Raw genomic sequence first — 57,671 nt, 5'->3', positions numbered from 1 at the left:
CGGCCCCCGAGATGCAGGCCCCCCAGTCCCCGTCCGCGGCGACTCCCGAGGCCCCGGAGCAGGGGGCCTCCCCGGGCGGTGCGCAGTCCGCGCAGCCCGGCGGCGCGGGCAGCGCGGGCAGTGCGCAGGGCAGTGCGGGGGCCGCGCCGGCCTCGGGGGATCGTCCCGGTGCTGCGGCGAGGATCACCGACCCCGACTGGCTCAGCTTCGAGGGCAGTGTGGACAAGACCGTGCGCTCCACGGGGGCCGTGCTCCTGGACAAGGAGTATGACGAGGTCCGCATCGACGGGGATGTGGCGACACTGACCATCACTGCGGACAGCGTGGAGGTCGTGGCCGACTACGTCGACACCCTGGTGATCAAGGGCGCGTATGTCGACGTCTACGTCCGCGACGTCAACCGGGTCATCATCCACGGGGACAGCAATGAGGTCGTCTGGGCCGGCAGTACCCCGATCGTCGAGGACTTCGGCTCCTACAACGACACCGGCCTCCAGGGCTCCCGGGACTGAGCGCCCGGCATGCGCCCCCACCCCCAGGGGGCGCATGCCGGATCAGGGCGAGATGCCCACCGGATTGCGCGTCCCTGCCGGAACCTGCCCGGCTCGCCAAGACCTCCTCCTCTCATCACCCGCCTCTCCCCAGGAGCCCTCATGACCTCGATGACCCGTCGCCTCCCCGCCGTCCTGGCTGCCGCCGTGCTGGCCCTGAGCCTGGGCGCCTGCAGCATCAACCTCAGTGGCCCGGGCGGCTCCTCGGACTCCGCGCAGGCCTCCCAGGGCGCAGAGGCCACCGGGGCCGCACAGGCCAGCGCGCCCGAGCAGGAGGCATCCGCCGATGCCCAGGGCGGTGTTGCCGGGGCGCGGTCCTCCCAGTCAGCCCAGGCCGGGGCGGCCGCATCCGGCCCGGCCGGCAGCGCGGAGCGCCCCGGGGCCTCGGCGGCGGCCGACAGCGAGCTGTGGCAGCGCCTGAAGGGCACGGCGCTGAGGCACTCGCGCTCCGAGGGCGGTGACATGACTCTCCAGGGCCAGCAGTGCGGCTACATCGAGGGCGACATCGCCACCCTGACGGTGGCGCAGGACGCCTCCGGGGGTGTCATGGCCGAGCATGTGGAGCACCTGACGGTCAACGGCTCGGGCCTGATCGTCATGGTGCAGGACGTCGGCCGGGTGACCATCACGGGCAGTGAGGTCGTCGTGGCCTGGGTGGGGAGGACCCCGGTGGTGGAGGACTCCGGCACCGGCAACGCGACGGTGGCCTTCGACCAGCTCGACCAGGGTCTGTACTGGACCTGCTCCTGAGCCGGACCCCATCCCTGACCGCCAGCATCCCCGTCCTCCTCTTGCACATCTTCAGCAGTGCTGCGCCTGGAGTGGCCCCGCGGCTCTGCCGAGAGAACCGGGTCGATCGCCTCCGGGCCCACTGAAGATGTGCAGGTCCCCCCAGTCTGCACATCTTCGGAGGGTCCTGCGGCGAGTGGACCCGGCGATGCGGCGGGATTCCGCGGCTGGGCCGGCTGCGGGGGTGCTGAAGATGTGCAAGAGGAGGACGGGCGGGAGTTGACGCCGCCATGCACCTACTGTCTATAGTGTGCATGTACGGAAGGAGTAGTCATGCCGCTCACGGTCGTCCTGTCCAACACGGCGGGAGTGCCCATCTATGAGCAGATCGCCCAGCAGGTCAGGGACGCGATCCTCACCGGCCAGGTGGAGGCCGACGAGATGCTGCCCTCGATCCGTGCCCTGGCCCGGGACCTGCGCGTCAGCGTCATCACCACCACCCGCGCCTACTCCGACCTCGTCGCCGATGGCTTCCTGGCCAATGTGCCCGGCAAGGGCTACTTCGTCCTGCCCCGGGACTCCGAGCTGGTGCGCGAGCAGGTGCTGCGCGAGGTCGAGGAGCACCTCGACCGCGCCGTGGAGCGCGCGCGCCTGGCCCAGCTCAGCGACGAGGAGCTCCACGACATGCTTCAGACCATCATCACCACCTCCACCACCTTCAAGGACAAGCAGTGAACCCCGTCGAGATCTCCCACCTGACCAAGCACTACCCGGGCTTCAGCCTCAGCGACGTCACCTTCTCCGTGCCCGCCGGCTACGTCACGGGCTTCGTCGGGGCCAACGGCTCGGGTAAGACCACCACCATCAAGGCCGCCCTGGGCATGATCCACCCCGATGCCGGCTCGGCCACCACCCTGGGCCATGAGCGCATCGGCGTCGTCTTCGACGCCCCGCCCTACAACCCCGAGTGGCGCCTGAAGGACCTGGGCCGGGGCATCGGGCGCTTCTACCCCTCCTGGTCCCAGGAGCGCTACGACTCCGAGCTCCAGGCCGCGGGGCTGGCCCCCACCAGGAAGGTCAAGGAGCTCAGCCGGGGCATGGGCATGCGCCTGCAGATGGCGGTGGCCCTGGCCCACGATCCCGAGCTGCTCATCCTCGATGAGCCCACCGGCGGGCTGGACCCCCTGGCCCGCGCCGAGATGGTGGACATGCTCGCCCAGTTCATGGTGGAGGAGGGCCGCACCATCCTGTTCTCCACCCACATCACCTCCGACCTCGATCGGCTGGCCGATTACCTGGTCATCCTCAGCCGGGGCAGGGTCGTGGCCAATGGCACCGCCGAGGAGATCATCGGCTCCTTCCGACTCGTGCGCGGCACCCCCGAGCACCTGACCGACGCTGTGCACCAGGTCAGCCTCGGGCTGCGCAGCACCCAGCTGGGCTGGGAGGCCATGATGCCGGCCGATGCCGCCGAGGCGCTGGCCGACCGCATCGTCGTCGAGGCCCCCACCATCGAGGACCTCGCCGTGCACATCGCCAAGGAGGCGGGCCGTGAATGACCTCATGAGTGCGCACGTGCGCGAGCACCCCGGGACCGCAGCGGCGGCCGGGCCCGGGCGTGCCGGGCGGCTGCCGGCCCTGGTGCGGCTGCACCTCCTGGGCCTGAGGGGCCCTGCTCCCTCCCTCCTCGGCCTTCTCCTCATGACCGGCGCCCTCAGCCTCCTCATCGCCGATACCGCCCCGGTCACCGGATTCCTCGCGGGGACCGCCCTGGTCGGGGGCCTGTCAGGGGTGATGGTCGAGCGCTCGGGCAGCAACCGCCTGCTGGCCTGCCTGCCCGTCTCCCGGGCCGAGGTCGTCAACTCCTACTGGGCGGTCGCGGCGCTTCTCCTCCTGACCGCCTCGTCCCTCCACGCCGTCATGGGCCTGCTCATGGGTGCGCATCCGCGTCAGCTGCTCGTCCTCCCCCTGGTCCTCATCGCGGGGCAGGCCCTGGGAATCCCGGTGTTCCTGCACTTCGGGCGCGGGCGAGGCCTGCTCATCTGGATGAGCTCGATCGTGGTCCTGGGCGTGCTGGGCCTGCTGATCCTCGGCTTCGGGCCGATCCAGGGCCTCGCCCTGGGGACGGGGCTGGGACGCGGCGTGCTCCTGGCCCTGGGGGCCGGCGCCCTGACCGGCCTGTGGGCCCTGAGCCACCGGCTCTACCTCGGGCAGGACCAGTGAGCGCCATGATGATGGGGACCAGGACGGGGGCAGTGCCGGTGACGGGGCGGCGCATCGGCCAGGCCGTGCTGAGGCGGCCGTTCGGCCCCGGGGGCGGCAGCGGCGCGATAGCGCCCGCCAGAGTCGGGGCGCTCCTGCGGCTCGACCTCATCGTGCTGCGCCATCGCGGTCCGCTGCTCCTCCTGCTGCTGGTGCCGCTCGCACTGCTCATCGCCATGGACGCCCTGGCCGGCCGCCTGCAGGCGATGGTGGTGATGGGCATCACCCTGGGACTGTGCGCCCAGTACGCCCAGGGCGCTGTGGAGGCGGCTCACCGCATGGGACGGCTCCACGGAGCACTGCCGCTGCGGCGCAGCGAGCTGGTCGGCGCCCGCTGGATCGAGGGGCTCGCCCTGGTGATCCTGCCCTGCCTGGCCTGCGTGCCGGTGGCCGCCCTCACCGGTGACTGGGGCGGCCTCATGGCCGGCCTGGTCGTCATCTGCCTGTCCGTGGCCCTCGGACTGCCGCTGTTCCTGTGCCTGGCCCCGGAGCAGGCCCTGTGGGTGTGGGGCCTGTGCCTGGGGGCGGGGGCCGGCGCCCTCTACGGCGGCACCCTGCTGCTGGCCGGGCCCGTGACCCAGGCGCTGCGCGAACCGGCGCCCGCGGTGCTGGCAGCCATGGCCTGCCCCGCCCTCCTGGGCGCCTCCCTGGCGGTGAGCCTGCGCTGGTACGGGCGCCAGGATCACTGAGACCCGGCCGAGGAAGAAGCGAGAAGACGTAAGGAGACCGATCATGCCCATGCCAGTGCCCATGCCAGTGCCCGCTGCGCCTGCCGCGCGGACTGTCCCCACCGTGCCCGCCGCCGAGTCCTCCGGCGCTCGCGCTCCCGGCGCGCCCGCGGCGGTGCGCGCGGCGGGCGGCCCGCCCCGGTGGGAGTCGGTGCGCGCCGTCATGCGCCTGGAGCTGGTCGTCTGGACTCAGCCGTACCTGGTGGCGATGATAGGGCTGCTCCTCATCGTGCCGGCCGCCATCGCCGCGGACCACTGGCTGGGGGCCGTGCTCCCGCTCCCACTGGTGGTCCTCCTGGGGGTGATCCCGCCATTCCTCCTCCTGATCCTCAGCGGGTCGGTGTGCCTGACCCTGTGGGACCCCTCGCGCTCCACGGTGGCCCTGCGGCTCTACGGGGCGCTGCCCGTCACCCGCACCGAGGTGCTGGCCGGCCACTACCTGCTCATCCTGGCCTATGGGGGTGCCTCGGTCCTCCTGGCCGCCGTCCATCTCCTCGGGGCTTTCGGGGCCGCCGACCCTCGGACCTGGGCGATCGTGCTGGCCTGGGTGGTGGCAGTGGTGGTGCCCTGCGCGGTGATGCCCCCGGTGCTCGCCAGGTACCGCAGCGCCCTGGTGAGGATCGTGGTCCTGATGGGGGTGTCCGTAGGCCTGGGTCTGCCCGTCGGGTTCCTCGCGGGCTCCGAGGCGGTGTCCCTGGCCTCCGTCTCCCAGCCGGGGACGCTCCTGGGCCTCGCCGTCCTGCTCCTCGTGCTCGCCCCGGCCGCGCTGGGCGCCTCCTGGATGATCTGCCGCCGCATCTACACCCGGCAGGACCACTGAGGGGACTGCCTGAGAGTGCCGTACTCATCTCCGGTGCCGGCGATGAGTACGGCTCCGGGCCCGCCGCGGACTACTCCTCCTCGGCGAGCTCCTCGCGCACCCGGCGGATCTCGGCCTGGGACAGGCGGAGGAACTCGGTCAGGCTCGTCATGTTCTGCCCCGTCCACCTCTTGGCCACAGCATTCATCGGGAACATGGCGATGGAGCCCACCTCGCTGGCCACCGCCAGGGAGGTCCCCTGCTCATCGATGAGCACGCACCACTTCATCTCGCAGCGCTCCACCAGGATCTGGCCGATGACGGCGCCCATGAGGTTGATGAGCGGGTTGGGGTCGGCGCGGGACTCCTCATCCACGGCGTACCAGGCGGTGCGCTGCTCCTCGAAGAACTCCTCCAGGGCCCGGGGGGAGTCGGTGATGCCCAGCTTCTTGGCGTAGGCCAGCAGGTCGCGCACCCAGGTCTGCTCGGCCTCGTTGAGCGGGAGGATCTGCGTGCCGCCCTCAGTGCTCCCGGGGCCCGGGCCCTGCGCGGGTGCCCCACTGGTGCCATCGGTGGGGCCGGCGTCGTCGGTGCCGCCAGAGGCGCTGTCCTGCACGCTCGCGGGCTCCTGAGCCTCGGCCTCAGCCTCGGGGCGGGGCCCGGTGGGGGCGGTGCCCGCGGTGCCGGTGGCCGCCTGCTCCTGACCGTGGGAGGCGCCGGAGGGGCCGTCCTCAGCCCCCTGCCCGGTGGCGCCGGTGGCGGTGTTGGTCTCTGACATGGGCGGGCTCCTCGGTTTCGTCTGGTTCGGTGGAGAGGCTCCTGCCCGCTCATCCTCACATGGAGTGCCGGTGCGACTGCGGGGGTGGGCCGGGCGTGTCCCCACCTCCAGCCCTGCGCCGCCTCGTCACCGGCGGCCCCGGGCCTGTGCGGCTCAAGAACGACGTCACTTCGCGACGGAAGCGTCACCTCGCGGAATCGACGTACCCCACAGGTATCGCATGAGTCGCGAAGTGACGCATATGTCGCGAAGCGACGCCCAACTCGCCGTCCTCCCGCCGAGTCCCGGCTGACCTTCCGCTCCGACCAGCGCGCGCCCCACCCGCCCGGCCCGCGCACCCGGGGCCTGACCGCGGCCCGCTACCCTGTGCCCGTGACCACCGCCGTCCCGCCCGCCGCACCCGGCGCCCCCGCCCCGCGCGCGCCCCGCCCAGGGCTCTTCATCTCCTTCGAGGGCGGCGACGGCGTGGGCAAGACCACCCAGATCGCCGCCCTGGCCGAGCATCTGGAGGCTCAGGGCGTGGAGCACCTCGTCACCCGCGAGCCCGGCGGCACGGGGCTGGGCGCCCAGATCCGCGGCCTGCTCCTGGACGGCGGGCATGTGGCCCCCCGCGCCGAGGCCCTCCTGTACGCCGCCGACCGCGCCCACCACGTGGAGACCCTGGTGCGCCCCGCCCTGGACCGCGGCGCCGTCGTCCTGACCGACCGCTACCTCGACTCCTCGGTGGCCTACCAGGGCGCCGCCCGCAGCCTGGGGGTCGCCGAGGTGCGCGACCTGTCCCTGTGGGCCACCGGGGGCCTGCTTCCCGACCTGACCATCCTGCTCGACGCCGACCCCCTCCTGGCCGCCCGGCGCACCAGCGGCCGCGGGCGGGCCGACCGCCTGGAGCGCGAGGGGGAGGCCTTTCGCGCCGCCCTGCGCGAGCAGTTCCTGGCCCTGGCCGCCGCCGAGCCCCAGCGCTTCCGCCTCATCGACGCCGCCCGCCCCGTCCCGGAGATCGCCGGTGCGGTGCGGGGCGCCGTCGAGCCGCTGCTGGCCGGCCGGACCGCCCGGGCGGGTGAGCGGGCATGAGCGTGTGGGACGACGTCGTCGGGCAGGAGGCGGCCGTGGCGGCCCTGGCCGCCGCGGCGCAGTCCGCCCGCCAGGTGGCGCTGGCCCGCGAGGCCGGCTCGGCCGGGCCTGCGGGCGGGGCCCCGGGCGCGCCCGAGACGCCCTCGCAGGCCCACTCGGCCATGACCCACGCCTGGCTGATCACCGGTCCGCCGGGCTCGGGGCGCTCCAATGCCGCCCGCGCCTTCGCGGCCTGCCTGCAGTGCACGGGGCCGGAGCCGGGATGCGGGCGGTGCAAGGCCTGCCGCGACGTCATCACCGGCTCCCACCCCGACGTCGTGCGCCTGACCACCGAGAAGCTCCTCATCACCATGGATGAGGTCAAGGAGCTCATCGGCGAGGCCCAGCGCCGCCCCTGGACCGGGCGCTGGCGCGTCATCCTGGTGGAGGACGCCGACCGCATGGCCGAGCGCACCACCAATGTCCTGCTGAAATCCATCGAGGAGCCCCCGCCTCAGACCGTCTGGCTCCTGTGCACCCCCAGCGCCGACGACGTCCTGCCCACCATCCGCTCCCGCTGCCGCCTGGTGACCCTGCGCATCCCGCCGGCCCAGGCGGTGGCCGAGCTGCTCGTGCACCGCGACGGCGCCGACCCCGAGCTGGCCGCCCGGGCCGCCCGGGCCAGCCAGTCCCATATCGGCCTGGCCCGCCACCTGGCCACCGACCCCGATGCCTGGGACCGACGCCGCCGCCTGCTCATGTCACCCGTGAGCCTGCGCAGCGTGGGCGATGCGGTGCTGGCGGCCGCCTCCCTGGTCGAGGCCGCCGAGTCCGAGGCCAAGGAGGCCACCGCCGAGCGCGACGCCAGGGAGAGGGCCGAGCTCACCCGCGCCCTGGGCCTGGAGGGGGAGGGCAGGGTCCCGCCGGCCCTGCGCTCCCAGATCCGCCAGCTCGAGGAGGATCAGAAGCGGCGGGCCCGGCGCGCGCGCACCGACGTGCTGGACCGGGCCATGATCGACCTGCTCTCCTTCTACCGCGACGTGCTCGCCACCCAGATGGGCAGTGAGGTCGAGCGGGTCAACATCGACCTGGCCGAGACCGTCGAGCAGGTGGCCCGCACCACCGCCCCCCAGCAGTCCCTGGCCCGCATCGCCGCCATCGAGGAGTGCCGCACCCGCCTGCGCTCCAATGCCGCGCCCCTGCTGGCCGTCGAGGCGCTCATGGTCCAGCTGCGCCCGCAGGCCTGAGGCCCCGCCCGGCCCCTCCAGCGGGGGCTCATCCCGGCCGGCGCCGGCCGCGAGGGCGCTGGCAGGCGCCGGAGCCCTCCGAGGACCGACCGGAGAAGGTCTTGACATTTCTCTATGACGATCATGTAAGAATGGTGTGTATCACAGGAATAGTACGGGCGGCGGAACTGCTCTGTCTGTCTATACTGTGTATGTACGGACGGCGTTATGTGCGATCTCGCACCGGCGGCCCGGGAGCCGGCCCTGCTCACCCGTGGGTTGGGCGCGGCGGGCCCATCGGGCTCAGCCCGTCGTCAGGCCTATCGCTGCATGAGGAGAGACAGTGACACAACCGATGATGAGTGCGGCCATGCCCCGGGGAGGGCAGTGCGCCGCCCGGCGCGCACGGCGGCTGCGCCGTGCCACCGCGATGGTCGCCGTGGCCGGCGCCGCGGTCCTGGGCCTCGGGCCGACGACGGCGCTCGCCGCGCCCCCGGCGCCCCAGGCTCCGGTGCCCCCGGGCCTGGAGCGCTTTTACGGCCAGAGCGTGGAGTGGTACCCCTGCGCGGCCGAGGGCGGCATGACTGCCGGCGATGCGGGCACGGGCTTCGAGTGCGCCACCGTGGAGGTCCCCCTGGACTACGAGGACCCCGAGGGCCAGACCATCGAGATCGCGATGAAGAAGCACAAGGCCACTGGAGCGACGAGCCGGGGTGCGCTCTTCCTCAACCCCGGTGGCCCCGGCGGCTCCGGCGTCTCGACCGTGGAGGGGCTGGCCACGCCCGGCCGCTTCGTCTCCGCGGATGTCGCCGCCGCGTACGACGTCATCGGCTTCGACCCGCGGGGTGTGGGCTCCTCCACGCCGGTGCTCTGCGAGGCCCCGGGGCAGGCCGCGGCCGCGGGGCAGAGCCCCCAGGTGGCCATGGAGGCCCAGGGGGGCCCGGTGGCGCTGCCCGCGCCCCTGGTCGAGGGCCCGGTGGTCGACCCCCTGGACGACCCCGCGGTCGTCGAGCGGGCCGACCCCCTCGCCCAGCTCCCCTTCGCCGCCCTGGTCCTGCTCCTGCGGCTGGATACGGCCCGGACCGAGGCCGCCTGCGCGCAGCACACCCAGCCCGCCGAGCTGCTCGACCATGTCGACACCATCTCGGTGGCCCGGGACCTGGATGTGCTGCGCGCCCTGGCCGGCCAGGAGGACCTGAACTACCTGGGCTACTCCTACGGCACCTACATCGGCACGATGTACGCCGATCTGTTCCCTGAGAACACGGGCAGGATGGTCCTCGATGCCGCGATCGACCCCTCGCAGGGGCAGGCTGAGAACGATCGGGAGCAGAGGCTGGCGATGGAGGCCTCCCGGCGCGTCTACCTGGAGAACTGCCTGGCCACGGAGGGCTGCCCGCTCAGCGGGGATGTCGATGCGGCCTCCGACCAGCTCGACGCCTTCATCGACGGCCTGGCCGCCGATCCTGTCCCGACGGCGGATCCCGACGCGCCCCTGACCGGCAGGCAGGTCGAGAACGCCATTCTCGGCGCCCTCTACTCCTCCGAGGCGTGGCCGGTCCTGACTGAGGGCCTCAACCAGGCGATGACGCAGGACGATGGCTCACTCCTGGCCAGCCTCGGGAGCGCTGGGGAGAAGGCCGTCGTCGATCACGCGGGCACGGCGGTCAACTGCCAGGACTACCCGGTGGAGGGGGACATGGCCACCTGGGAGGCCAACTTCCGCCGCGACAGGGCCGACGCGCCGCACTACGGCGGCCAGCTCTCGGATGCCAGGTGCCAGGCCTGGGGGCACAACGGCACTCGCGCCCCCGCCCCGGTGCATGCTGAGGGAGCCGCCCCCATCCTGGTGGTGGGGACCACCGGCGACCCGATCACGCCCTACTCCGCGGCCGTCTCCCTGGCCGAGCAGCTGGACTCCGGCCAGCTCCTGACCTGGGAGGGCAACGGCCATGCCGCCTACACCCGCGCGGGCGACTGCGTGAACAAGGCGGTGGACGCCTACCTGCTCACCGGGCAGATGCCGCAGGAGGGCCTGGTCTGCACCGGTCAGGAGTGACCGGTCGGGAGCGATGAGCCGTCCCGCCCTGCGCCCCCGGGTGCCTCAGTGCCCGGGGGCGCAGGGCGGGACGTGCCGGGCGGGCCCTGGGCCCCGGGGAGGCGTGCCGTGCCCGGGGCCCAGGGCGCGTGGGGAGAAGGGTCCCCCTCAAGGAGGAGGAAGGCGCGGCCGGACCGCCGTAGGCTGCCGCCGTGACCATCTCGATACTGCGCCCGCAGCGCCGCCTCGCCGCTGCCTTCGCCATCGCCCTGGCGTGCACCGGACTCGCCGCCTGCCAGGACCGGCAGGCGGACATCACCCCCACTCCGCCCCCGACCCAGCAGGCCGCCGCCGTCCCCGAGGGCCTGGAGAGGTTCTACAACCAGGAGGTCGACTGGCAGCCCTGCGAGAAGGGCGAGGGCATGACCAAGGCCGACTCCGAGACCGGCTACACCTGCGCCCGCATCACCGTGCCCCTGGACTACGAGCAGCCCGAGGGGCAGACCATTGAGATCGCGGTGAAGAAGCGGGCCGCCGATGGGGAGTCCATCGGCTCGCTCTTCGTCAACCCCGGAGGCCCGGGGGGCTCGGGCCTGGACCTGGTCGACGGCGCGGAGAACCTCATGACCAGCGAGCTGCTCGACAGCTACGACGTCGTGGGCTTCGACCCCCGCGGCGTGGGGCAGTCCACCGCCGTGGACTGCCTGACCGATGCCGAGCTCGACGAGGAGCGCAGCGGTGAGGTCGGCCCGGCCACCGAGGCCACTGCTCAGGAGGCGGTCGCGCAGGGGCAGGAGGGGGCCGCCAAGTGCGAGGCCAAGACCTCGACGGCCGGCCTCCTGGACCACATCGACACCGTCAGCGCCGCCAAGGACCTGGACGTGCTGCGCGCCGTGGACAAGCAGGGCGTGCTGTCCTACCTGGGCTACTCCTACGGAACCTACCTGGGTGCCACGTACGCCGAGCTGTTCCCCGCCAATGTGGGGCGCCTCGTGCTCGATGCCGCCCTTGATCCCTCCTTGAGCGCCGCCGAGGTCACGCGAGGCCAGGCCGAGGGCTTCGAGAAGGCCCTGCGCGCCTACGTCGAGGACTGCCAGACCGGGAGCTCCTGCCCTCTCAAGGGGGATGTCGACGCCGGGGTCAAGCAGATCCAGGACTTCCTCGAGGTCACGCGCACCTCCCCGATCCCCACCGCCGACGAGGCCCGGCCCCTGACCCGCGATCTGGCCGCCTCCGCAGTCCTGGGGGCCCTGTACGAGTCCGCGATGTGGGGCACGCTGTCCACCGGGCTGGAGCAGGCCATGGAGCAGAACGACGGCTCCACCCTGCTGCTCATCACCGACACCCTGTCCTCGCGCAACCCCGATGGCACCTACGCCGGCAATGGGGATGAGGCGATCACCGCCATCAACTGCCTGGACTACCCGGTGGAGGGCGATGAGGCCCAGTGGGACGCCCAGGCCGCCGAGCTGGAGGAGGCCGGCCCGACCTTCGGTGCGGACCTGGCCTACTCCGACGCCGTGTGCCAGGGCTGGGGGCACGAGTCCACCCGTGAGCGCGCCCCCATCACGGCCAGTGGCGCTGCGCCCATCCTCGTGGTGGGGACCACCGGCGACCCGGCGACCCCCTACCCCTGGGCGCAGGCGCTCGCCTCCCAGTTGGACTCCGGCCGCCTGCTGACCTGGGAGGGCCAGGGGCACGCCGCCTACGGCCGTGGCGGGAAGTGCGTGAGCAGCGCGGTGGACTCCTACCTGCTCGCCGGGACCCTGCCCGCGGAGGGCACGGTCTGCCACGGGCAGGAGTGAGCCCCGGCTGTGCTGCGCGGATGGCCCGCGGTCGGTGACCGCGGCGGCGGCCATCGGTGTGGGCCCGCCTGGATCCCTGGTGGGCCCCGCACCGCGACGGTGCCGTCTGCGCGCGGTGCGGGCCGTGGGCGGCCCTTACGGGGTCAGCTCGCCGGCGATCGAGTGCCCGATCCTCCCGGCCAGCCCGGCCCCGCGCAGCCCTTGGCTCAGGAGGAACTGCACCTTGGCGTAGACGGCCTCCAGGGTCATGTCCCGGCTGCCGACGGCGCCCGCCCTGGCCACGGCGTCGCCCGCCTCGTAGTGGCCCAGGAGCACCTCGGCCTGCTGGCACTGGGAGGTGACGACGACGGCGGTCCCCTGGGCGATGGCCTCCTGGAGGACCTCGGTCAGGCCAGGCTCCTGGCTGGGCACATTGCCCACCCCGAAGGCCCGCAGGATGACCGCCTCGGGGGCGGGGTCCAGGAGCGCCTCCAGCCGGGTGGCGGTGATGCCCGGGGCCATGTCGAGCACGACGACGTCGTGGCGCGCATAGGGCTCCGGGCGCGGCCATCCCCGGCCCGGCTCGGGCCGGGGGCCCCACTGCCAGGGCGCCCCGGTGACGGCCAGGGGCGCGGCGCTGGGGGACTCGAAGCCCTCGAAATCCCAGGAGGAGCATTTCGAGGCCCGGTTCCCGGCCAGCAGCCGGTGGCCGAAGAACAGGGCGACGCCCTCCAGCCTCCCCGAGGCGGCCGCCCGCAGTGCCCCGGTGACGTTCGCCGCGGCGTCGGAGCCGAGCTCGCCCAGTGGCAGCTGGGATCCGGTGATGACGACCGGGGAGGGGAGGTCGGTCAGCGCATAGGACAGTGCTGCCGAGGTGTAGGCCATGGTGTCGGTGCCGTGCAGCACCACGAAGGCGCGGCCGGGATCGGCGGCGCCATGGGCGCGCAGGTCGTCGATGATCGCCTGCCATGACTCGGGGGTGGCGTTGGAGGAGTCGATGAGCGGGTCCAGGCTGGTCATCGTCACCGAGTCGGCCAGATCGGTGCCCTCCAGCAGAGCGGCCAGCCAGCCCTCCAAGTCGGCCCCGGGGACCAGGCCCCGGGGGGAGTCGATCATTCCGATCGTGCCGCCGGTGTAGGTGATGTGAATGCGCATGGCCTCTCCTCCTGTTTCACTCCTCGGCCAGGACCGCGTCGAGCCGGTCTGCCCTGATCCTGCCCCGCACCAGGTACCAGCCTGCCACCATCATGATCACGACGCCGCCGAGGAGCGCCGGCGATGCCGATCCCGGCCGGGTTCATGATGATCTCCAGGGCATTCACGGCCAGGTGGGAATTGAGTGCCGCGCCACAAGTCCCAGAGCGGCGGTGAGCGCGACCGCCTGGATGATGCCCCTGGCATAGGGCGTGCCGATGCCGGAGAAGAAGGTGACGAGGGATTGCAGTGAAGAGTGGAGTGAGGAGTGGAGTGGGGAGTGGGCTGCGCGGGGCGGTGCCATCGCCATGAGGATGACTGGGCCCACATGGAGAACGACGAAGCGCAGGCTCATCGAGTTGATGGCCCCGGGCAGGATCCTCGCGGCGTTCTCGGCCCCATCCGTGCCCGTGCTCGCGCCCGCCATCTGGGCGCCGCCGAAGGCGAAGACGACTCCCAGGTCCAGGGTGAGCCGGAACTCCGTCTCACCGAGCCTTTTCGCGTTCAACATAGTGGGGGCGAGTCCGCGGCCGGGGTGCGGTCCAGCGGCTGGTCGCCGCTGGACGGACGGAGGGCGCGTCATGGGACTCCCTGCGATAGGTGCCGTGGTCGTGGCCGCTCACATGGCCAGTGCCCCGGAACCCGGCGGATACCCCACCACCGGCAGCGCCCGCAGTGGGATCGGGCCCTGCCGCGCCGGCGACTGTGCTGTGTCCAGCGCCACGGCGGTCCGCTGTGGCACCGGATTGCGCTGCGGGTGCTTGGCGCTGTATCTTCAACTCGCCGCGCTGCGCGCGTGCCGCCTTAGCTCAGTCGGCAGAGCGATTCACTCGTAATGAATAGGTCGTGGGTTCGATTCCCACAGGCGGCTCCGCAAGCCCCGGGACCCTTCTCCCGGGGCTTCCCTGTGCGTCATCCCGGCGATGCCACCGAGCCCTCCGGGTCTCTCCGGGCGCTGCCGGGCCATGCTCGGAGCGCTGCGCACCCAATGCGCAGCGGCGCTCGACATCACGTCTGCGCAACGGGGCGGTTCCGGACGCGCCCATGCGCGCGCTGTGATGATCCTGAGCCGCATGCGCGCCACTGCCGCCTATCGGTCGCGGTCGCCGGAATCGGTTGTCTCCGCCATGGATCGCAGATGCCCCTTTATTACGCCGGTGGGCGGGATCCGTGCCGAGGCCGCACCGCGGTGAGGGCTTAGGGGCGGGGGGTGAAACCCGCCCGCCCTGGGAGCCGTCTCGGGGCGAGCCTGAAAGAGTCCTGGCATAAGGGGTGGCGGTGTTGCAAGATTCCGATCTTGCATTTACTCTTGCATCAACCCGCGCGGGATTCGTCTCAGGTGATCCCGCCCTCCGATCCGAATGGGGAATCATGGCGCAGAAAACTCAGGTCATCCTGGTCGACGACGTTGACGGCTCCGAGGCCAGCCAGACCATCACCTTCGCTCTTGACGGTGTCAACTACGAGATCGACCTCAATGACGAGCACGCAGCCGCCCTGCGCGAGTCATTTGAGGAGTGGGTCGGCAAGGCCCGCCGCACCGGTGGGCGCCGCACGACCGGCCGCCGCCGTCCTTCGGGGACCTCCGACACTCAGAAGATCCGTGAGTGGGCCCGCTCCCAGGGCATTGAGGTCTCTGACCGCGGCCGCGTCTCGGCCGAGATCCGCGAGGCCTACAAGAACGCCCACTGAGCCGCGTGCCCCGGCACGCAGTGCAGGCCGCGGCGGGGCGGCACAGGGATATCCCTGTGCCGCCCCGCCGCGGCCTGCGGCCTCAATGGCGCCCCTGACCGCCGGTCCCACGTGCCGGGGGCGGCGCGCGCCGATGGGCCGGTGCCGCTGGGACCGAGGGCCTCGCGCCATCGTGCTGGGCCTGGCAGGATAGGGCCATGGCTTACACCCTGGTACTGCTCCGCCATGGCGAGAGCGAATGGAATGCTAAGAACCTCTTCACCGGCTGGGTCGATGTCCCCCTGTCGGACAAGGGGCGCGCGGAGGCCTCCCACGGAGGAGAGCTGCTCAAGGAGGCGGGAGTCCTGCCCGAGAAGCTCTTCACCTCGATGCTGCGCCGCGCCATCATGACCGCGAACCTGGCCCTGGACGCCGCGGACCTCCACTGGATCCCCGTCGAGCGCCACTGGCGGCTCAACGAGCGCCACTACGGCGCCCTGCAGGGCAAGAACAAGAAGGAGATCCGCGAGGAGTACGGCGATGAGCAGTTCATGCTCTGGCGCCGCTCCTACGACGTCCCCCCGCCTGCCATCGAGCTGGGCAGCGAGTTCTCCCAGGACTCCGACCCCCGCTACGCGGGCGAGCCGATCCCGGCCACCGAGTGCCTCAAGGATGTCCTGGAGCGGCTCCTGCCCTACTGGGAGGACACCATCGTCCCCGAGATCAAGACGGGCAAGACCATCATGATCGCGGCCCACGGCAACTCCCTGCGGGCCATCGTCAAGCACCTGGACGGCATCTCCGATGAGGAGATCGCCGAGGTCAACATCCCCACCGGCATCCCCCTGGTCTACGAGCTCGACGAGGAGACCCTCAAGCCCCTGAAGAAGGGCGGGCGCTATCTCGACCCCGAGGCCGAGGCCAAGATCGCGGCCGTGGCCAACCAGGGCAAGTGAGCCTGCGGGCCGCAGGCCCGTGACGCCCCGGCCGTTCGCGGCCTGCCGGCTCTGCCCTGCCGTCGCGCTCAGTGCAGGGCGTCGGCGTCCTCGGCGTCGTGGGTGCCCGGCATGCTGGCTCCTGAGACAAGGTAGGCCACGCGGCGGGCCACCGAGGTGGAGTGGTCCCCGAAGCGCTCCAGGAAGCGCCCCATGAGCACCGCGTCGATGACCTGCTGGCGGCTCATCTCATGGGCCGGGTCCAGGATCATCTGGAAGGACTGGCGGTGCAGCGCATCGAGCTGGGCGTCGCCGGCCTGGATGGTGGTGGCCAGGTCCAGGTCGTGGGTGGAGACCAGACGGGCGACGTCCTTGCCCGCGCGAACGGCCAGGTCGGCCATCTGGAGGATGAGGCCGAGCACCGGCTCGGGCACGGGGGGCTCGGGGTAGCGGCCCCGGGCGATGGCGGCGATGTGCCGGGCCAGATCTCCCTGGCGCTCCAGGGTCTGGGACATGCGCAGGGCGGAGATGACATTGCGCAGGTCCCCGGCCACCGGCTGCTGGCGGGCCAGGAGCATGACGCACAGGTCGTCGATGTCGCGCTGGAGGTCGTTGATCCGCTCGTCGGCGTCGATGACCTGCTCGGCGATGACGATATCGCTGTGGCGCAGGGACTCACTGGCGCGCTCGATGGCGGTGGCCACCTGATTGGCCATGGACTCAAGATCCGAGCCCAGCTGCCTGAGCTCCTGATTGAAGATGTCGCGCACGGGGCGGCTCCTGTTCCTTACTGCGGTGGTGGGTTCAGTTGAATGCGAATGCGGGGGAGTGGGCGGTCGAGCACCGTCGGGTGGTGCGGGCCGGGGCCGGTCGCGGCTCCCGCCCCTGACCTCCTACCCTAGAGCCGTGGACCCTGTTTGGCTGCTGATCCTGGTGGCGCTGGTGGGCGTGGCCGCCGGAACCGCGGCGGGCCTGGCCTTCGGCCTGTCCGAGCGCGACCGCCGTCGCGCCTCCCGGCCGGCCTCCGGCTCCCTGCCGGACATGGACGGCGCCATCCCCGTGCTCGCCGCGCTGCGCTCCACGGTGGTGGTGCTCGACGACGATGACGACGTCCTGCGCGCCTCGGCCGGGGCCTACACCTTCGCGATCCTGCGCGGCGACGCTGTGGCCGACCCGACCATCGCCGCGATGGTCTCGCGCGTGCGCGCCACAGGAGTGGCCGAGGACGCCGAGGTCACGGTGGCCCGCGGGCCGGTGGCCGGGGCCGGGTGGTTCCACCTCCAGGTGCGGGTGGCCGGCATCGGCCAGGGGCGCATCCTCATCCTCGTGGAGGACCGCACCGCCGCGAAGCGGGTGGAGGCCATGCGCCGCGACTTCGTCGCCAATGTCTCCCACGAGCTCAAGACGCCCGTCGGCGCGATTTCGCTGCTGGCGGAGACCGTGGAGGCGGGTGCGCAGGACCCCGACCACGTGCGCGATTACGCGGGCCGGATGCGCAAGGAGGCCAAGCGCCTGGGAGTGCTGGTCCAGGAGATCATCGAGCTCTCCCGGCTCCAGGAGGGCGATGCCCTGGCCGAGCCCGAGGACGTCGAGCTCGACGCCGTGGTGGCCGAGGCCCTGGACCGGGTGCGCGTGGAGGCCGAGGGCCAGCAGGTCGAGCTGGTCTCCGGGGGGCGGCGGGGCCTGCGGGTCCGGGGGGACGCCGCTCTCATCACCACCGCGGTGCGCAACCTGCTGGACAACGCCATCCGCTACTCCGGGCCCCGCACCCGCGTCTCCGTGGGCGTCTCGCTGGACCCCTCCGACACCGACCTGGTGCGCATCGCCGTGGTGGACCAGGGCATCGGCATCCCCAAGGCCGACCAGGAGCGGGTCTTCGAGCGCTTCTACCGCGTGGACAAGGCCCGCTCGCGGGCCACGGGGGGCACCGGCCTGGGCCTGAGCATCGTCAAGCACGTGGCCGCCGATCACGGCGGCACGGTGGAGCTGTGGTCCGCCCCGGGCCGCGGCTCCACCTTCACCCTGGTCCTGCCGCGCCTGCACCCCGAGCCGGGGGCCGAGGCGCAGGCGGGCTCGGATCCCGCGCTGGATCCGGGGCGGGATCCCAGCATCCCGGGGCACAATGGCGGCTCCCGGGCGCAGGGCGGTCGGGATGATGTGACAGCTGATTCGGACAGGAGTGGCTCATGACCCGCATCCTTCTTGTCGAGGACGAGGAGAACTACCGGGACCCGCTGGCCTTCCAGCTCAGGCGGGACGGCTACGAGGTCCTCACCGCGGAGGACGGGGTGCTCGCCGTCGAGCGCTTCGAGGACGCGGGCCGGGTCGGTGGGCCGGGCGCCATCGACCTGGTGCTGCTCGACCTCATGCTGCCGCGGATGGGCGGGATGGAGGTGTGCAAGCGGATCCGGCGCAGCTCCACGGTGCCGGTCATCATGCTCACCGCCAAGGACTCCGAGGTGGACAAGATCGTGGGCCTGGAGATCGGCGCCGATGACTACGTCACCAAGCCCTACTCCTACCGCGAGCTCGTGGCCCGGATGGGGGCGGTGCTGCGCCGCACCAGCCACGAGGTCCAGGACAGCCAGACGCTGCTGTCGGTGGGGGAGGTCTCCATGGACGTCGAGCGCCACGAGGTGCGCGTGCGCGACCAGGGCGTGGAGATGCCCCTGCGCGAGTTCGAGCTCCTGGAGCTGTTCCTGCGCAATCCCGACCGGGTGCTCACCCGCTCCCAGATCATCGAGCGCGTCTGGGGGGCCGACTACGTGGGGGACACCAAGACCCTCGACGTCCACGTCAAGCGCATCCGCGCCAAGATCGAGCGCGACCCCTCCCACCCCGTCATGCTCACCACGGTGCGGGGGCTGGGCTACAAGCTCGTGGCCGGCTGAGGGCAGCGGGGTGGGGCCGCGGCCGGCTGCAGGAGCGGGCAGGGGCCGCCCGGGACCGGGCTTGTGAGATACCTCCCCGGTCTTTGCCCGGTATCCCCTGATAAACTAGGGCTCCACTATCAAACTGGAGTGTCATTCCCATGACCTTTGAAGTCGGAGAGACTGTCGTCTATCCCCACCACGGTGCTGCCCGGATCATCGATATCCGGCAGCGCAAGGTCCGTGGTGAGTCCAAGACCTATCTGCAGTTGGAGGTCGCCCAGGGGGACCTGACGATCCTCGTGCCCGCGGAGAGCGTCGAGCTCATCGGCGTGCGCGACGTCGTCGACGAGTCGGGCCTGGAGAGGGTCTTCGAGGTCCTGCGCGCGCCCCTGACCGAGGAGCCCACCAACTGGTCGCGCCGCTTCAAGGCCAACCAGGAGAAGATCGCCTCCGGCGACGTCATCAAGGTCGCCGAGGTGGTGCGGGACCTTTCCCGCCGTGACACCGACCGCGGCCTGTCCGCCGGGGAGAAGCGCATGCTGGCCAAGGCCCGCCAGATCCTCGTCTCCGAGCTCGCCCTGGCGCAGAAGACCGCCGAGGAGGAGGCCGAGTCCCGCCTGGACGAGGTTCTCGCCTCCTGACGCCCCCGGCGCCGCTCTGTCTCATGCGGGGGATCCTGAGGCTGCGGCACTGCCCGCGTGCCGGTGAGGCGGTAGCCTCCCGGTGTGAACGACTCCGCTGACCCCCGTCCCGTCGACGGCCCTGTGGCCGCCATTCTCACGGCTGCGGGCTCGGGAACCCGCCTGGGAGCGGGTGGGCCCAAGGCCCTGGTGCCGGTGGGCGGGATCAGCCTCCTGCGCCGGGCCGCTGGCGGGCTCCTCGACTCCGGCGTCGTGGACGGCCTCATCGTCACCGCCCCGCCCGAGCAGGTCGATCGCTTCCGGCTGGAGATGGCTGGGGTGGCTGAGGCGGCCCAGCAGCCGGTGGAGGTGGTGGCCGGCTCCGCCGCCTCCCGTCAGGCCTCGGTGGCCCTGGGCCTGGAGGCGGTCCTGGGGGCGGTGCCCACGGCGCGGGTGGTGCTGGTCCATGACGCAGCCCGGGCCCTGACCCCGCCGGAGGTGATCCGGAGGGTGGTGGCGGCGGTGCGCGCCGGCCACGGCGCGGTGGTCCCGGCCCTGCCGGTGACGGACACGATCAAGGAGGTCGCTCCGGTGCGGGAGGGCCACGACGACGTCGCCGCTGGGGCGGGCGGGGGCGTTGAGCCGGTGGTGGCCACGCCGTCGCGCGAGCCCCTCAGGGCGGTGCAGACCCCCCAGGGCTTCGAGCTGGGGACCCTGCTGGAGGCCCACCGCCTGGGCGCCGGGCGCTCCCAGGATGAGGCTGTGGCGGCCTCCGATGATGCGGGTCTGGTGGAGGCGGCCGGCGGCAGTGTGGTGGTGGTGCCGGGCGATCAGATGGCCCTGAAGATCACCACCCCCACCGATCTCGCCCTGGCCGAGGTGCTCGTCTCCGGCGCTCCCAGGCCCCCCGCGTCCGGGCCCGCCGATGACCCGGTGGTCCCCGGTCCCGGCGCCCCGGCTCAGTACTGATCCTGGCGAACCCGTCGACAAGCCGACCCCACGGTCTCGTACCTTAGCTGGTGGTCTCGTACTCCAGACGTGCGAGACCACCAGCTAAGGTACGAGAATGTCACCGGACCCGGTGCCGCACGCCCAGGCGGGGCTCACTCGCCCTCGGCTGTGAACGAGATTCGGGCTGGACGTGCTCAAGAAGCGGAGTGAGAGCGGAATGTGTGATCCCTGAGTAGAAGGGGTCGGATAGTGCTCCTTCGCGGGTAGATTGATCATCATCAGTAGTGACCTGTCACGCAACTTCTTCATAGGGCTCCTGGGGAGGAGCCATTCGGGCTTCTCTGAGGAAGAGGAGGAGTCATGGAACGTCGAGAGTTCACCAGGATCGCCGCTCTCACCGGTGCCGGCCTGCTGGTCGCCCCTGCAGCATGGGCCAGCAGTACCTCGGGCACGTCTGCGGGAGCACCCGCGTCAACCGCCGTTCTGACCGCCGAGGATGAGCAGTTCCTGAAGATCATCTCGGAGCTGGAGGCGCTTCCGGAGGACTTGAAGCAGCAGACACCGGTTCAGGGAGGGGAGTACGAGGCGCAGGTGAGCTCCCGGCTCAACGGCCTCAAGAGCGTCAACAGCGTGTCGACCGGCGATCGACCTGTCCCGGCCTTCAACTGGGCCGTATGCGTCTGGCCTGGCTCCTGATGTTTTGGTGTGTTTCTCGGTTTGAAGTGGGTTTCTCGTTGGAATGGTGGGGGTGGGGTGGGTGTCTGGCACACTAGGGTCGGGTGGGGGTCGGTCTGGGGTGGGTGGTGTTTGTTGGACAAGGGGATCCTCATCCCTCTTTTGATCCGAGAGAATGGAGCCATCTCGAGGGCGAAGTGACTGTGATGAGATCAAGCAGCAGGTAGTGCGCCAGATGATCGGCAAGGAACGCTCGATCACGTCGGTGGCCACCTCCTAAGGCCTGGAGCCCCAGAGGCGTGGGCAACTGGGTCGCGAACTACAAGAAACACCACTCACCCCAGATCATTGTCAGGGCGCGGCCCGGTGGAGGGCCGGGGCGGGCCCTCATCGATTCCCATCATGCGGCGCGGGCCGCCCGAGCACCGTAGGGTTCCCACCATGAGCCTCCCCTCCGCGCGGCCGCCCTCCCCGGCCGACCGCCCCACCCCCCTGATGTCCTGGCCCGTCATCGCCTGGGGGCTGTGGGACTGGGGGTCGGCCGCCTTCAACGCGGTCATCACCACCTTCGTCTTCACCGTCTACCTCGTCAGCGAGCCCTTCGGTGACAAGGCCGGCAACGAGACCTCCCTGAGCGTGGGCCTGGCCATCGCCGGGGCCTGCATCGCCCTGCTCGCCCCGGTCACCGGGCAGCGCGCGGACCGCTCCGGGCGCACCGTGCTGTGGCTCGGCGTCTACACCATGGTGGTCGTCGCGGTCTCCGCCGCCCTCTTCCTCGTCCTGCCCGAGCCCGGATACCTCTGGCTGGGCATCACCCTGCTGGGGCTGGGCAACGTGTTCTTCGAGCTGGCCTCGGTCAACTACAACGGACTGCTCAGCCACCTGGCCACCAAGGACCGCGTCGGCGCCGTCTCCGGCCTGGGATGGGGGATGGGCTACATCGGCGGCATCGTCCTGCTGCTCATCCTCTACGTCGGATTCATCGCCCCCGAGGTCGGATGGTTCGGCGTCACCGGCGAGAAGGGCCTCAACGTCCGGGTCTCCATGCTCATCGCCGCCGCCTGGTTCGGCATCAGCGCCATCCCCGTGCTCCTCACCCAGTCCAGGCGCGACCCGCGCCGTCGGGCCCTCGCGCGCGGCCAGGGTACGCCCCAGGCGAGCCCGCCGGCCCAGGACGGCGTCCCGGCGCCGGCCGCGCAGGCGGCGCGCGACTCCCTGCTCTCGTCCTACAGGCGGCTGTGGGGCACCCTGGTCAACCTGCACCGCCACCACCCCGAGGTCCTGTGGTTCCTCCTGGCCGCCGCGATCTTCCGCGACGGGCTGGCCGGGGTCTTCACCTACGGCGGCATCCTCGCCCGCAACACCTTCGGCTTCTCCTCCGACCAGGTCATCATCTTCGCCATCGTCGCCAATATCGTCGCCGGCATCACCACCATCGCCGCCGGCCGCCTCGATGACCTCATCGGGGCCCGCAGGGTCATCCTGGGCAGCCTCACCCTGCTGGTCATCGCCGGGCTCCTCGTCTTCCTCCTGCATGATGCCGGCCCTCTGGCCTTCTGGGTCCTCGGCCTCATCCTGTCCGGATGCGTGGGACCCGCCCAGTCCGCGGCGCGCTCCTTCCTGGCCCGCCTCATCCCCGAGGGCAAGGAGGGCGAGATCTTCGGCCTCTACGCGACCACGGGGCGCGCCGTGTCCTTCATGGCTCCCGCCATGTACGCCCTGTTCGTCGCCCTGGGAACCAGGGCGGTGGGGCCGGGCGCCGGCTACTGGGGGGTCCTGGGCATCATCACCGTGCTCGTCGTCGGCCTCCTGCTCATGCTGCGCGTCGGCGAGCCCACCGGGGAGGTCACCACCGCGCCCGCCACCATGTAGGCCTTGGCCCCGCGCCAGGAGGCGGGATGCAGGTGCTCACGCGGCAGCGCCGCCACGCACCCCGCCGCAGCACCGCGACGGGGGAGCGGCGGCGAGCAGCGGTCAGGGGCGGAACGCGCCTGGCTGTCAGGGGGCTGAGCGCTCAGGAGGAGCGGCGGGCCTCGCGCTCGGCGCGCATGCGCTCCAGATCCTGCGGGCTCAGCGGGCCCTGAACCGTGCCCTCAGAGCCGTCCCGACGGATCCAGCCCACCCGCATCGCCTCCTTGACGCCGAAGCGCGCCAGGTGGATGCCCACCACCTGCTCCAGGCCGGCCAGGTGCTCGTCGTCGGTGCGCAGGCGCAGCACCAGGGCCCCCGGCTCGCAGGACAGCTCCACCACCCCGGTCACCGGCCCCTCCCGGTCGAAGGCCAGGGCGCCCGTGGAGGCCGCCGGATCCCAGGAGGCGGTGATCTTACGGCCCATGTGGCTGACCAGCTGCTTGCCATAGCGCTCCGGGCGCTGCGTGGGCACCCGGGCCTCGGAGCCGGCGGGGAGGTCGAGGGCGAGAGTCTCAGCATCACTCATGAGGCTATCCTTACCTGATGCGCCGATGGCGGGCCAACCCCCCATCGCACCACCCCGGACCCCGGCCGAGCGATGAGGTGAGTAGCCGGGCCCTCCCGGGCCCGCCTGATGGGCCCGCCTCAGTCCCGCGGTGGGAGTGCCCCGCCGGGCCCGTCCCCGGGCTCCACGGCAGGCCCCTCCTGGGCGCGGGCCCGGTCGAGCAGGGCGCGGTACGCGGGCGGGTCCAGGTCCATGCCGGGCATGGCCACCAGGCGGTTGGCGGGCATGGCGGACATCATCTCGAAGGTGGTGCGGTCCTGGCGCAGGCGGGCCAGCGTCCCGGCCAGGGCCTGCTCCATGAGAGGGCCTCCCACCGGGTGCCCCAGCCACTCGCCCAGCGTGGAGTCCAGGCGCAGCCCCCGCACCGGTGCGGGGGCCTGGACCTCCAGGGGCAGGACGGCGGGCAGGTCGCGGCTGGAGAAGCCCACGGACACCTCGTAGCGGCCCGCCTCGACCACCCAGGCCTGGGAGGGCTCGTCCCAGAAGGAGAGGTCCCGCTGGGTCAGGGCGAGCTCGACCCCGGTGGACCGCCCCGCCTCCAGGCGCACCTTGGTGAAGCCGCGCAGCTCGCGCGGGGCCCGCTGGATGGCGGAGGCGCCGGTGCGGCCCACGTAGACCTGCACCACCTGGGCCCCGGGGCGCTGGCCGGTGTTGGTCACGGTGGCGCGCACGGTGGCCAGGACGCGGGCCTGCCCCTCGGCGTCGGCGGCGCTCACGGGGCCTCGGGCCCGAACCGCCCGAACCTCCGCCGTGTCCTCGCCGGTGTCCCCGACGTGCCTCATGTGCACGCCGCTCAGGGTGAAATCCGTGTAGGTCAGGCCGTGGCCGAAGGGGTAGGCCACCTTGCGCTCCATGGCGTCCACGGCCCGGTAGCCGATGAAGACGCCCTCGCCGTAGTCCACCACCGAGTCATGCCCGGGGAAGTTGAGCTGGGCCGGCAGGTCCGCCAGCCGCCGGGGCAGGGTCTCGGCCAGATGCCCCGAGGGGGCCTGCGCCCCCAGGACGACGTCGGCGATGGCCGACCCGCCGGCCTGCCCGCCCAGCCAGGCGATGGCCAGGGCATCGGCGGCGCCGTCCCAGGACAGGTCGACCGCCGAGCCGCCCACGACGATGACGATCGTGGCTGCGGCCACCTGGCTGACGGCGCGGACCAGCTCGACCTGCTCGGTGGGGATCGCCATGTGGCTGCGGTCATAGCCCTCGGACTCATCGATCTGGGGCAGGCCCACCAGCAGGACGGCCGTGGCGCCGCGGGCGGTCTCCACGGCATTCGCGCGCAGGACCTGCGCGGACAGCTCCTGACCCTCCTTCCCGGCGGCCTCGGCCAGGGGGTAGCCCGGGGCGAAGGCCACGGCATCCTCGCCCAGTGCCTGGATGAATCCCTCCAGGGCGGTGTCCAGGCGGGTGGGGGTGATGACGGAGGAGCCGGCCCCCTGGTAGCGCGGGGTGCGGGCGAACTCGCCGATGAGGGCCAGGGGGTGCTCGGCGGTGAAGGAGCCGGCTGCCAGCGGCAGTGCGGGGGTGGCGGTGGGGCCGACCGGCTCGTTCTTGAGCAGGACGGTGCCCTCGGCGGCCACGCGCTGGGCCAGGGCGTGGTGGGCCCGGGCGTCGTAGCCCCCGCCCGCGGCCCGCGCGGACTCCAGGGCCGCGGCGGTGTGCAGGATGAGGGTGGTGATGCGCTCAGCGGCGGTGTCCAGCACGGCCTCCGCCAGGCGCCCCTCACGCACCGCCTCCACGATCCGGGCATCGGTCCGGCCCCCGGAGGCGGGCATCTCCAGGTCCAGTCCGGCGGCGAGGCCGGGGACGCGCTCGTTGACGGCGCCCCAGTCGGAGACCACGACGCCCTCGAAGCCCCACTCCTGTCGCAGCACGGTGCTCAGCAGCCAGGGATCCTCGGAGGCGTGGATGCCGTTGACCCGGTTGTAGGAGCACATGAGGCTCCAGGGCTGGACGGCGCGCACGATGTGCTCGAAGGCCGGCAGGTAGATCTCGCGCAGGGCCCGCGGCGAGACGCGCGCATCCACCCGCATGCGGTCGGTCTCCTGGTTGTTGACGGCATAGTGCTTGAGGCAGGCCCCCACCCCCTGGGCCTGGATCCCGGCCACGAGGGCGGCGCCGATGCGCCCGGCCAGCAGGGGGTCCTCCGCGAGGTACTCGAAGTTGCGCCCGCACAGGGGTGAGCGCTTCATGTTGACCCCGGGGCCCAGGATGACGGCGACGCCGTTGGCGGCGGTCTCGGCGCCCAGCGCCCGGCCCACGGCCCCGATGAGCTCGGGATCCCAGGTGGAGCCCAGGGTGGCGGCGGTGGGGAAGCAGGTGGCCGGCACGGAGTCGCCCAGGCCTGGGCGATCGGTGGCCGTGGCCTGCTTGCGCAGGCCGTGGGGCCCGTCGGTGACCATGATCCGCGGGATACCGAGGCGCTCGATGGCCTTGAGGTGCCAGAAGTCGTCACCGGAGGTCAGGGAGGCCTTCTCCTCCAGGGTCATCCGCGCCACCAGCTGTGCCGCACGGGTGCGGTGCTCCGCGGGGGTGGAGGTGCGGTGCTCCGCGGGGGCGGGGGCGCGGCACTCCGCAGGGGCGGGGGCGTGGTGCTCGGCGGGGTCCGGGACGGGGGACGGATCCTCGGGGGTGTCAGGGGCGGTGGTGATCACTGTGGGCTCCTTCGACCTGGATGGCCACCCGATCCTACCGCTTGGTGGTTAACCGGGCGGGTGCTGGCGCGTCACGATGGTATGGGACTCTTGGAACGATTCTTCGCGGGGTGAGTCGTTTTCTGCTGGGTCAGGCGCATCCTGCTGGGTCGGATGGACCAATCTGAACGAGCAGGATGCGGCTGACCCGGCGAAGAACGGCTGACCCAGCAGACCGGCCCGACAGGACGCCGGCGCACGCACAGCAGGGCAGACCCACGCGCTCGGGGCACAGGGCGCTTCGCGAGCCTCCGACGATGTCGAGGTCAAGGCAGGCCCAGTTCTCGGGGCACAGGGCACCGCAGTGGCGGCCACCACCCCTGGGGGGGGCGAGACCGCGGCTGCACTGTGGCCATCGGCGCAGGCCGACCCCAGCTCGCCGGGGCCGGCTGCAGATCACCGGCGTTGCCCGCGGATCTCCGGTCTTGTCAGCACTCCGCATCCCCAGGACCCCTCCGATCTACCGACAACCCCTGCAATCCACAGACAACCCCGGCGATGAAGGTCATTCAGAGAGGCGCCGACCATGCGTGTTTGCCCGGGTCAGGACCCACTTCCCTCGGTCTGTGAACAACCTTCAGCGAAGGTCATTCACAGACCGGCGCAGATGGCCCCCGACCTGGTCGAACGAGGGCATCGTGGCATCTGTGAATGACCCTCACTGAACCGTGGTCCTGTGCCCAGATATACCGGGGTCCGAGTGCCGGGGCCCGGATCCGGGGGCGCTGAGGACGGCCGGGCTCAGGCCAGGGCCAGGGCTCGCTCTTGGGTTGGGCCCAGGGCTGCGCAGGCGCCCGCCGGGGCGGCTCCCGGAAGGCCGGTGGGCGCCCCCGGCCCCTCCAGCAGCTCCATGATCGCCCGGGCCGCCTGGCCGGGGCCGTCGAGGCCGCTCATGAGCCCGGCCATCTGCGCGGCCCTGGCCCGCATCTCCTCATCGGCCAGGGCCTGGCGCACCAGTGCGGCCCAGTCGGTGGAGGCCACCTGCTTCTGCGGCAGCAGGCGTGCCGAGCCGAAGGCCACGCAGCGCTGCACATTGAAGCGCTGCTCGAACTGCAGGGGGATGCCGATGAAGGGCCAGCCCTGCGTGCAGCTGGTCTGGACGGTCCCCTCACCGCCGTGGGTGATGGCCAGGTCGATGGCCCCGCCCAGGCGATCAGCGGGCAGCCAGTCCGTGACATGCACGTTGGCGGGAAGGCCGGTCAGATCCTCCTCGTGCAGGTAGTTGCGCACGGGGGCCACGACCTGGCAGGGCGCCTGGCCCAGGCCGCGCAGCACTGATAGCGCCAGGTCCCTGTTGCCCGAGGAGCCGATGGCGAAGTAGACCACCGGCTGGTCGCCGTCGGCGAGCCGGGCCACCAGCGGGGGGACCGGGCCGGGCAGGCGGGCGAAGATGGGGCCGACGACGCGGTGGCCCGCAGGCATCTCGAGGTGCTGGGGCAGCAGATGCGGGGCCGAGGCGATGAGGTTGAGGTCGGCGGTCAGGGCTGCGGCCACATTGCGCGCCAGGTCCACGCCGTGATCAGCGGCCACCTGGTAGAAGGACCGGGGCAGGGGCACGCGGGAGGCCACGGTGCGGAACAGCCCGGCGGCGGCGCGGTCGATCACTCGCTGCCGCCGGGTGGTGCGGGGCAGGAAGCCGGTGGTGCCGTAGGAGCGCGCGATGCTCACGTGGGGCAGGGAGTAGGCGAAGGGGCGCACGAAGACCAGCGGCACGGACTCCGCCCGCGCCGAGATGAACTGGCTCGGGGTCACCCCCACCACCACGGCGCTGGCGCACAGCCTGCGGATGAGCGCGCGCTCGCTGGCCACCCGCTGGGAGAGCATGGTGCGGGTGAAGGGGTGGCGGTGGCCGCGGCCCTGGTCGAAGTCCAGCGCCTGACGGGCCTGCTCGTCGGTCAGGAGCGGCTCCTGGAGGATGAACTCGAAGCCCGCCTCCTCGATGAGCTCCCTGTTGCGGGGGGAGAAGCCCGTGAAAACACAGTCCACGCCCTCGGGCATGCGCTTGGCGACCTCGATGCCCCGCGTGACCTCGGCAATATTGATGGTCTCGGGGGCGAAGAGCACCCGGCAGGCGTGTCCGGAGGGGCGCGGTGCTTCGTGGGATGCCGGCCGGAGGGGCCAGGGCCCGGCGGGACTCGGGGCGGCGGTGGGGGTCCGGCGCGGTGCCGCGCCGATCGCGGCCAGCTCGGCGGGCGTGAGGATCTCGGCGCTCAGGACGGCGGGGTCGTTGAGCGCGGGACGCTCATGGGGCGTCCCGACCCCGGTGCTCGCCGTCATGCTGCGCCTCATCGTGAGCTCTGACATGGGAGGGCCTTCCCTGGAACCGGTATGATGGGGATAATTGAGGAACAGGGCTATTGGATGGCCTGTTTAATTGCGGTTCAGGATAGCAGGCGGCCGCCGGTCGTGCCAGATGCTGCGTCAATATGCCCGGCCCGTCGGCGCAGAGGCCGGGCCGCCGCCAGGGACCGGCACTCGCGGTGCCTAGGGGACCTGCGGCTCCTGGGGCTGAGATCCCCGGTCCTGGGCGGCCGGCCCCTCACAGGGCCGCCCCCGCCCCGTGGGCACGAGGGCGTGAAGGGTCCGGATCATCATCCCCGCGACCTCGTCGCTGTCGATCTCCGGGTGCTCCAGCCACTGCAGGCAGGTGGCGATGACCGTGTTGGTCCAGGTGCGCAGTGCGAAACGGGCCTGCTCATCGGTCAGCGGGATCGAGAGCAGATTGAGCAGGATCTCCTCGAACCTCACCTGGCTGGTGCGGATCGCCTCGCCGATCACCGGATCGTTCTCCAGCCCGCCGATGTGCAGGGCCCGGTAGCCCATGGGCCTGCCCTGGACGTAGGTGATGTAGGCAGTGACGACTTCCTCGATGCTCTCGGCACCGGCGATCCTGTGCACCTGGCTGATCTCGTGGGCCACGATGGCCCGGGCGAGATCGATCTTGGAGGGGAAGTAGTGGTAGAACAGCGCGCGCGAGACCCCGGCGCGCTTGGCGATCTCGTTGACGGATATCTGCGTCAGGGAGCCGGTGGCGAATATCTCCAGGCCCACCGCCATGATCTCCTCCCGGCGCTGCTCGGGACTGAGGCGACGGCGCTGCTCTGGGGCCTGGGAACTGCTCACGATGGGGAGCCTACTGGTTGGGCGCGGTGGTGCCCGGGAGGCCGGCCCGCCTCCCGGGCGCGAGTCTCTCCGGGTCCCTGCGGGGCCAATGATCCCCGTGCTCCGCGCGGCGGTGCCCTCCGGGGGCTGGGTGGGGGAGGGGTAAGACTTGACCCTCGGGCCCGCCGTGGCGGGCCCGAGGGTCCAAGCCTCGTGAGGGGCCCTCTGCCACCCGGGTTCCCATGCACCCGGGGAGATGGCCTCCTCCTTCACCGGAGCGGTGGCCCCGGGCTCCCTAAGACCCGGTGCCGGCCTCGGAGACCCGGTCCGTCATCAGGCTCCCCAACCCTCGGGACCGGTTCCGTCCGGTGGTGATCACTATGTAACGCGACCACCCTGGAAGAACCCACCTCCTCGCACTGTGAACCACCTGGGAAATCCGGCGGTCTGCCGCCCGGTGGCGGGGAGCCCCGCAGGGCGGGCCATCGACGGGTCCTGGGGAGGCTCGGGCCCCGCTGCGGGCCGCTGCGCCGCCGCGCCGAGCGGCGCCTCACCGGGGGGCGGAGAAGCGCACGGCCGTTCCGGAGGCGGTGACCATGAGCATGCCGTTGTCGCTGCCCAGGGTCTCGTAGTCGACGTCGACGCCGACGATGCCCTCGGCGCCGAGCTCCTGGGCCCGCTGGACCATCTCGGCCAGCGCGGTCTCGCGGGCCTGCATGAGCTCGCGCTCGTAGGCCTCCGAGCGCCCACCGACCATGTTGCGGAACCCGGCGGCGATGTCCTTGAACATGTTGACGCCGGCGATGGTCTCCCCGAAGACGACGCGCAGGTACTGGGTGACGGGGTAGCCCTCGACGGTGGGCGTGGTGGTGACGATCATGATGGCTCTCCTGGAGTCGGTGGTGTGCTGATCGGCTCCAGGGTAGTGGGATGCGGCGCCTCCCGGCCCGCCGGCATGTCAGTGCTGCGGCGCGATCGCCCTATCCGCGGAGGATCCGTGCCAGGGAGCGCGCGTACTGGGGCCCGATCTCCTCGGGGCTCACCGGCCGTCCCTCCAGGCTCCAGGTGATGAGGTGCTCGGGGTGGAAGCGCTTGGCGCACCGTGAGCAGGACACCGGGCGGGAGGGGCGCCTCATGCGGTCCACCTCGTGCCCGGCGGGGCACCGGCCCACCCAGCGCCCCCGCAGCCTCGGGGAGCCGGGGGCTGCCAGCCGCCTGCCGCTGGCCCCGATCCTGCGCGCCTCGGCGCTCCACACGGCATCGTGGCCGTGGCCGGCGCCCACGCGGGCGTGCGCGATCTCGTGCAGGACCGTCTCGCGGACCTCGGACTCGGGGTAGAGGGCCATGAGATGGCGGCTCAGTGTGATCCGACGGCGCGCATCGTCGGTCTGCCCCGCCCGTCGTCGGGCGCGATCCAGCTCCAGCCCCCAGTGGCCCACACCGTGCTCCTCCATGAGCGCGCGGGCCAGGACCATGACGTCGGGGAGGTGCACGGGAGTGATCCTAGGCCCTCGTGCGGCTGTCTCCGCGCCGTCCGCGCGGGGCCGCCCGGAACGCCCGGCACCGGGGCCCTGCCCGGCTCCCCGCCGCCGGGCCATGGGGCCGTCTTGCCGCCCCCTGGGGCGAAGGCGCTGCACCGCGGGAGAGAAGAGCGGAGATGTGGGAATATGTCGGGGATGTCCCCTCCCTCCGCCGGCCCGGGCCCCCGGGCCCACCGCAGCCCCCGTGGGCCGGGCGCCCCGCGCCGGGCCCACGCCCCTGGGCGCGCCCGCCCGGCGCGTCGGCGCCCGGCCCGCCGTCGGGCCCCGCGCCGCCTCCTGCGCGGCCCGCTGGGCATCATCCTGGCCGCCTTCCTCATCACCGTCCTCATCGGCCTCGTCGTGCTGCGCCTGAGCGGCGACCAGCCCCAGTCCACGGCGGCGCCCGTCTTCACCGAGCCCGCCGCCGTCGTGCCCGACCACACCGGCTTCGAGGCCGCCAGCATCATCGACGACGAGGTCTTCTACGACTCCCAGGCGATGACCCGGGCAGAGGTGGACGAGTTCATCCTCCGGGTCAACGAGGGGTGCATGCCCGGATTGGACGGCACCCCGTGCTTGGCCCAGGCCGCCTTCGACATCGAGGCGCGCGCGGCCACCACCTTCTGCCCCGGTCGAATCGAGCCGCACCGGGGCGCTAGTGCCGGCCGGGTCATCTGGGAGGTGGCCCAGGCCTGTGATATCAATCCGCAGGTCCTGCTGGTCCTCATCCACAAGGAGCAGGGGCTCCTGACCGCCTCCGGCGCCAGTCTCACCGCGCGCGACTACGAGGCCGCGGCCGGCTACGGGTGCCCCGACGGCGCCGCCTGCGACACCCAGTGGTCGGGGTTCTTCGCCCAGCTCTACGGGGCCGCGTCCCAGTACCAGCGCTACCGGCTCGATCCGGGGGCCTATGACGTTCAGGCGGAGGTCCCGGTGCGGATCGCGTACTCTCCCGAGGCCCGATGCGGCTCGGCGGAGCTCACGGTGGCCAACCAGGCCACCGCCGCGCTGTACAACTACACGCCCTATCAGCCCAATGAGGCCGCTGCGAGTGGCGGGGACGGCTGCACCGCCTGGGGGAACTGGAACTTCTACGGGTACTTCCGCGTCTTCTTCGGGGATCCGACGCCCTCGCGCGCTTAACCGGCCCCAGCGCTGGGGCGGGCCGGCCCGGGAATACCGCGCCCCGGTGATCCGACCCGGATGAGGGGAAATGACAAGGGGGTTATTCTCTACCAATCCGTGATTGGCGATGGGGTCTGTGCGGGCGATCGTGAGCGGCCGGCGCAACAGGCTGCCATCATCATGGCGCCGTTATCAATTCGTTGCCTGCCGTCACCGTATTGATGCGCTTTTCTCAGTCTTCTCCCAGCGCTGCTCCAAGGTTTCTCTCAGGGTTGGTCGGCAGAGTTCTGCTTACCGCTGGACGGGGGCGGTCGCGAGGTACTGGGGAGTACTGCTGACCGGCTGTCGCCGAGTCCGGGCCACAGCCAAGGGAATGTGCTCGGGCGCTCCAGTGAAGGAGGACCCGCTGCCGAATGGGAACCGGTGAGCGACCTCGATGCGAATGGCCCGACCCGGTGGATCCATACCGGGGCGGGCCTTCGCAGCATTCCGGCCCCGGAGCGCCGGTCGGCGCTCCGGGGCTCGCCCCTGGCGCGGTGCCGACGACGGGCCTGCCCGCACGCCGGGAGCGTCCACCGCCTCCCCGTCCGTCCGTGACATCATGCGGCCATGACGATGCCCCCGCTCCTGGCCGCCATCTGGGTCGTCATCGAGTACGCGATCAAGATCGCCGCTTTGGGGACGGTCCCGGAGAACCGCCGCCCCTCCTCCTCCACCGCCTGGCTGCTGCTCATCTTCCTGCTGCCCTTCGTCGGATTCCCCCTCTACCTGCTCATCGGCAGCCCATGGGTGCACGGCAAGCGCCTGGAGCAGCAGAACACCGTCAACGAGGTGACCCTGGAGTACACCCGCAATATGCCCGACCTGCCGGTCGGCGCCGGCCCCTCCACCGCGCTGACCGGGGTGCTGCGCATGAATCGCGAGCTGACCGGGCTGCCCTGCGTCACCGGGGAGGTCATCGCCATCCACTCCGAGGCGCGGGCCACCTACGCCGAGATGGCCCGCGCCATCGACGAGGCCACCGACCACGTCCACGTCGAGTTCTACATCATGAGCTGGGACGAGGTCACCGACATCTTCTTCTCCGCCCTGGCGCGGGCGGCGGCCCGAGGGGTGACGGTCCGCCTCCTCATGGACCACCTGGGAAGCCGCAAGTACCCGGGATGGAAGGAGCTGGGGCGCAGGCTGACCGCCGCGGGCATCCGCTGGCGCCTCATGATGCCGCTGCTGCCGCACAAGCGGCGCTGGCGGCGCCCCGACCTGCGCAACCACCGCAAGGTCCTGGTGATCGACGGCGAGCGGGCCTTCATCGGCAGCCACAACATCATCGACCCCACCTACCGCCTGCGCCGCAACCTGTGGGCCGGGCGGACCTGGGAGGACCTGTCGGTGGAGGTCACCGGGGAGATCGTCGTCGAGGCCCAGGCGGTCTTCGCCATGGACTGGTACTTCGAGTCCGGTGAGCAGCTCGAGGCCCTCGAGCTCGCCCTGGGGGAACCCGCCGAGACCCTGCCCGAGGGCTCCGGGCTGCCCGGTGTGCCCGTGGGCCGGGCGGCGCCCCAGCCGGGGCGGCCCGGCGCCGTGGTCAATGCCATGCAGCTCATCCCCTCGGGCCCGGGCTACCCCACCGAGCCCAACCTGCGCATGTTCGTGGCGCTCATCTACGGCGCCAAGCGCCGCGTGTCCATCACCAGCCCCTACTTCATCCCCGACGAGGCCCTCCTGACGGCCATGACCTCCGCGGCCTACCGGGGGGTGGAGGTCGAGCTGTTCGTGGGCACCGAGTCCGACCAGTTCATCGTCAACCACGCCCAGCGCTCCTACTACGGGACCCTCCTGGCCGCGGGCGTGCGCATCTACCGCTACCCGGCGCCCACGGTCCTGCACGCCAAGTACATGACCGTCGACGACGAGGTGGGGGTGATCGGCTCATCGAATATGGACTTCCGCTCCTTCGCCCTCAACTACGAGCTCATGCTCCTGGCCTTCGGGGGCGACCTGGACGACCTCCTGCGGAGGAATGACGCGGACTACCGCGCCGTGTCGACCGAGCTGACCGCCCAGGAGTGGGCCAGCGAGCCCTGGTACCGGCGCTATGTGGACAATGTCTGCCGCCTCATGTCGGCCATGCTGTGAGCCCCGCCCCTCGCGATGCCCCGGCGGGCACGGGACCACGGCCCGGCCGGCTTCTCCTCGTGGCCCCGCACCCCTGACAGGGGGCGGCCTCAGGCGATCGTGGCCAGGAGCTTGGTGATGCGCTGGGGGCTGACCTTGCGGGAGGTCCCCAGGGTCTGGGCGAACAGGCTCACCCGCAGCTCCTCGACCATCCACCGGGCCTCGGCCAGCCGGGCCTCGCGCTGCGCATCCGGGGGCAGGGGCGCCGCCCGGGCCCGGGCCTGATCGAGAGCCGAGACCACCTGGGAGACCTGGTAGGCCAGGGCCGCGTCCTGGGAGGCCGCCGACGGCGAGGAGGCCGCCCGCTCCACCCTCATCGCCAGGGCGCTGAGATAGCGGGGCAGATGGGCCAGCTGGTCCTCCGGCGTCGCCGAGACGAAGCCGTCGAGGACCAGCGCGGCGGCCTGCTCGCGCACCTCCTGGAGCGTGGTGAGCAGGGACAGCGAGCTGTGGGCCCCCACCGCCCGCTCGACCTCGCGCTGGGCCGACAGGACGCGCACGACGATGAGTGCGAGGCGGTGGATCTCATCCTCCAGCTCCTCGCGCATGACCCCTGCCAGCTCGGTGAAGGCGGTGCGCTCCCGCAGCTGGTTCAGGGGCCGCTTGGTCGCGGCCGCCCACCGGCCGGCCGTGCTGCGCGCCGCCGCGAGCTGGAGGTCCGCCACCAGGGCCTCCGTGCTGGGGTAGGGGGAGGCCGCCAGGGCGAGGGCCTCCTGCCCGCTCCACCGGCTGCTCACCCTGCCCGTGGGAAGCCTCGTGCGCGCCAGGGCCAGGGCGATCACCCCGGCGCCGTGCTCACGGGCCTGGGCGGCGGCGTCGGGAAGGATGCGCAGATCCGCGCTGGGCGCCTGACCGCGGCCCGCCGGAGCGGCAGGGGCGGCGCTGCCGGCCCGCTCCGGGCGCAGCGGTGCCGCACCCCCCGAGGCCAGGAGAGCGGGGTAGCCGCGCACCACGAGGCCCGCCCGCCCAGTGGATTCCACCGTGGCCGGGATCGTGGAGCGCTGCGGGTCCCCCAGGCCCGGCACATCGCTGGGCCAGTCGGTCAGCCCCTCGCGCTCGGCCAGCCCCGAGCGGACCGCGGCCCCTCCAGGATCCGGCTGGGGCCCCGAGCCGGGAGCCCCGGAGCCAGTGCCCATGGGCGCCGAGGATCCGGCTCCGCCCCGGGCCCCCGAGGGGCCCGTGCCCCGGGCTCCGCCGTCGGCGCCCGGAGCGGACCGGCGTCCCGCGGCTCCTTTGCGGCCCTTGCGCCCGTGGGAGCCCTGGCGGTCCTGGGCCTCCTCCATGGCCCGGGCCAGGGCGCCGCGCACCACGGAGCGCACCGCCTCCTCCGTCCTGCCCGACAGGCGCCGGCTCAGGGCCACCAGGTCCTTGGAGCGCCCCAGGACCTGGCCGTGCTCATCGGTGGCCACGAAGGCCATGCGCAGGTGGTCGGGCAGGCGCTCGGCGGCCTCCTGCCAGTCGGCCTCGGTGATCTCCACATCCTTCAGCCGCCTGACCGCGGCGCTGAAGGCCTCCTCGAAGGGGACCTCGGGCGCCGAGGCTCCCGGCGGCGTCGGGCAGTGCTCCACCAGGGCGGCATGGATCTGCGCCCCCACATCGGGAGCGGGCACCAGTAGACGGCGCACCCGCTTGGGCAGGGCCCGGATCGTGGCCACGCACAGCTCGGGGCGCATGCCCGGCACCAGCCAGTCGAAGCCCTCGGGGCTGAGGCGCCCCAGGATCTCCACCGGCACCTGCACGCTCACGCCGTCGTCGTGCCTCCCGGGCTCGAAGACATAGGCCAGGGGCAGGGTCAGGTCGCCCTGCACCCAGGTGTCGGGGTATCCGCTGGCATCATCCCCACCGGGCAGCACCAGCTCGCGGGTGAAGTCCAGCAGCTCGGGGGTGGCACGGCGCTGATCCTTCCACCAGGCGTCGAAGGCCGCCGCCGAGGTGACCTCCTCGGGCACTCGGTCGTCGTAGAAGTCGACGAGGGCCTGGTCGTCGGCCAGCAGCCCGTGGACGCGACGACGGCGCTCCACATCCCCCAGCTCCTCGATCAGGGCCCGGTTGCGGGTCACGAAGGCATGGCGGGCGTGCCACCCGCCCTCGACCAGGCCCTGGCGCAGGAACATCTCGCGGGCCACCTCCCGGGCGGACCCGGTGCCCACCGAGGCCAGGGTGGCGGGGCGGTCCGCCGCCAGCGTCATGCCGTAGAGCATGACCTTCTCATGGACCATGGCGGCGCCCTGGCGCGTGGACCAGTAGGGCTCGCCGTAGACGCGGCGCAGCAGCCCGGCCCGCTCGGCGGCCTCCTCGACCCACCGGGAGTCCACCTTGGCGACCGTGCGGGCGAAGAGCCGGGAGGTCTCCACCAGCTCGGCGGTCATCACCCAGTCGTAGGTCTTGCGGCGCAGCCCGCTTCCCGGCCAGATGGTGAAGCGGGTCCCCCTGGCGCCCGCGTAGTCGCGGCGCCGCTCATCCCAGTTGCCCACATTGGACAGCAGGCCCGTCAGCAGGCTGCGGTGGATGGCATCGGCATCCGGGGTGTCGGCGCTGCGCCCCAGGGCGACCACGGCGGCCGCCACGCCCCCGTGGGCGATCTGGGCGGCATGGGAGCCGGGCTCCAGGGCCTCGGTGGCGGCGCGGATGGCGCGGGCGGTCGGCAGCTCGATGGGGGCGGCATCCAGGCCCAGGGGGCGGGCCAGCTCGCGCAGCTGGGCGTGGACGTCCTGCCACTCGCGCACCCGCAGGTAGTGGAGGAACTCGTTGCGGCACATGCGGCGGAAGGCCGAGCCGGACAGCTCGCGGCCCTGGGTGCGCAGGTAGCGCCACAGGTTGAGGTAGGTCAGGAAGTCGCTGGTGGGGTCGGCGAAGCGGCGGTGCATGGCATCGGAGGCCTCCTGGCGGTCGGCCGGGCGCTCGCGCACATCCTGGATGGACAGGGCCGCCACGATGACCATGACCTCCCCGGCGCAGCCCAGCTCCCCGGCCTCCAGGAGCATGCGCCCCAGCCGCGGGTCGATGGGCAGGCGGGCCAGGCGGCGCCCGATGGCCGTCAGCCGCGGGCCGCGCCCTGCGCCGCCCGCGCCCGCCCCCGGGGGGTCGATCGCGCCGATCTCGGTGAGCAGCTGGAGGCCGCTGCGCACCTGACTGGGGTCGGGCGCGTCCAGGAAGGGGAAGTCCTCGACGGCGCCCAGCCCCAGGGCCGCCATCTGCAGGATGACGCTGGCCAGGGAGGTGCGCAGGATCTCCGGCTCGGTGTACTCCGGGCGGGAGTCGAAATCCGCCTGGGAGTACAGGCGGATGGCGATGCCGTCGGCCACGCGCCCGCAGCGCCCCGAGCGCTGGTTGGCGCTGGCCCGGCTGACGGCCTCGATGGGCAGGCGCTGGACCTTGGTGCGGTTGGAGTAGCGGGAGATGCGGGCCAGGCCCGGGTCGATGACATAGCGGATGCCCGGCACCGTCAGCGAGGTCTCGGCGACATTGGTGGCCAGGACGATCCTGCGCGTGGAGTGGGCCTGGAAGACCCGGTGCTGCTCGGCGGCCGACAGGCGCGAGTAGAGGGGGACGATCTCCACGGCGCCGGGGGCCGGGGAACGGCCATCAGGGGTGTAGCGGGGCCCCAGGTGGTCGATGAGGGCGGCCTCGGTGTCCCGGATGTCCCGCTCCCCGGCCAGGAAGACCAGGATGTCGCCGGGACCCGCCGCCATGAGCTCATCGACGGCCTCCAGGATGCCAGTGACCTGGTCGCGCTCCTCCTGCGGGCCGGGGCCGGTGGGGCGGGCGCCCCGGGAGCGCCGTCCCCGGCCCCCCTGGCCCGAGACGGGGGCCGTGGCCCGCGCGGCCTCCCGGCGCGCCCGGGCGGCCGCGCGCACCTCGGGGTCGGGGGAGGTCAGGGCCTCCAGCTCGGCCTCGCTCAGCTCCCCCGGTGCGGCGGGCCCGGGGGAGGGGCGGCCCTGCGCCCCACCGGCGGATGCGGCACCCTCCTGCGGGCCGTCGGGGGCATCGTCGTCGGCGATGAGTGGGCGGTAGCGGATCTCGACGGGGTAGGTGCGCCCGGAGACCTCGATGACCGGGGCCGGTTCCACCGCGGCGGGCTCCTGGCCCCCCGGGGAGGCGCCGGCCGCGCGCTGCCCGAAATGGCGGGCGAACCGCTCGGAGTCGATGGTGGCCGAGGTGATGATGACCTTGAGGTCCGGGCGGCTGGGCAGCAGGCGGGCCAGGTAGCCCAGGATGAAGTCGATGTTGAGGCTGCGCTCGTGGGCCTCGTCCACGATGATCGTGTCGTAGCGGGAGAGCTGGGGATCGGACTGGATCTCGGCCAGGAGGATGCCGTCGGTCATGAGCTTGACCAGGGTGGTGGGTCCCACCTCCTCGGTGAAGCGCACCTGGTAGCCCACCACGCCCTCGCGCCCGATGCGGGTGCCCAGCTCATGGGCGATGCGCTCGGCCACGGAGCGCGCGGCGATGCGGCGCGGCTGGGTGTGGCCGATCATGCCGGTGACCCCGCGTCCCAGCTCCAGGCAGATCTTGGGCAGCTGGGTGGTCTTGCCGCTGCCCGTCTCCCCGGCCACGATGACCACCTGGTGGGCGCCGATGGCCTCGGCGATCTCCTCACGGCGGGCGCAGACCGGGAGCTGCTCGGGGTAGATGATCGCCGGCACGGCCTGACGGCGGGCCTCGACCTGCGCAGGGGTGTAGCCGGGCCCGCCGCGGGGGCGGTGGCCGGGCCCGCCGCGGGGGCGGCCCTTGCGCCGGCCCCGGCCGTGCCGGCGGTCGGAGGAGGTGCGGGGATCGGTGCTGCGCCCCTGCTCCTCGCTGCTGCGCGTGCGGTCGTGATCGGCCGCGGCGCCGTCGGTGCCGGCGGGCTCTGCGCCCTGCCCGACCTCGGCGCCGCGCCCCCGGTGCTGGCGATCGCCGTGGCGCGCGGCGTCGGCCGCCCGCCCCTGCGCGCTGCGGTTCTGCTCGTCCTGGCCGTGTTCCATAGGGGGCCCATTGTTCCCTACTGCTCCCCACGCGGGCGCCGCCCTGCGCACGCGCTGCGTCACAGGGGCTCTCCTGCCGTCCAGTCCTGCTGGGCAGGGCGGGGCGCGCCGCTGCGGGTGGGCGAGCGCGCCGGGATGGCCGACGGCGGGGGCCGGGCCGGCGCAGATACCGGTGAGGCGGACACGTTGGGCGTCACTTCGCGACAAGGGCGTCACTTCGCGACTTGAGCGATACCTGTAAGTGTCGTTCATTCCGCGAAGTGACGCCCTTGTCGCGAAACGACGTCGATTCTGAAGGTCGCGAGCCCTCAAGCGTCCTCGGCGCCCGGCCGTCGAGCACTCGCGATGGGGCCGTGCCAGCCGCCTGTGCAGCAGACCCGGGGCCCAGCTCGTGCGGGGCTCCACGAATCGGTGCTCGGAGAGCTATCGCATCTCCGGCTGCCGGGCATCGGGATACCGGCGCGGTGGCGGCGATGGCAAGTCGGGCTGTGCTGCCCGTCCCCTGTCAATCGGATGTCAATCGGAGCGGTAGACGCGGTAGGTGGCATGGACCAGACCGCCCTGGCCGGTGTGGGAGGCCACCAGCTCCAGGCGGATGTCCTGCGGCAGGGCGCCGAAGAGCGGCAGGCCTGAGCCCAGAAGGACCGGTGCCCAGGCCAGGGTGATCTCGTCGATGAGATCCTCGCGGAGGAAGGACTGGATGACCCTTCCGCCATCGACGTAGACCTGCCGGGCGCCCCGGGCATCGAGCAGCGCGACTGCCTCCTCCAGGCTGCGTGCCTGTGTGATCCTGGGATCCCCGGCCTCCAGCGCGGTGGACAGCACGATGACGCCCAGGCCCTCATAGGGCCACTCCCCGAAGGTGAGGACCTTCTCATAGGTGCCCCGCCCCATGACCAGGTGATCGATGCTGGGCAGGAACTGCTCCCACTCCAGGGCGCGGGCACTGGAGTGCTCACTGGAGCCGGGTCCCTCCGGCGGATGATGGCACGGCCCAGGGGCGGGATCGGTGAGCCATTCGATCGCACCGTCGGGCCGGGCGATGAAGCCGTCCAGGCTCGCCGCGATGAAGGCCCTGCCCCTCCACAACCGCTCACCGACCACTGCTGCTCCCCTGCTGAATGCCGCCAGTGAATGACCCCGGAAGAGTACCGCGCCTCCCCGGTCGGGGTGTCCCTCGCCGGGCGAGACAGGTTTGTGGCCCGGTGCGCGCTCCTGATTGAGTAGCGGCCATGAGTCGTGCCCGTCGCATTCCGAGGTGGGTCGCGCCGGGGCTCGCCGCGCTGATCGCACTGGTCGCGCTGGTCAGCATCCGCCCGCCCCTGACCCTGCAGCCCTTCATCGCCCAGGCCGTCGCGATGCGCTTCTTCATGGCCGCCGGATGGGGGGCTCTGGGCCTGCTCATCGCCCTCGTGGCGATCGGACAGCGCCTATGGGCCCGCCGCACCGGGCGGACCGGCCGCCGCGCCGGGCTGCATGCCGCGGTCCTGGCCGTCGTCCTGGTCCTCGTCGCCCTGACCCACGGCGGCATCCTGGTCGGCCGCGGAACCTCCATGGGCGCCCTGGCGGCCATGGCGGACAAGACCGGGCAGGAGGGCATCACCGTGCTGACCCTCAACACCGAGCGGGAGGACGCCACCATCCAGGATGTGGCGGGAGCCGCCACGGCCGCACGGGCCGACGTCGTCGTCCTGCCCGAGACCACCGCCGACTACGGCGACCGTCTTGCCACCGCGCTGGCGGGAACCGGCGATGCCCCCTTCACCGTCTTCAGCGCCGTCTCGCCCCCGCTTGACCCGGACGACGACACCTACGGACCCGGGCGGATCGACCCGGTCGATGCCACCACGGTGCTGGTCTCCTCCCGCCTCGGGGACTACCGGCAGGTGGAGGGGCCCGGGGGCACCGGGCGCGGACTGGTGATGGTCGAGCCCGTGGACGGCACCGGTCCCGTCATCGCCGGGGCCCACACCTACCCCCCAGTGCCGGGCTACATGGCCCTGTGGCGCACCTCCCTGACCGGGGTGGCCGCCATCTGCCAGAGCCCGCCGGACGGGCTCATCCTGGCCGGGGACCTCAACGCCACACGGGACCACGGACCCCTGCGGGACCTCCACCGCTGCGCCAGCGCCGGGGAGCAGGCGGGCATCGGCGGCCTGGCCACCTGGCCGAGCACCACGGACAGCACCCTCATGGGCGCCACCATCGACCACATCCTCGTCGACGCCGCAGCCTGGCGGGGCATCGCCGGTGAGGTCATCACCGTTCCGCGCACCGACCACCGCGGCGTCGTCGTGCGCCTCAGCGCGAGGTAGGCCCCAGCCCCTGGACGCGGGGCCGCGGCAGGGCGCCGACCGCGCATCGTGGATCAATCGCGGATCAGCGCAGGCGGCGCGCCACCCACTCCACGCCCATGCGCGCCGCCTCCAGCCGGGCCTGGCCGGGGGAGGCGGCACTGACCTGCTCCAGGCGGCTGCCCTTCTGGAGCAGGGGGAAGCCCTGCGCGGCGGCCGCGGCGGTATCGGGCATCTCATTGGTGAGAACCCCGTAGATCATGAGCACCGGCCAGGGAAGATCCGCCATGGTGGTGGTGGGCTCCTGCATGGAGAAGTCGGCGAGCGTCTCCTTGGACAGCACGTTCCACCTGCGGGAGTTGGGGTTGTCATCCGGGATGCGGGTCAGCCCATGCGCGGCCAGCTCGTCGAGCTGCTCGGGGGAGAAGACCTCCTCCCACAGGATCGACTGGGGTCCCACCACGGCGCCCACCAGTACTGCGGTGCGCACCCGCTCAGGGCGTGCCACCAGGGCCGCGGTGGCCCCGAAGCCATTGGCGTGGATGGCCTGGCGCTCATAGCCGCGCTCGGCCAACCAGCTGGAGACCGCCCGCAGGTCCTCGGCCTCGCCGGCCAGGGTGATGACGGCGTCGTCGGATTCCCCCAGCCCGGAGAAGTCGATGGCCAGCGTGGCCAGGCCCGCCTCGCGGTAGTGGGCGGCCACCAGGTCCAGGTGGCCCTCGATCCCCCGGCGGTGCGTGAGGAAGTCGTGGGCCAGGAGGACCACGCCCTCTCGGCGCGCCGGGGCGGGATCCGCGACGGTGGGGGCGGCATCCGGGTCGAGGGGAGCGGCGCCCGGGGGCAGCGTGAGGGTCCCCGCCAAGGTGATGCCTCGGGGGGTGTCGATGCGGACCTCGGTCATGGGCCAAACTTAAGGCAGAAAGTGATGTCGGTCATCAAGGGTGCATGGGCTGGGCTGCCGATTGCGCTGCCAGCGTGACGGCGCTGCAATGGGCCGGGCGCGGGCCCCGCGCCCGGGACGTGCCGGGGTCGGCGCGTCCCGCTACCGGCCCTCCTGCCCGGCTGCGGCCGGCGGGGTCAGCGCCCGGGTGACCTCCACGGCCCTGCGCACCTGGGCGGGATCGGTCCGCTGGGGCTCCCCCGGCTGGAGGCCCTCCTTGGCCAGGCGCATGTGCACCTCCCGCACCCCGGTGGACTCCACCAGGGCGCTGATGGAATCGGGCCGGATGCCCCCCGCCGCGATGACCGTGGGCCCTCCGGCCCCCGCCAGGCCGGCGATGACCTGGGCGCCCTGGGCGGCGGTGGCCGCGCCACCACTGGTGAGCACGTAGTCCAGGCCCAGGCCCCCCAGGTCCCCGTAGATCTCCACAGGATCGCGGGTGTCGTCGAAGGCCCGGTGGAAGGTGACCGGGGCGCCCTCGGCCATCCCCATGAGGAGGCGCACGAGCCCGCGGTCCACCGCGCCGTCGGGCGTCAGCGCCCCGATGACGAAGCCCAGCTCGACCGCCGGTGGGAGGAAGGCCCCGCCGCCGGTGATCTGGGGGCGCGTGAACTCGCTCATCTCACGGGCCAGGGCGGCGATGCGGCGCACGTCGGCGATCATGGCCCTGCCCTCATCGGCGTCGTAGACGAAGCAGCCCCCGCGCGGCCGGATGAGCACGCGCAGGCCGAAGGGCGCGGCCGCGCTGGTGCGCATCCAGTGCGGGCCCGCCAGGGCGCGGCGCTCCTCGACCTGCTCGGCGGCCGCGAAGATCGCGGCCTCGATGGTGCCGATCGAGGACGTCGTGCCGCTGGCGGTGAGGTTGTCCCCGAGCTCGACGCGGTCGGCGCCCTCCCGAGCGGCGATGCGCACCCCTTCGATGTCCTCCACGCAGACCTCCAGGACCACGTGGTCCGGGTGCCGCCAGGCCGGCGCCGAGGATCTGTCGAGGGGCTGGTACTTCAAGGAGGGGGCGGAGCTGGTGAGCTTCATGGCGTTCATGGACCGAGTGTGGCATGCACAACGTGGTGCGGGCCACTGTCCGGGGCGCGGGGCGGGCCGGTGGGCCCGGGGCGCTCACACGTCGGCGACATCCTCGTAGGAGCGGGGATCCTCGATGGGCTCCAGGTGGGCCGAGATGCGCAGGCTCGCATCGGCCGCCACCAGCTCGTCGATGATCTCCTCGGTGAAGTCGTGCCCCTGCTTGACGCTCCAGGCGGCGGGCACCAGGACGTGCAGGTCCATGAACCTGCGCGCCCCGGCCTCCCGCAGCCTCACCGCGTGGAAGTCGATGACCCCGGGGCGCCGCCGGCGCTCCAGAACCTCCTCCACGGTCCTGAGCGCCTCGGCGGAGGGAGCGGCATCCATGAGGCCGGCCACCGACTCGCGGATGAGCCGGAAGCCGGTCCACATGATGTTCAGCCCCGCACCCAGCGCCACGACGGCGTCCAGGACCGGGGACTCGAAGACCGCGACCAGCCCCACGCCCACCAGCACGGCCGCGGAGGTGACGACGTCGGTGGCCAGGTGCTTGGCGTCGGCGATGAGGGTCAGCGACCGCTCCTGGCGGCCCTTGCGGTACAGGACCCAGGCCACGGCGCCGTTGAGCAGGGAGGCGGCCACGGAGATGAGCAGGCCGACCCCCAGCTGCTCGGGCATGACGGGGCTCAGGAGCCGCTCGATGGAGGAGATGATGATGAAGGCGGCCGCCACGAAGATCATGACGCCCTCGATGACGGCCGAGAAGTACTCGGCCTTGGAGTGGCCGAACTGGTGGTCGGCGTCGGCGGGGCGGATGGAGATCTTCAGGACGATGAGGGCCACCACGGCCGCCACCAGGTTGACCAGGGACTCGGCGGCGTCGGAGAGCAGTCCCACCGAGCCGGTCAGCCAGGCGGCCAGGCCCTTGAGCGCGATGGTGCCCAGGGCCGCGGCGATCGACAGCCAGGCGTAGGCACTGAGGTCCTTGGGCGGAGCGTAGCGCGGTGTGGGCACGCGCCGATCATCCCTGCTCCGGCGCCCTCCTGGCCACCCTCCCGCCCGTCCTTTCGACAATTTGCATGAGATCGGCCTTCTCCGGCGCTGGAAAAGGCCGATCTCATGCAAATTGTCGAAAGAAGGGGGTGGGGCGTCGGCTACTGTGGTGCCGCTGTTCCCGGATGCTGCGCGATTGAGGAGGGGCGATGGGCCCGTTGCCCGCAGTGCTGCCCGTACCCGATGCCCTGTCCGACACCTTCCGTGTCATCGACCTGTGCGGTGTGCTGCTCAACGGCATCCTGGGCGGGCTCATCGCCCGCCGCAAGAACTTCGACCTGGTGGGATTCATCGTGCTGGCCATCATCACCGCCACCGGCGGCGGCATCCTGCGCGACGTCATGATCCAGGCGGGCCCGCCCTTCGCCCTGACCGACCCCTACTACCTCTACACCGCCTGCCTGGGTGCCGCGGTGGCCTGGTTCGTCCCCATGAGCGGTCGCCGGGCGCGGCGCCTGCTGGTGGTGGCCGACGCCGTCATCCTGGGCTGCTGGGCGGCCACCGGGGCCTCCAAGGCCCTGCTCAACGGCATGGGGGTCATGCCCGCCGTCCTCCTGGGCTGCCTGACGGCGGTGGGCGGCTCCATGATCCGCGATGTCGCGGTCGGCGAGACCCCGGCGGTCTTCGGGGGCAACAAGCTCTACGCGGTGCCCGCCCTGGTGGCCGCCCTGACCCAGGTGGCCGCCGTCTACGCGGGACTGCCCGACGCCTACGCCATGGTCGGATCCACCGCGATCGGGGCGGGACTGTGCCTCCTGGCCTACTGGCGCTCCTGGAAGCTGCCGGTGGTCACCGACCTGGAGCGCCGCCGCCTGCACGACCGGGCCTCCGGCGCTCCCGGCTGAGGGGCCCGCGCAGGCGGCGTGGGCCCCTCAGCTCAGCGGGCGCACCTGAGCGTCGTCGACCTGGACCGGGGCGGCGGGCGCGGCGGTGGACCGGGAGGATCCGAAGAGGCGCTCCTTGACGGCGTCGGCCACCTTCTCGGTGACGGCCTCGCCCTGGGCCCGCACGGCCTGGCCCACACGGGCGGAGGCGGCGTCGACCTTCTCGCGCACGTAGGGCTGCTCGGCGACCCGCGAGGCGGTGGCCTTGATCCGCTCGTACTGGGCGCGGCCCGCACGGGTGCCCAGCACGTAGCCGGCGCCGAGTCCGATGATGAAGGGGATCTTTCCTGCCATGGGTGGCCTCCTGAGATGTGCTGTCCGGGGTGGTCCGGCGGCCGTCCCCGACTGGGCGACGGCGGCGGGGCTGCGCGGGTGGTGCGGCCGGCCGGGCGCGGGTCGTGGCCGCCGCCGGGGCCCGGCCCTGGCGTGAACCATACCGGGCGCCCGCGGGACGATGCCGCCGGCACCCGTCCGCGCTGGGCGAGCGCTCGCGGGGCGGGCCGTCCGATCGCAGGGCAGCCCACCCTTCGTGAGGTAAGACTTTCTTTGCTATACAGGTTGATTCATTGGTTCTACTGTTGTTCTGTGGCCATTGAGACGATCTCCCCCCTCCCCTCCCGGGAGGCCCGCCGCGAGGGCGCGGCCCTGCCCGCCATCGATGCCCGCCGCCCGGCCTCCTGCCCGACGGCGATCACCCTCCTCGACCGGTCCGCGCCGCCCTGCCCGGGGCGGGCCCGCGCCGCAGGGGAGCGGGCGCCCGTGCCGGGCGCAGCACCGCAGTCCCAGGCCTCCGAGCTGGCCTCCCGGCTCAACTGGCTGCGGGCGGGCGTCCTGGGCGCCAATGACGGGATCGTCTCGGTGGCGGGACTGGTCATCGGGGTGGCCGCGGCCAACCCCGGCCGAAGCGCCATCATCCTCACCGCCGGGGTCGCGGGCATCCTCGCGGGCGCGGTGTCCATGGCGGCCGGGGAGTACGTCTCGGTCTCCACCCAGTCCGACACCGAGCGCGCCATGGTGCGCCGCACGCGGGCCCGCCTGGCCCAGGATCCCGGCGCCGGCCTCGAAGCGCTGTCCGCCCACTACAGATCCAAGGGCCTGAGCGCCGCCACTGCCCGGCAGGTGGCCCAGGAGCTCACCCGCCACGACGCCGTGGCCGCCCACCTGGAGGTGGGCCTGGGGCTGCGGGAGGACGACTACACCAATCCCTGGCACGCGGCCCTGTCCTCCGCGGTGGCCTTCACCCTCGGCTCCCTGCTGCCGATGCTGGCGATCCTCGCCCTCCCCGTCCCGCTCCAGGTGCCCCTGACCTTCGGCTCGGTCCTGGCCGGCCTGGCCCTCACCGGCTGGATCTCGGCAGTGCTCGGAGGCGCGCCCGCGCTGCGGGCGGTGGTCCGACTGGTGGTGGGAGGCGCCCTGGCCATGGCGACGACGTGGGGGATCGGCGCCCTCATCGGCGTGGCCGTCCAAACCCCCTGAGGCGGGCTCCGCAGTGCGGGGGCCGGTGCCCGGCGAGGCGCTCCGCCGTCGTACCATGCCACTGCCCCGGGGCGGCGGCCACGCCCGCCGCCGACCCGGGGACTGGGGCCGGGAAGGCCCTGGGATGTCAACGATGAGAGATGAGAAAGGGGCACGAGCCGTGCCAGTGGATCTTGCCAAGGCGCAACCGGAGAGCTACCGGGCGCTTGTCGCGCTGACGCAGGCCGCCCAGGCGGAGCTCGAGCGGGTCGGGGTCGATGCCCGGCTGCGCGAACTCGTGGCGGTGCGGACCTCCCAGATCAACGGGTGCGCCTACTGCCTGAGGGCCCACACGCGGGACGCGGTCGAGGCGGGTGAGACGGCCGATCGCCTGGCCGTCCTGCCCGCCTGGTGGGAGTCGCAGTACTTCAGCGCCCAGGAGCGGGCGGCCCTGGGACTGGCCGAGCGCGTGGCACGGCCCTCCGACCCGCTCCGCCACCGGGGGCACGACGAGGCCCTGGAGGGGGCGCTGGACGAGGCGCAGACCGCCGCCCTGACCTGGTTCGCGATCGTCATGAACTCCTGGAACCGCATGGCGCTGGCCAGCGGCTACGCCGTCAGGCCCTGAGCCCGGGGGCATGGGCGCGGCCCTGAGTGCGCCCGGATCCCCAGATGCGCCGGGCGCCCTCAGGACCCCTGGGCACCGGGGCCGGCGAGCAGCCGGCGCGGCAGCAGGCGGGCCAGCTCATAGCCGTCGGATCCCACCACCACGGGCACGTCGGCCTCGGCCAGGGTGCGGGCCTCCGGGCCGATACCCGCGGGATGGGCGGCCAGCCCGCCGGCCAGCACCTGCTGGGCGGGGGTGAGGCGGCGGATGGCCACCGCCGCGATCCGGTCGGAGTGCTGGCGGACGGCCTCGCCGTAGATGTAGGGGTCGTGCTGGCCGTCGTCGCCCACCAGCAGCCAGGTGATCTGCGGAAGATCGATCATGAGCCGGCGCAGCTCGGTGCGCTTGTGCTCGATCCCGGAGCGGAACCAGCCGGTGTTGGTCGGCCCCCAGTCGGTCATGAGGGTGGGGCCGTCGGGGAATCCGTGGCGGTGGAAGAAGGCGCGCAGCGTGGGCACCACGTTCCAGGCCCCCGTGGACAGGTACATCATGGGGCAGCCGGGATGGGCGGCCTGGATGCGGCCGTAGAGCTCGGCCATGCCGGGCACCGGCTCACGGGCCACGGAGTGCTTGACCAGCTGGTTCCAGGCGGCCACGAGCACGCGCGGCACGTGGGTGACCATGGCGGTGTCGTCGATGTCGGAGATGATGCCCAGACGGGGCCCCGGCGGCACGATGAGCACCCGGGTGCTCACAGGGGCGGCGCCCGCTGCGTTGATCTCCGCCTCATGCCAGCCCGGCTCCAGGTCGTGATCGCGCACGACGACGTCGACGTAGCCGTTGTGGTCGGCGCGGGTGCGCACGCTCCTGCCGCCCACGCTCACGGTCACCGGCAGGTAGGAGACCGGGACCTCGATGAACAGGCGCCATCCGCGCTGGGCCTCCAGCAGGCTGGTGACGGCGATGTCCCGGGCCTGCGCGGCGCTGGCGGGCATGGACTCGGGCAGGGAGCGCAGCAGGGGGCCTTCGTCGGGGGCGTCGGCCGGACGCATGACCATGCGGGCCATGACCCGAACCATCGAGCCGCCACGGGGAGCGGCCCCGGTGGCGGAGGGCCCGGCGGCCCCGGTGGTGCCGTAGCCGTCGTAGGGGATGACGCGGGGCCGCCAGCCCTTGCGCTTGAAGAAGGGGATCGACTCGCGGTGGAAGCGATCCTCAATGGCGCGGGCGATATCGGAGAGAGGCACGGGCCGATCCTATGGCCGGTTCATTTCTCACGAGGAGTCCGGGGCGGCGGTTCCGCCCGGTCGCCGCGCGGCCGATGACCAGCGGCCCGCCACAGGACCGCACCGGCGCCCAGGGCCCACCAGGTGTAGGACGAGCCCAGGGCCTTGGCCCACGCCGGCCAGTGCTGCTCCACATGGTTCTGCTCGGGGAACCACCACTGCATGGCCAGCAGGAGGACCATCACTCCGCCGATGGCGGCGGCCGCCAGGGCGCGCGAGCGCCAGCGGTGGGCGGCGGTGGCCAGGGAGACGAGCGCCGGCAGGCCCCACACCCAGTGGTGGGACCAGGAGATGGGGGAGATGAGCAGGCCCAGGACCATGACGGTGCTGAGCTGGAGGGCCAGGATGAGGCCCGCCTCGGGGCCCGCCGCCTCGAGGGCCGGCGCTGTGGGGCAGGCGGGCGGGCAGGTGGGCCTGGTGGCGGGTGCGCCGGTACTGGGCATGGCTGCGGGTGCGCCGGCCGGTGCGTCGTCGGCGGCTCGTTCGCCGGGGGCGGTGGGGCGCGGGCGCAGGGCGTCCAGGCGGCGGCACAGGAGCCAGGCGGCCAGGACCGCGACGAGGGCGCATGCCGCCCATGCGGGGGTCCACAGGGGCTCGGGCAGTCCGCGGGCGATCGCGCCCTTGAGGTTCTGGTTGCCGGAGTAGTCGGCGAAGCCGGCGCGCCCGGAGTCCCACATGGCCCGGGTGAAGAACTCCAGGGTCTCCGTGGGGCTGGCCAGGGCCGCCAGGGCGGTCAGGCCGACGGCGCTGCCCACCATGGTCGCCGCGGCGCGCCACTCGCCCCGGGCCACCAGGGCCAGGACGGCGATGGCGGGGGTGAGCTTGATGGCGGCCGCCAGCCCGCTCAGCGCCCCGCGCCAGCGCGAGCGGGCGGGCACGGCCAGGACGTCGAGGGCGACCATGGCCATGAGGATCGCATTGACCTGGGCGTACTCCATGGTCTTGGGGAAGGGCTCGAGGAGCATGACGCCGGCCAGTCCCAACCAGGGGGCCAGGCCCCGGGCGAGGCGGGGGTCCCGCCAGTCGGGGCGGGCTCGGGCGGGGCAGGGCGCGGGAGGCGCGGGGTGGGAGGCGCTGGGGGCTGCGGCGCCTCCGCCCTGGAGGGCGCGCAGGAGCGCCCAGGCGGTCAGGCCCGCGCACAGGGGGGTGGAGGCCACCAGGAGCGCGGTGGCCCACTCGTAGGTCAGGGCGGTCATGGGGGTGAGGACCCAGGCCGCCAGGGGCGTGTAGGTGAAGGGCCACAGGTGCTGGGCGGGATTGGCGTACCAGTCGTAGAGGCCGCCGCCGGCGTGCCACTGGTCGACGGCGTAGTAGTAGACGAAGGAGTCGAGCTTGAAGACCCACTGGCCGTCGTCGGTGGCCGAGACCCAGGCGGCGATGAGGAGGCAGCCCCACCCCAGGACCGCGGTCAGGGGCGAGGTCAGCGCCGTGGTGAGCGCGGTGAGCGCGCGGGCCGTTGAGCTGGTGGAGGGCACGGTGGGCAGTCTAGGTTGCCGTTCCGTGACCTGGCTGCGGGCAAGGAGGTGCGCAGGCGGTCGTGGGCGCAGTCTCGCCCTTCTGGACGCGGATTCGCCCCAGATGCCCCCTGGTTCGATCGGCCTCGCCCACTCGCGCATGGGCCTCTCTGCCGCCCGAGAGATCGCGGATGAGTGGAGGTATCCGGCGCCCTATGATCCTTATGGCAAGACGGCGGATCCGGAGGATGACGAGCAGTTCGCGACTCCCGAGCGGCGGCCCGGGCCGTTTGTCCGGGTAAGGCGGCGCGGCCTGGATCGGCTCCAGGATGCCTGATGCCTGCCCCGGCGTGGGGATCCGCCTGTCGGCCGCCTTGTTCGATCAGCGGGGGATCAAGGTGCGTCAAAGGAGCGGGTTCCGCGTGGTGAGGAGTGTCGTGCAGGCGGCGAACGATGGCGAGCGCGACGTCGTTGAGATGAGGCACGGTGCCTGACGGGGGCGCGGTGCGCCGCCGGCTCCGAGGCTTCCGCCCCTCGATGTGGGCGGGAGCGCTGGGCGCCCCCTGCGTGGCCCCGGGGTGCTGGGCGCTCGTCGGCGTGCACGGCCCTGGCTCCGGTGAGGGATCTGATCCTCATTCCCGGGGGGGCGGGCGGTGCAGGAGGCCGGTGCTGTCTGCAGATTGCAGGGATTGTCAGCACCTCGCACCCCTGGGACCCCTCCGATCTGCCGGCTTCCCCTGCAATCCGCGGACAGCCCCGCGCTTTACGGACAGCCCCGCGCTTCGCGGACGACGCCGGCATGCCGCGGTGGCGGTCATCCTGGCGACGGCGGTGGCGGCGGCCCGCTTCGGTGCGCCCCCTCGGGAGGCTGACGGCCTACCTGCCCGCTCTCGGAGCAGAGGCGATCATGGAGGCGCTTTCGCCCCTCCAGACGCGGATTCACCGGGCTGCGAGGGGCGGATCCGCGTCTGACAGGGCCGGAGTGCGGGAGGAGGCGCGCCCGGTCCGCCCGCATGCCGCGCATGAGGGGACTGTGCTTTGCTGGGGCCATGAGCCCTGAGGCGGATGTCCTGCTGGTCGAGGACGAGGCGGACCTGGCCGCGGCCACCCGCGACTACCTGGAGGCCTTCGGCCTGCGCGTCATCCACTGCCCGGATGCCGAGTCGGCGCTGGAGGCCGCGCGCCGCCCGCCCGGCGTGGTGCTGCTCGACGTCAACCTGCCGGGCAGGAGCGGCTTCGAGCTGTGCCGCGACCTGCGCGCGGCCGGACCGACATCCATCATCTTCGTCTCGGCCCGCAGTTCCGACATCGACCAGGTCCAGGGGCTGTCCCTAGGAGCCGACGACTTCATCACCAAGCCCTTCTCCCTGGCCGTGCTCCTGGCCAAAGTCCGCCGCGCCCTGGAGCGCCGCGCCGAGGCCCCGGCCGCCACCGACCCGCGACCAGCCGCCACCGGTGCCAGAACGGGGCCGCGAGCGGGCGGCCCCGGCTTCGACGACGGCCGCCTGCGCGTCGAGCCCGGCACCGGGCGCACCTACTTGGAGGGCCGCGAGGTGCACCTGACCGCCCTGGAGGACAGGATCCTGCGGCACCTGGTGGCCAACCAGGGCGCGGTATGCGCCAAGGAGGACATCATCCGCTCGGTGTGGGGCGATGAGTTCACCAGTGAGGGCACCCTCACCGTCCACGTGCGGCGCCTGCGCACCCGCATCCAGCCCGATCCCGACTCCCCGGCCTACATCCGCACGGTGTGGGGCCGCGGCTACCTCTTCGAGGCCCCCTGATGCGCCTGCTGCGCGGGATCGTGGTCCTGCTCGCCGTCGGCTTCATCGCGGGGGCGATGGCGCTCGCCCTCATCGCCACGCGCGACCAGCCAGCCTCGGACACGGTCAGGCTCAACGATGCGGTCCAGCGGCTGTCCACCGCCTGGCCCCACCCCGAGAACGCGGGCCTGGAGGGCATGTCCGAGGAGCTGCTGGTGGTGGACTCCGCGGGCAGGCCGGTGGCGCTCGCTCCCGGGGACGGCGCCGGGCAGGAGGGCCGGGGCGCCGCCCCGCCTGCGGCACCGCATGAGTTGCCGGCCCCGGCCCCTCGGCCCGCCACCGCCCAGGACGCGGGGGCGCCTGAGCCCAGCGGGCTCCGGCCCCTGGCCTGGAGCGCCCAGCAGCGCCCACTGGCCGGCCCCGTCATCGTGGACGGGCAGGTCGTGGCCTGGGCCTTCCTCGACGACGACTACCCCGCCCGCGTCGAGGCGCACCAGCGGGCCCTGGCCTGGGCGGGCGCGACTGCACTCGCCGTCGAGCTGATCCTGGTGGCCTGCGTGCTGGCCTGGCTCCAGGCGCGGGTGCTGGCCCCCTTCCGGAGCCTGGAGCGCTTCGCCGCGCGCGTGGCCGACGGCGATCTCTCGGCGCCCCTGGAGCAGGACCGGGCCAACGCCTTCGGCGCCTGGAGCCAGAGCTTCGACCTGCTGCGCACCGAGCTGGCCTCCTCCCGGCGGCGGGAGGAGGAGGCGCAGGCCTCCAAGGAGGCCCTCATCGCCCAGATCGGCCACGACCTGCGCACCCCCGTGGCCACGATCTCCGCCACTGCCGAGCTCCTCGAGCTCGCCGAGGACTCTCCCACCGCCCGCGAGCGCCTGCGGATCATCCAGGCCAGGAGCCATCAGGTCGACGACCTCATCAGCGACCTGTTCCGAGCCCATGCCTCCCAGCTCGCCGCCCTGAGCGTGACGCCCACGGACCTGGCCGTCCCGGAGGTGGCCGATCTGGTCCGCCAGGCCGACCACCGGCGCCTGGTGGAGCTCGACCCCCTGCCCGCTGCGCTCGTGCGCGCGGACCGGCGCCGCCTGGCCCAGGTCGTGGACAATATCGTGCAGAACTCCTACAAGTACGCGGATACCGCCATCCGCGTCACCGGCCGCCTTGAGCAGGGGGCGCTGCGGCTCAGCCTCACGGACTCCGGCCCGGGCGTGGACCCCGATGAGACCAGTCTCATCCTCGCCCGGGGGCGGCGCGGCCGGAATGCCGCGGGCACGCATGGCCAGGGGCTGGGCCTGTTCACCTGTGCCCAGCTCATGGAGCGGATGGGCGGGGGCATCGAGGTGAGCCTGCCTGAGGCCGGCGGCCTGTGCATCACCCTGACCCTCCCCCTGGCCTGACAGCATCCCCCGGATGCACATCTTCGCGCCAGTGCTAGGCCGCAGATCCTCAGGATTTCAAGGCTCTGGGATCTGACCCCGCCTTGGAGGCGCCCGAAGATGTGCAACGAGGGCCCCGCTGCACATCTTCGGCCCGCGATGCACCCGGCGCTGGGAGCAGATCCGCAGGATTCTGCGGTTCCGCTCAGGGGAGGGCCTCTGAAGATGTGCAGCCCCAGGAACGGGGCGGCCAGGCCGCTGCGCTCGGGCCCCCAATCGCTGGCGAATCGTAGGAGTTCTGTCAGGATCTGCGCACCAGCGCTGCTCTACCGTCGTGGTGCGCCATGAGAGGGGAGCTGAGGATGCCGTACCGGGAGCAGCAGGACAGGGCCGCAGACGGGCCCGAGGGGAGGCCCTCGGGGGCGACCGGTGGGGCAGGCGCTGAGCCCTCGGGGCGCTCCAGGCCGATCCTCACCACGAGCAGGCTCTCCAAGGCCTTCTCGGTGGGCGGCGCCCAGCAGCATGTGCTGCGCAATCTGGACCTGGAGATAGCCCCGGGGTCCTTCACCGTCATCATGGGCCCCTCGGGCGCCGGGAAGTCCACGCTCCTCTACGCCCTGTCCGGGCTGGACCGGCCCACGCTGGGGACGGTGGTGCTGGACGGCGAGGAGCTGACCGGGATGGGTGAGGACGCCCTGGCCCGCTTCCGCCGCAGCCACTGCGGCTTCGTCTTCCAGCAGGCGCACCTGCTGGACGGCCTGTCCGTCCTGGAGAACCTCCTGGCGGTGGGCCTGCTGGCGGGCGCCGATCGCACTGCCGTCGTCTGCCGGGCCGCTGAGCTCCTGGAGCGGGTGGGTCTGCCTGAGCGGGAGTGGGCCAAGGCGCCCGGGATGCTCTCGGGCGGCGAGGCGCAGCGCGTGGCCATCGCCCGGGCGCTGATGAACCGGCCCGCGGTGGTCTTCGCCGATGAGCCCACCGGCCAGCTCGGCTCCGAGCAGTCCAGCGCCGTCCTGGATCTGCTCAGCGAGGTGCACGACGACGGCCAGGCCATCGTCATGGTCACGCACGACGTGCGCTCCGCCGCCCGGGCCCAGCGGGTCCTCTACCTGCGCGACGGGCGGATCGCCGATGAGCGGCCCCTGGCCGGGACCACGCAGGAGCGGACCGAGGGGCTCACCGGCTTCCTCACCCGGATGGGGTGGTGACCGTGCTGGCGCAACAGGCGCGACAGGCGGGTCCGCGATCGCTGCGAGGGGAGGTCCGCCGCTCCGGCCTGCTGGCCCGCCGCACGATCCGCAAGCACCCGGGCCTGGTGGGCGCCATCCTGGTGCTCTCCCTCATCGCCGGCCTGCTCAGCAATATCGCGCTGGTGATGCTGACCCAGCACAGCGCCTCCCTGGAGGCCAAGGCCGCCCAGTGGGACTCCCCGGACGTGGTCGCCGTCCTGCCCCAGGACGAGCGGGCCGGGGCCCTGGAGGCGGACCTGCGCTCCGATGGGCGCATCACCGACCTGGAGGTCGCCGACGGCGTCATGATCCAGGGCTCCATCCCCTACTCCGGCTCGTCACTGCCCTCCGGATTCCTCTTCCACGACATTGACGACCTGCCCTCGATGGGCCGCTGGGACGTGTCCTCCCGGGCGCGCGAGCCCGTGGATGATCCTGTCTGGGTGCCCTCCACGCTCCAGGAGTCGGGCGGCTACGAGCTCGGCGATGAGCTGGTCCTCACCTCCCCCATGGGCAGGCGCGCCTTCCACATCCAGGGCTTCGTGGAGTCCACCTACGGCGGGATGCCGCCGATGGGGATCCTGTGGTTCGGACTGCCGAGCCAGGACTTCCATGACCTGCAGGCCGAGGCCCGGGAGCACGTGGCCGGGCTGCGGGCCGAGCCGGGGGCCTCCGGCCGCAGTGCCGTCCCGCCCCCGGGATGGGTGCCCTCCGCGGTCATCAAGGCGCGGGTCCAGGGGGGCTCCGGCGCCGGCCGCGAGCTCATCGCCGAGAGCGCCGCGGAGCACGGCGTCACCGGGGCCTGGGACATGGACCGGGAGCTCGTGTCACTGGCCAACCGGACGTCAGTGGGGCTGGTGGCCGTTGTCGTCCTGCTGTTCTCCTCCATGATCACGGCGATGTCCGTGCTCATGCTGGTCTTCATGCTGCGCGGTGCCATCCGGGAGGACCTGGAGGCGATCGGCATGCTGCGCGCCATGGGCTTCACCACCGGTGGCGTCATGCGCCCCATGGTGCTCTGCCTCGCGGTGGTGGCCGCCCTGGGGGCGGGGCTCGGGGCGGGGCTGGGGCATGCCGTCCTGCCGCTCCTGTCGAGGATGCTGCGGGCCCAGACCGGGATCACCTGGCGGGCTCATGCCGATCCCATGCTGCTCCTGGGCTGCGCTGCGGCGCTGGGGGCCGTGGTGCTGGCCAGTGGGGCGCTCGTCGCCCGGCGCGCCAGCAGGATCACCACGGTCGAGGCCCTGCGCGGAGGCCAGGCCGACCACTCCTTCGCCCGCGTCCGCCTGCCCCTGCAGCGCACGCGCGGACCGCTGGCCCTCCTGCTGGGGATCAAGGCGATGCTCGCGGCCCCGGGGCGCACCCTGCTCATCCTCGTGGTCTCGGCGGCCTGCACCCTGGCCTCGGTCTTCTCCGCCTCGGGACTGGGGATGCTCTCGGATCGGGACAGCGCCCTGTCCCTGCTCCTGGGGGACTCCCTGCCGGATGTCACCGTGGTGGCCCAGGGCAGTGACGGCGTCCGGGAGGCGGTGTCCCGGGCTGAGGGGACCGCGGGTGTCGAGGCGGCCATTCCCTTCGACACCATGCCCGAGACCGTCAACGGGGTGAGCACGCTCCTCCTCGTCGTCGATGATGCGGAGGACCTGCCCCGCAGCCCGGTCCATGAGGGGCGCCCGGCGCGCCACCCCAATGAGATCGTCCTGGGGCCGGGGCTCGCCCAGAGCTCCGGAGTGGAGGTGGGTGATACCTGGACGGCCACCCGCGAGGGGGTCGCCACGGAGTTCCTCGTCACGGGACTGGCCAGTGGTGCGGCCAACTTCGGCACCTTCGCCATGCTCACGCGGCAGGGCTTCGAGCAGCTCGCGCCTGGGGCGCCCCTGTCCTCCGTCGGGGTGTTCGCCGCCGAGGGCGCGGACACCGGGGCGATCACTGATTCCCTGCAGAAGGAGCTCGGCTCCTCCGCCCAGGTGCTCAATACCCGTGGCTCCCTGGGAGTGCAGATGGAGAGCTACACGAGGATGATCCCGCTGCTGTCCCGAACGCTCATGGTCTTCACGGGCCTGGTGGTGGTGCTGGTGGTCTGCCTCATGACCGCCTCCCTGGTGGCGCGGTCGCGGCGGTCCTCCGGGCTGCTCAAGGCGCTGGGGATGACGGCGCGGCAGGCCTCGGCCCGCCTGCGCTGGAGTGTGCTGCCCCCGCTCCTGGCCGGCACTGCCCTGGGGTGCCTGGCGGGCCCGGCGCTGGTGCGGCCGATTCTGGGAGCCATGCTCAGCGGCGTGGGGATCAAGCAGATCACCACGGATATCCCGGCGTGGCCGGCCTATGCCGCAGGTGCCGTCATCCTGGTGACGGCGATGGCGGCGGTCCGCCTCGCCACGCGCCCCCTCGGGAGGCTGACGGCCTACTGCCTGCTCTCGGAGTAGCGGCGATCGTGGATGCGGTCTCGCCCTTCCGGGCGCGGATTCGCCGGGTCGCAAGGGGCGAGTCCGCGTCCAGAAGGGTGGAACCGTGGAAGGAGGAGGCGCCGGGCCAGGCCGGTCGCAGGGTGGGCCCGGTCCTCGTTCCCGGGGGGGGGCGGGCGGTGCAGGAGGCCGGTGCTGTCTGCAGATTGCAGGGATTGTCAGCACCTCGCACCCCTGGGACCGCTCCGATCTGCCGACTTCCCCTGCAATCCGCGGACAGCCCCGCGCTTTACGGAGAGCACGGCGCTTCGCGGACGACGCCGGCATGCCGCGGCGCCACGACCGGCGGAACTGCCCATGCCTCATAAGGGCGCTGCTCCCGCCCAGCACGGGAGCGCACGACGGCTGGGGCTCAGTGCGCTCCCAGATGGGAGCCGCTGGTGCGCACCTGCCGCAGGGTGCGCAGCCTGCCCAGGCCCACCAGGAGGGCCAGCCAGGCGAAGGCCGCCACCACGAGGAACCCTCCCGTCGAGCCCGCGCTGTCGATGATGCGCCCGCCCAGCAGGGAGCCCAGGGACACCCCGATGTTGAGCGAGGTCCCCACCCAGGCCAGGCCCTCGGTGAGCTGGGAGGGCGCCACCGTCACCTGGATGATGTTGTTGCCGGTGGTGATCGTCGGGGCGATCGCCATGCCTGTGAGCATCATGAGCACGCCGAGGATCACCAGGCCCGGGGCGGCCAGGAAGGTCGAGGTCCCGGCGGCGAAGACCGCGAGCCCCGCGAGCAGCTGCTTCCACAGCGGCCACCCCCAGGACCGCGAGCCGTAGACCAGGGCGGCGGTCAGCGATCCCGCCGACCAGGCCGCCAGCAGCAGCCCCGCGGCCGAGGGGACCCCCATCTCCTCGGTGCGGGAGACCACTGTGATGTCCAGGGCCCCGAACATCGCCCCTGAGGCGAGGAAGACCAGCACGATCGCCAGCACGGCGCTGTGGGCC

Annotated in this window: 48 protein-coding genes and 1 tRNA gene (2 of these 49 running past the window's edge); 30 read left to right on the top strand and 19 right to left on the bottom strand. The window is 72.6% G+C overall.

Features of this window, described 5'->3' with window-relative positions:
* From J5X07_RS00495 to J5X07_RS00465, 7 genes are all read left to right on the top strand, one after another.
* Positions 1-512: the 3' portion of a DUF3060 domain-containing protein gene (locus J5X07_RS00495; protein WP_208478315.1), read on the top strand. It extends 169 nt beyond the left edge of the window; only the last 512 of its 681 coding nucleotides appear in the window; its start codon lies beyond the left edge, outside the window; the stop codon is at positions 510-512.
* A 141-nt stretch (positions 513-653) separates the two neighbouring features.
* Entirely contained in the window at positions 654-1,301 is a 648-nt protein-coding gene (locus J5X07_RS00490; protein ID WP_208478314.1) for a DUF3060 domain-containing protein, read from the top strand.
* A gap of 312 nt (positions 1,302-1,613) precedes the next feature.
* A complete protein-coding gene (locus tag J5X07_RS00485; RefSeq protein ID WP_124934801.1) occupies positions 1,614-2,015 on the top strand; it encodes a GntR family transcriptional regulator in 402 nt (133 codons plus the stop codon).
* A complete protein-coding gene (locus tag J5X07_RS00480) occupies positions 2,012-2,839 on the top strand; it encodes an ABC transporter ATP-binding protein (RefSeq protein ID WP_124934800.1) in 828 nt (275 codons plus the stop codon). The genes J5X07_RS00485 and J5X07_RS00480 overlap by 4 nt, the downstream gene beginning before the upstream one ends.
* The gene (locus J5X07_RS00475; RefSeq protein WP_341769353.1) at positions 2,832-3,503 is read left to right on the top strand and encodes an ABC-2 transporter permease; all 672 of its coding nucleotides are present in this window, start codon (positions 2,832-2,834) and stop codon (positions 3,501-3,503) included. The genes J5X07_RS00480 and J5X07_RS00475 overlap by 8 nt, the downstream gene beginning before the upstream one ends.
* 8 nt (positions 3,504-3,511) lie before the next feature.
* Positions 3,512-4,231 carry an ABC-2 transporter permease gene (locus tag J5X07_RS00470; RefSeq protein ID WP_243896148.1) on the top strand — a complete coding sequence of 240 codons (720 nt, stop codon included), beginning with the start codon at positions 3,512-3,514 and terminating at the stop codon, positions 4,229-4,231.
* 43 nt (positions 4,232-4,274) lie between these two features.
* Complete coding sequence (locus tag J5X07_RS00465) at positions 4,275-5,090, top strand: ABC-2 transporter permease (RefSeq protein ID WP_208478313.1); 816 nt, start codon at positions 4,275-4,277, stop codon at positions 5,088-5,090.
* 70 nt (positions 5,091-5,160) lie between these two features.
* On the opposite strand, the gene J5X07_RS00460 is transcribed toward J5X07_RS00465, so the two are convergent.
* Positions 5,161-5,847 (bottom strand): DUF3806 domain-containing protein, encoded by a 687-nt coding sequence (locus J5X07_RS00460; RefSeq protein ID WP_208478312.1) that lies wholly within the window; start codon positions 5,845-5,847, stop codon positions 5,161-5,163.
* Positions 5,848-6,219: 372 nt separating this feature from the next.
* Between J5X07_RS00460 and tmk the strand changes: the two genes are divergently transcribed.
* From tmk to J5X07_RS00440, 4 genes are all read left to right on the top strand, one after another.
* Positions 6,220-6,918: a dTMP kinase gene (gene tmk / locus J5X07_RS00455; protein WP_208478311.1), complete on the top strand. Its 699-nt coding sequence runs from the start codon at positions 6,220-6,222 to the stop codon at positions 6,916-6,918.
* On the top strand, positions 6,915-8,144 hold the full coding sequence (locus tag J5X07_RS00450; protein WP_208478310.1) for a DNA polymerase III subunit delta': 1,230 nt from the start codon (positions 6,915-6,917) through the stop codon (positions 8,142-8,144). Before tmk ends, J5X07_RS00450 begins: the two co-directional genes overlap by 4 nt.
* Positions 8,145-8,466: 322 nt before the next feature.
* The gene (locus tag J5X07_RS00445) at positions 8,467-10,182 is read left to right on the top strand and encodes an alpha/beta hydrolase (protein WP_341769352.1); all 1,716 of its coding nucleotides are present in this window, start codon (positions 8,467-8,469) and stop codon (positions 10,180-10,182) included.
* 191 nt (positions 10,183-10,373) lie between these two features.
* Complete coding sequence (locus tag J5X07_RS00440) at positions 10,374-11,966, top strand: alpha/beta hydrolase (protein ID WP_341769351.1); 1,593 nt, start codon at positions 10,374-10,376, stop codon at positions 11,964-11,966.
* A gap of 135 nt (positions 11,967-12,101) precedes the next feature.
* Here the strand turns inward: J5X07_RS00440 and J5X07_RS00435 are convergent, their stop codons facing one another.
* Both J5X07_RS00435 and J5X07_RS00430 read right to left on the bottom strand, forming a co-directional pair.
* Complete coding sequence (locus J5X07_RS00435; protein ID WP_208478309.1) at positions 12,102-13,100, bottom strand: asparaginase; 999 nt, start codon at positions 13,098-13,100, stop codon at positions 12,102-12,104.
* Between the two features lie 163 nt (positions 13,101-13,263).
* Complete coding sequence (locus J5X07_RS00430; protein ID WP_208478308.1) at positions 13,264-13,650, bottom strand: hypothetical protein; 387 nt, start codon at positions 13,648-13,650, stop codon at positions 13,264-13,266.
* A gap of 287 nt (positions 13,651-13,937) precedes the next feature.
* Between J5X07_RS00430 and J5X07_RS00425 the strand changes: the two genes are divergently transcribed.
* The 3 genes from J5X07_RS00425 to J5X07_RS00415 all read left to right on the top strand — a co-directional run bounded on the left by J5X07_RS00425 (position 13,938) and on the right by J5X07_RS00415 (position 15,766).
* Positions 13,938-14,010 (top strand) — tRNA-Thr (locus J5X07_RS00425).
* 500 nt (positions 14,011-14,510) lie between these two features.
* Positions 14,511-14,831, top strand: coding sequence for a histone-like nucleoid-structuring protein Lsr2 (locus J5X07_RS00420; protein ID WP_124934793.1), 321 nt, complete (start codon positions 14,511-14,513; stop codon positions 14,829-14,831).
* Between the two features lie 197 nt (positions 14,832-15,028).
* Entirely contained in the window at positions 15,029-15,766 is a 738-nt protein-coding gene (locus tag J5X07_RS00415) for a phosphoglyceromutase (protein ID WP_124934792.1), read from the top strand.
* Positions 15,767-15,834: 68 nt separating this feature from the next.
* Here the strand turns inward: J5X07_RS00415 and phoU are convergent, their stop codons facing one another.
* Positions 15,835-16,515, bottom strand: a complete 681-nt coding sequence (gene phoU, locus J5X07_RS00410) for a phosphate signaling complex protein PhoU (protein ID WP_124934791.1) — start codon at positions 16,513-16,515, stop codon at positions 15,835-15,837.
* A gap of 136 nt (positions 16,516-16,651) precedes the next feature.
* Between phoU and J5X07_RS00405 the strand changes: the two genes are divergently transcribed.
* From J5X07_RS00405 to J5X07_RS00380, 6 genes are all read left to right on the top strand, one after another.
* A complete protein-coding gene (locus tag J5X07_RS00405; RefSeq protein WP_244925160.1) occupies positions 16,652-17,935 on the top strand; it encodes a sensor histidine kinase in 1,284 nt (427 codons plus the stop codon).
* Positions 17,932-18,636, top strand: a complete 705-nt coding sequence (locus tag J5X07_RS00400) for a response regulator transcription factor (protein ID WP_124934789.1) — start codon at positions 17,932-17,934, stop codon at positions 18,634-18,636. The genes J5X07_RS00405 and J5X07_RS00400 overlap by 4 nt, the downstream gene beginning before the upstream one ends.
* Before the next feature lie 140 nt (positions 18,637-18,776).
* Entirely contained in the window at positions 18,777-19,259 is a 483-nt protein-coding gene (locus J5X07_RS00395) for a CarD family transcriptional regulator (RefSeq protein ID WP_124934788.1), read from the top strand.
* An 84-nt stretch (positions 19,260-19,343) separates the two neighbouring features.
* The gene (locus tag J5X07_RS00390) at positions 19,344-20,207 is read left to right on the top strand and encodes an IspD/TarI family cytidylyltransferase (RefSeq protein WP_244925159.1); all 864 of its coding nucleotides are present in this window, start codon (positions 19,344-19,346) and stop codon (positions 20,205-20,207) included.
* Between the two features lie 342 nt (positions 20,208-20,549).
* Positions 20,550-20,885, top strand: a complete 336-nt coding sequence (locus J5X07_RS00385; RefSeq protein ID WP_124934787.1) for a hypothetical protein — start codon at positions 20,550-20,552, stop codon at positions 20,883-20,885.
* 420 nt (positions 20,886-21,305) lie between these two features.
* Entirely contained in the window at positions 21,306-22,736 is a 1,431-nt protein-coding gene (locus J5X07_RS00380; protein ID WP_243896147.1) for an MFS transporter, read from the top strand.
* 142 nt (positions 22,737-22,878) lie between these two features.
* Here the strand turns inward: J5X07_RS00380 and J5X07_RS00375 are convergent, their stop codons facing one another.
* From J5X07_RS00375 to J5X07_RS00350, 6 genes are all read right to left on the bottom strand, one after another.
* Positions 22,879-23,301, bottom strand: coding sequence for a DUF2218 domain-containing protein (locus J5X07_RS00375; RefSeq protein ID WP_124934784.1), 423 nt, complete (start codon positions 23,299-23,301; stop codon positions 22,879-22,881).
* A 119-nt stretch (positions 23,302-23,420) separates the two neighbouring features.
* Entirely contained in the window at positions 23,421-25,991 is a 2,571-nt protein-coding gene (locus J5X07_RS00370) for a glycoside hydrolase family 3 C-terminal domain-containing protein (RefSeq protein ID WP_208478307.1), read from the bottom strand.
* 780 nt (positions 25,992-26,771) lie between these two features.
* Complete coding sequence (locus J5X07_RS00365; protein WP_243896145.1) at positions 26,772-28,307, bottom strand: glycosyltransferase; 1,536 nt, start codon at positions 28,305-28,307, stop codon at positions 26,772-26,774.
* Between the two features lie 207 nt (positions 28,308-28,514).
* Entirely contained in the window at positions 28,515-29,153 is a 639-nt protein-coding gene (locus J5X07_RS00360; RefSeq protein ID WP_185732124.1) for a TetR/AcrR family transcriptional regulator, read from the bottom strand.
* 529 nt (positions 29,154-29,682) lie between these two features.
* Positions 29,683-30,012 carry a putative heavy metal-binding protein gene (locus J5X07_RS00355; RefSeq protein WP_124932875.1) on the bottom strand — a complete coding sequence of 110 codons (330 nt, stop codon included), beginning with the start codon at positions 30,010-30,012 and terminating at the stop codon, positions 29,683-29,685.
* Between the two features lie 100 nt (positions 30,013-30,112).
* Positions 30,113-30,625, bottom strand: coding sequence for a SprT-like domain-containing protein (locus J5X07_RS00350; RefSeq protein WP_124932874.1), 513 nt, complete (start codon positions 30,623-30,625; stop codon positions 30,113-30,115).
* A 174-nt stretch (positions 30,626-30,799) separates the two neighbouring features.
* Here J5X07_RS00350 and J5X07_RS00345 point away from each other — a divergent pair, with 174 nt between their 5' ends.
* Positions 30,800-31,795: a hemagglutinin gene (locus tag J5X07_RS00345; protein ID WP_185731959.1), complete on the top strand. Its 996-nt coding sequence runs from the start codon at positions 30,800-30,802 to the stop codon at positions 31,793-31,795.
* Between the two features lie 591 nt (positions 31,796-32,386).
* Complete coding sequence (locus J5X07_RS00340; protein WP_124932873.1) at positions 32,387-33,913, top strand: phospholipase D-like domain-containing protein; 1,527 nt, start codon at positions 32,387-32,389, stop codon at positions 33,911-33,913.
* A gap of 89 nt (positions 33,914-34,002) precedes the next feature.
* Here J5X07_RS00340 and J5X07_RS00335 read toward each other — a convergent pair whose 3' ends face one another.
* Both J5X07_RS00335 and J5X07_RS00330 read right to left on the bottom strand, forming a co-directional pair.
* Positions 34,003-38,919 carry a DUF3418 domain-containing protein gene (locus J5X07_RS00335; RefSeq protein WP_208478306.1) on the bottom strand — a complete coding sequence of 1,639 codons (4,917 nt, stop codon included), beginning with the start codon at positions 38,917-38,919 and terminating at the stop codon, positions 34,003-34,005.
* Positions 38,920-39,435: 516 nt separating this feature from the next.
* Positions 39,436-40,023 (bottom strand): dihydrofolate reductase family protein, encoded by a 588-nt coding sequence (locus J5X07_RS00330; protein ID WP_124932871.1) that lies wholly within the window; start codon positions 40,021-40,023, stop codon positions 39,436-39,438.
* 128 nt (positions 40,024-40,151) lie between these two features.
* Between J5X07_RS00330 and J5X07_RS00325 the strand changes: the two genes are divergently transcribed.
* Complete coding sequence (locus J5X07_RS00325) at positions 40,152-41,234, top strand: endonuclease/exonuclease/phosphatase family protein (RefSeq protein ID WP_124932870.1); 1,083 nt, start codon at positions 40,152-40,154, stop codon at positions 41,232-41,234.
* Positions 41,235-41,298: 64 nt separating this feature from the next.
* On the opposite strand, the gene J5X07_RS00320 is transcribed toward J5X07_RS00325, so the two are convergent.
* The 3 genes from J5X07_RS00320 to J5X07_RS00310 form a co-directional block, all read right to left on the bottom strand.
* Complete coding sequence (locus tag J5X07_RS00320; RefSeq protein WP_124932869.1) at positions 41,299-42,114, bottom strand: alpha/beta hydrolase family protein; 816 nt, start codon at positions 42,112-42,114, stop codon at positions 41,299-41,301.
* A 141-nt stretch (positions 42,115-42,255) separates the two neighbouring features.
* Positions 42,256-43,185: a copper homeostasis protein CutC gene (locus J5X07_RS00315; protein WP_185731969.1), complete on the bottom strand. Its 930-nt coding sequence runs from the start codon at positions 43,183-43,185 to the stop codon at positions 42,256-42,258.
* An 84-nt stretch (positions 43,186-43,269) separates the two neighbouring features.
* Positions 43,270-44,187 (bottom strand): cation diffusion facilitator family transporter, encoded by a 918-nt coding sequence (locus J5X07_RS00310; RefSeq protein WP_124932867.1) that lies wholly within the window; start codon positions 44,185-44,187, stop codon positions 43,270-43,272.
* Positions 44,188-44,375: 188 nt separating this feature from the next.
* Between J5X07_RS00310 and J5X07_RS00305 the strand changes: the two genes are divergently transcribed.
* The gene (locus tag J5X07_RS00305) at positions 44,376-45,071 is read left to right on the top strand and encodes a trimeric intracellular cation channel family protein (RefSeq protein WP_124932866.1); all 696 of its coding nucleotides are present in this window, start codon (positions 44,376-44,378) and stop codon (positions 45,069-45,071) included.
* Between the two features lie 27 nt (positions 45,072-45,098).
* On the opposite strand, the gene J5X07_RS00300 is transcribed toward J5X07_RS00305, so the two are convergent.
* Entirely contained in the window at positions 45,099-45,404 is a 306-nt protein-coding gene (locus tag J5X07_RS00300; RefSeq protein WP_124932865.1) for a YtxH domain-containing protein, read from the bottom strand.
* A gap of 291 nt (positions 45,405-45,695) precedes the next feature.
* Here J5X07_RS00300 and J5X07_RS00295 point away from each other — a divergent pair, with 291 nt between their 5' ends.
* Complete coding sequence (locus J5X07_RS00295) at positions 45,696-46,586, top strand: VIT1/CCC1 transporter family protein (protein ID WP_341769350.1); 891 nt, start codon at positions 45,696-45,698, stop codon at positions 46,584-46,586.
* A 160-nt stretch (positions 46,587-46,746) separates the two neighbouring features.
* On the top strand, positions 46,747-47,193 hold the full coding sequence (locus J5X07_RS00290; protein WP_221620754.1) for a carboxymuconolactone decarboxylase family protein: 447 nt from the start codon (positions 46,747-46,749) through the stop codon (positions 47,191-47,193).
* Positions 47,194-47,252: 59 nt separating this feature from the next.
* Here the strand turns inward: J5X07_RS00290 and J5X07_RS00285 are convergent, their stop codons facing one another.
* Positions 47,253-48,419 (bottom strand): App1 family protein, encoded by a 1,167-nt coding sequence (locus J5X07_RS00285; RefSeq protein ID WP_124932863.1) that lies wholly within the window; start codon positions 48,417-48,419, stop codon positions 47,253-47,255.
* A gap of 20 nt (positions 48,420-48,439) precedes the next feature.
* Positions 48,440-49,933 carry a glycosyltransferase family 87 protein gene (locus tag J5X07_RS00280; RefSeq protein WP_341769349.1) on the bottom strand — a complete coding sequence of 498 codons (1,494 nt, stop codon included), beginning with the start codon at positions 49,931-49,933 and terminating at the stop codon, positions 48,440-48,442.
* Between the two features lie 1,028 nt (positions 49,934-50,961).
* Here J5X07_RS00280 and J5X07_RS00275 point away from each other — a divergent pair.
* From J5X07_RS00275 to J5X07_RS00260, 4 genes are all read left to right on the top strand, one after another.
* Entirely contained in the window at positions 50,962-51,696 is a 735-nt protein-coding gene (locus J5X07_RS00275; RefSeq protein ID WP_124932861.1) for a response regulator transcription factor, read from the top strand.
* The gene (locus J5X07_RS00270) at positions 51,696-53,069 is read left to right on the top strand and encodes a sensor histidine kinase (RefSeq protein WP_208478303.1); all 1,374 of its coding nucleotides are present in this window, start codon (positions 51,696-51,698) and stop codon (positions 53,067-53,069) included. The genes J5X07_RS00275 and J5X07_RS00270 overlap by 1 nt, the downstream gene beginning before the upstream one ends.
* A gap of 341 nt (positions 53,070-53,410) precedes the next feature.
* The gene (locus tag J5X07_RS00265) at positions 53,411-54,253 is read left to right on the top strand and encodes an ABC transporter ATP-binding protein (protein WP_208478302.1); all 843 of its coding nucleotides are present in this window, start codon (positions 53,411-53,413) and stop codon (positions 54,251-54,253) included.
* Between the two features lie 2 nt (positions 54,254-54,255).
* A complete protein-coding gene (locus tag J5X07_RS00260; RefSeq protein WP_243896143.1) occupies positions 54,256-56,697 on the top strand; it encodes an ABC transporter permease in 2,442 nt (813 codons plus the stop codon).
* A 391-nt stretch (positions 56,698-57,088) separates the two neighbouring features.
* On the opposite strand, the gene J5X07_RS00255 is transcribed toward J5X07_RS00260, so the two are convergent.
* Positions 57,089-57,671: the final stretch of an MFS transporter gene (locus J5X07_RS00255; RefSeq protein ID WP_208478301.1), read on the bottom strand. Its footprint extends 704 nt past the window's final position; 583 of the gene's 1,287 nt are visible here — the last part of the coding sequence; its start codon lies beyond the right edge, outside the window; its stop codon occupies positions 57,089-57,091.

The organism is Actinomyces bowdenii (genome assembly GCF_017592395.1).
GTDB lineage: Bacteria > Actinomycetota > Actinomycetes > Actinomycetales > Actinomycetaceae > Actinomyces > Actinomyces bowdenii.
Note: the sequence above shows the minus strand (reverse complement) of the source record. Positions and strands in the feature narration are given on the sequence as shown.

Coding starts and splice junctions, on each gene's coding strand:
- J5X07_RS00490 (WP_208478314.1), top strand. CDS start 654: ATGACCTCGATGACCCGTCGCCTCCCCGCCGTCCTGGCTGCCGCCGTG.
- J5X07_RS00485 (WP_124934801.1), top strand. CDS start 1,614: ATGCCGCTCACGGTCGTCCTGTCCAACACGGCGGGAGTGCCCATCTAT.
- J5X07_RS00470 (WP_243896148.1), top strand. CDS start 3,512: ATGATGGGGACCAGGACGGGGGCAGTGCCGGTGACGGGGCGGCGCATC.
- J5X07_RS00465 (WP_208478313.1), top strand. CDS start 4,275: ATGCCCATGCCAGTGCCCATGCCAGTGCCCGCTGCGCCTGCCGCGCGG.
- J5X07_RS00460 (WP_208478312.1), bottom strand. CDS start 5,847: ATGTCAGAGACCAACACCGCCACCGGCGCCACCGGGCAGGGGGCTGAG.
- J5X07_RS00450 (WP_208478310.1), top strand. CDS start 6,915: ATGAGCGTGTGGGACGACGTCGTCGGGCAGGAGGCGGCCGTGGCGGCC.
- J5X07_RS00435 (WP_208478309.1), bottom strand. CDS start 13,100: ATGCGCATTCACATCACCTACACCGGCGGCACGATCGGAATGATCGAC.
- J5X07_RS00430 (WP_208478308.1), bottom strand. CDS start 13,650: ATGTTGAACGCGAAAAGGCTCGGTGAGACGGAGTTCCGGCTCACCCTG.
- J5X07_RS00420 (WP_124934793.1), top strand. CDS start 14,511: ATGGCGCAGAAAACTCAGGTCATCCTGGTCGACGACGTTGACGGCTCC.
- J5X07_RS00415 (WP_124934792.1), top strand. CDS start 15,029: ATGGCTTACACCCTGGTACTGCTCCGCCATGGCGAGAGCGAATGGAAT.
- J5X07_RS00400 (WP_124934789.1), top strand. CDS start 17,932: ATGACCCGCATCCTTCTTGTCGAGGACGAGGAGAACTACCGGGACCCG.
- J5X07_RS00395 (WP_124934788.1), top strand. CDS start 18,777: ATGACCTTTGAAGTCGGAGAGACTGTCGTCTATCCCCACCACGGTGCT.
- J5X07_RS00385 (WP_124934787.1), top strand. CDS start 20,550: ATGGAACGTCGAGAGTTCACCAGGATCGCCGCTCTCACCGGTGCCGGC.
- J5X07_RS00380 (WP_243896147.1), top strand. CDS start 21,306: ATGAGCCTCCCCTCCGCGCGGCCGCCCTCCCCGGCCGACCGCCCCACC.
- J5X07_RS00375 (WP_124934784.1), bottom strand. CDS start 23,301: ATGAGTGATGCTGAGACTCTCGCCCTCGACCTCCCCGCCGGCTCCGAG.
- J5X07_RS00365 (WP_243896145.1), bottom strand. CDS start 28,307: ATGACGGCGAGCACCGGGGTCGGGACGCCCCATGAGCGTCCCGCGCTC.
- J5X07_RS00355 (WP_124932875.1), bottom strand. CDS start 30,012: ATGATCGTCACCACCACGCCCACCGTCGAGGGCTACCCCGTCACCCAG.
- J5X07_RS00345 (WP_185731959.1), top strand. CDS start 30,800: ATGTCGGGGATGTCCCCTCCCTCCGCCGGCCCGGGCCCCCGGGCCCAC.
- J5X07_RS00340 (WP_124932873.1), top strand. CDS start 32,387: ATGACGATGCCCCCGCTCCTGGCCGCCATCTGGGTCGTCATCGAGTAC.
- J5X07_RS00335 (WP_208478306.1), bottom strand. CDS start 38,919: ATGGAACACGGCCAGGACGAGCAGAACCGCAGCGCGCAGGGGCGGGCG.
- J5X07_RS00325 (WP_124932870.1), top strand. CDS start 40,152: ATGAGTCGTGCCCGTCGCATTCCGAGGTGGGTCGCGCCGGGGCTCGCC.
- J5X07_RS00320 (WP_124932869.1), bottom strand. CDS start 42,114: ATGACCGAGGTCCGCATCGACACCCCCCGAGGCATCACCTTGGCGGGG.
- J5X07_RS00315 (WP_185731969.1), bottom strand. CDS start 43,185: ATGAAGCTCACCAGCTCCGCCCCCTCCTTGAAGTACCAGCCCCTCGAC.
- J5X07_RS00305 (WP_124932866.1), top strand. CDS start 44,376: ATGGGCCCGTTGCCCGCAGTGCTGCCCGTACCCGATGCCCTGTCCGAC.
- J5X07_RS00300 (WP_124932865.1), bottom strand. CDS start 45,404: ATGGCAGGAAAGATCCCCTTCATCATCGGACTCGGCGCCGGCTACGTG.
- J5X07_RS00275 (WP_124932861.1), top strand. CDS start 50,962: ATGAGCCCTGAGGCGGATGTCCTGCTGGTCGAGGACGAGGCGGACCTG.
- J5X07_RS00270 (WP_208478303.1), top strand. CDS start 51,696: ATGCGCCTGCTGCGCGGGATCGTGGTCCTGCTCGCCGTCGGCTTCATC.
- J5X07_RS00265 (WP_208478302.1), top strand. CDS start 53,411: ATGCCGTACCGGGAGCAGCAGGACAGGGCCGCAGACGGGCCCGAGGGG.